This window comes from Nocardia bovistercoris, from assembly GCF_015674855.1.
Lineage (GTDB): Bacteria > Actinomycetota > Actinomycetes > Mycobacteriales > Mycobacteriaceae > Nocardia > Nocardia bovistercoris.
Window position 1 is genome coordinate 361,699 of sequence record NZ_JADMLG010000006.1, and the last position, 57,671, is coordinate 419,369.

48 protein-coding genes (1 of these 48 running past the window's edge) are annotated in these 57,671 nt (G+C 68.4%); 25 read left to right on the forward strand and 23 right to left on the reverse strand.

The window, feature by feature from the left end:
* Positions 1-163: 163 nt before the first annotated feature.
* Together IT779_RS17235 and IT779_RS17240 are read right to left on the reverse strand one after the other, a co-directional pair.
* Positions 164-1,822, reverse strand: a complete 1,659-nt coding sequence (locus tag IT779_RS17235) for an acyl-CoA synthetase (RefSeq protein ID WP_196150328.1) — start codon at positions 1,820-1,822, stop codon at positions 164-166.
* A 41-nt stretch (positions 1,823-1,863) separates the two neighbouring features.
* Complete coding sequence (locus IT779_RS17240; RefSeq protein ID WP_196150329.1) at positions 1,864-3,405, reverse strand: coniferyl aldehyde dehydrogenase; 1,542 nt, start codon at positions 3,403-3,405, stop codon at positions 1,864-1,866.
* A 357-nt stretch (positions 3,406-3,762) separates the two neighbouring features.
* On the opposite strand from IT779_RS17240, the gene IT779_RS17245 reads away from it, so the two are divergent.
* Genes IT779_RS17245 through IT779_RS17275 form a run of 7 tightly spaced genes read left to right on the forward strand, consistent with a single transcriptional unit; the run spans position 3,763 to position 10,339 of the window.
* Complete coding sequence (locus IT779_RS17245; protein WP_196150330.1) at positions 3,763-4,605, forward strand: mycofactocin-coupled SDR family oxidoreductase; 843 nt, start codon at positions 3,763-3,765, stop codon at positions 4,603-4,605.
* Between the two features lie 29 nt (positions 4,606-4,634).
* Entirely contained in the window at positions 4,635-5,363 is a 729-nt protein-coding gene (gene fabG / locus IT779_RS17250; protein ID WP_196150331.1) for a 3-oxoacyl-ACP reductase FabG, read from the forward strand.
* Entirely contained in the window at positions 5,360-6,250 is an 891-nt protein-coding gene (locus tag IT779_RS17255) for an FAS1-like dehydratase domain-containing protein (protein WP_196150332.1), read from the forward strand. The genes fabG and IT779_RS17255 overlap by 4 nt, the downstream gene beginning before the upstream one ends.
* Complete coding sequence (locus tag IT779_RS17260; protein ID WP_196150333.1) at positions 6,243-7,454, forward strand: acetyl-CoA C-acetyltransferase; 1,212 nt, start codon at positions 6,243-6,245, stop codon at positions 7,452-7,454. Before IT779_RS17255 ends, IT779_RS17260 begins: the two co-directional genes overlap by 8 nt.
* 1 nt (position 7,455) lies before the next feature.
* Entirely contained in the window at positions 7,456-7,914 is a 459-nt protein-coding gene (locus IT779_RS17265) for a MaoC family dehydratase (RefSeq protein ID WP_198428588.1), read from the forward strand.
* On the forward strand, positions 7,911-9,152 hold the full coding sequence (locus IT779_RS17270; protein ID WP_332838842.1) for a CoA transferase: 1,242 nt from the start codon (positions 7,911-7,913) through the stop codon (positions 9,150-9,152). The genes IT779_RS17265 and IT779_RS17270 overlap by 4 nt, the downstream gene beginning before the upstream one ends.
* The gene (locus IT779_RS17275; protein WP_196150335.1) at positions 9,149-10,339 is read left to right on the forward strand and encodes an acyl-CoA dehydrogenase family protein; all 1,191 of its coding nucleotides are present in this window, start codon (positions 9,149-9,151) and stop codon (positions 10,337-10,339) included. The genes IT779_RS17270 and IT779_RS17275 overlap by 4 nt, the downstream gene beginning before the upstream one ends.
* 4 nt (positions 10,340-10,343) lie before the next feature.
* On the opposite strand, the gene IT779_RS17280 is transcribed toward IT779_RS17275, so the two are convergent.
* The 10 genes from IT779_RS17280 to IT779_RS17325 form a co-directional block, all read right to left on the reverse strand.
* On the reverse strand, positions 10,344-10,940 hold the full coding sequence (locus IT779_RS17280) for a hypothetical protein (protein ID WP_196150336.1): 597 nt from the start codon (positions 10,938-10,940) through the stop codon (positions 10,344-10,346).
* Between the two features lie 425 nt (positions 10,941-11,365).
* Positions 11,366-12,133: a hypothetical protein gene (locus tag IT779_RS17285; protein WP_196150337.1), complete on the reverse strand. Its 768-nt coding sequence runs from the start codon at positions 12,131-12,133 to the stop codon at positions 11,366-11,368.
* A 38-nt stretch (positions 12,134-12,171) separates the two neighbouring features.
* Entirely contained in the window at positions 12,172-13,482 is a 1,311-nt protein-coding gene (locus IT779_RS17290) for an MlaD family protein (protein ID WP_196150338.1), read from the reverse strand.
* Entirely contained in the window at positions 13,479-14,588 is a 1,110-nt protein-coding gene (locus IT779_RS17295) for an MlaD family protein (protein WP_196150339.1), read from the reverse strand. The genes IT779_RS17290 and IT779_RS17295 overlap by 4 nt, the downstream gene beginning before the upstream one ends.
* Positions 14,585-15,691 (reverse strand): MCE family protein, encoded by a 1,107-nt coding sequence (locus IT779_RS17300; RefSeq protein WP_196150340.1) that lies wholly within the window; start codon positions 15,689-15,691, stop codon positions 14,585-14,587. Before IT779_RS17300 ends, IT779_RS17295 begins: the two co-directional genes overlap by 4 nt.
* Positions 15,688-16,743, reverse strand: coding sequence for an MCE family protein (locus tag IT779_RS17305; RefSeq protein WP_232541818.1), 1,056 nt, complete (start codon positions 16,741-16,743; stop codon positions 15,688-15,690). The genes IT779_RS17300 and IT779_RS17305 overlap by 4 nt, the downstream gene beginning before the upstream one ends.
* A 7-nt stretch (positions 16,744-16,750) precedes the next feature.
* Positions 16,751-17,788: an MCE family protein gene (locus IT779_RS17310; RefSeq protein WP_196150341.1), complete on the reverse strand. Its 1,038-nt coding sequence runs from the start codon at positions 17,786-17,788 to the stop codon at positions 16,751-16,753.
* Entirely contained in the window at positions 17,785-19,050 is a 1,266-nt protein-coding gene (locus IT779_RS17315; protein ID WP_196150342.1) for an MlaD family protein, read from the reverse strand. Before IT779_RS17315 ends, IT779_RS17310 begins: the two co-directional genes overlap by 4 nt.
* Positions 19,051-19,054: 4 nt before the next feature.
* Positions 19,055-19,909 carry an ABC transporter permease gene (locus tag IT779_RS17320; RefSeq protein WP_196150343.1) on the reverse strand — a complete coding sequence of 285 codons (855 nt, stop codon included), beginning with the start codon at positions 19,907-19,909 and terminating at the stop codon, positions 19,055-19,057.
* Positions 19,910-20,737 carry an MlaE family ABC transporter permease gene (locus IT779_RS17325; protein ID WP_196150429.1) on the reverse strand — a complete coding sequence of 276 codons (828 nt, stop codon included), beginning with the start codon at positions 20,735-20,737 and terminating at the stop codon, positions 19,910-19,912.
* Between the two features lie 896 nt (positions 20,738-21,633).
* Here IT779_RS17325 and IT779_RS17330 point away from each other — a divergent pair.
* The 6 genes from IT779_RS17330 (at position 21,634) to IT779_RS17355 (ending at position 27,310) form a co-directional block, all read left to right on the forward strand.
* The gene (locus tag IT779_RS17330; protein WP_196150344.1) at positions 21,634-22,269 is read left to right on the forward strand and encodes a TetR family transcriptional regulator; all 636 of its coding nucleotides are present in this window, start codon (positions 21,634-21,636) and stop codon (positions 22,267-22,269) included.
* Positions 22,270-22,441: 172 nt separating this feature from the next.
* Entirely contained in the window at positions 22,442-23,971 is a 1,530-nt protein-coding gene (locus IT779_RS17335) for a nitric oxide reductase activation protein NorD (protein ID WP_196150345.1), read from the forward strand.
* Complete coding sequence (locus IT779_RS17340) at positions 23,968-24,786, forward strand: AAA family ATPase (RefSeq protein ID WP_196150346.1); 819 nt, start codon at positions 23,968-23,970, stop codon at positions 24,784-24,786. The genes IT779_RS17335 and IT779_RS17340 overlap by 4 nt, the downstream gene beginning before the upstream one ends.
* Positions 24,787-24,912: 126 nt before the next feature.
* A complete protein-coding gene (locus tag IT779_RS17345; protein ID WP_196150347.1) occupies positions 24,913-25,644 on the forward strand; it encodes a hypothetical protein in 732 nt (243 codons plus the stop codon).
* Positions 25,645-25,677: 33 nt separating this feature from the next.
* Positions 25,678-26,115 carry a hypothetical protein gene (locus tag IT779_RS17350; RefSeq protein WP_196150348.1) on the forward strand — a complete coding sequence of 146 codons (438 nt, stop codon included), beginning with the start codon at positions 25,678-25,680 and terminating at the stop codon, positions 26,113-26,115.
* A 40-nt stretch (positions 26,116-26,155) separates the two neighbouring features.
* Positions 26,156-27,310, forward strand: coding sequence for a phosphotransferase family protein (locus tag IT779_RS17355; RefSeq protein WP_196150349.1), 1,155 nt, complete (start codon positions 26,156-26,158; stop codon positions 27,308-27,310).
* A gap of 196 nt (positions 27,311-27,506) precedes the next feature.
* On the opposite strand, the gene IT779_RS17360 is transcribed toward IT779_RS17355, so the two are convergent.
* Positions 27,507-28,304 (reverse strand): SDR family NAD(P)-dependent oxidoreductase, encoded by a 798-nt coding sequence (locus IT779_RS17360; RefSeq protein ID WP_196150350.1) that lies wholly within the window; start codon positions 28,302-28,304, stop codon positions 27,507-27,509.
* 145 nt (positions 28,305-28,449) lie between these two features.
* Between IT779_RS17360 and IT779_RS17365 the strand changes: the two genes are divergently transcribed.
* The 4 genes from IT779_RS17365 to IT779_RS17380 all read left to right on the forward strand — a co-directional run bounded on the left by IT779_RS17365 (position 28,450) and on the right by IT779_RS17380 (position 33,791).
* Positions 28,450-29,049: a TetR/AcrR family transcriptional regulator gene (locus IT779_RS17365; protein ID WP_196150351.1), complete on the forward strand. Its 600-nt coding sequence runs from the start codon at positions 28,450-28,452 to the stop codon at positions 29,047-29,049.
* A gap of 373 nt (positions 29,050-29,422) precedes the next feature.
* Positions 29,423-30,661, forward strand: a complete 1,239-nt coding sequence (locus tag IT779_RS17370) for a CoA transferase (protein WP_196150352.1) — start codon at positions 29,423-29,425, stop codon at positions 30,659-30,661.
* Between the two features lie 367 nt (positions 30,662-31,028).
* Positions 31,029-32,432: an amidohydrolase family protein gene (locus IT779_RS17375; RefSeq protein WP_196150353.1), complete on the forward strand. Its 1,404-nt coding sequence runs from the start codon at positions 31,029-31,031 to the stop codon at positions 32,430-32,432.
* Between the two features lie 393 nt (positions 32,433-32,825).
* Positions 32,826-33,791, forward strand: coding sequence for an LLM class flavin-dependent oxidoreductase (locus tag IT779_RS17380; protein WP_196150354.1), 966 nt, complete (start codon positions 32,826-32,828; stop codon positions 33,789-33,791).
* Here the strand turns inward: IT779_RS17380 and IT779_RS17385 are convergent.
* From IT779_RS17385 to IT779_RS17420, 8 genes are all read right to left on the reverse strand, one after another.
* On the reverse strand, positions 33,760-34,497 hold the full coding sequence (locus IT779_RS17385; protein ID WP_196150355.1) for a hypothetical protein: 738 nt from the start codon (positions 34,495-34,497) through the stop codon (positions 33,760-33,762). The two genes, IT779_RS17380 and IT779_RS17385, sit on opposite strands and share 32 nt — an antisense overlap.
* Complete coding sequence (locus IT779_RS17390) at positions 34,484-36,064, reverse strand: substrate-binding and vWA domain-containing protein (RefSeq protein ID WP_196150356.1); 1,581 nt, start codon at positions 36,062-36,064, stop codon at positions 34,484-34,486. The genes IT779_RS17385 and IT779_RS17390 overlap by 14 nt, the downstream gene beginning before the upstream one ends.
* Positions 36,061-37,221 (reverse strand): hypothetical protein, encoded by a 1,161-nt coding sequence (locus tag IT779_RS17395; RefSeq protein WP_198428590.1) that lies wholly within the window; start codon positions 37,219-37,221, stop codon positions 36,061-36,063. The genes IT779_RS17390 and IT779_RS17395 overlap by 4 nt, the downstream gene beginning before the upstream one ends.
* Positions 37,222-37,393: 172 nt before the next feature.
* On the reverse strand, positions 37,394-39,634 hold the full coding sequence (locus tag IT779_RS17400; RefSeq protein ID WP_196150357.1) for a molybdopterin-containing oxidoreductase family protein: 2,241 nt from the start codon (positions 39,632-39,634) through the stop codon (positions 37,394-37,396).
* A 50-nt stretch (positions 39,635-39,684) separates the two neighbouring features.
* Positions 39,685-39,981 carry a hypothetical protein gene (locus IT779_RS17405; RefSeq protein ID WP_196150358.1) on the reverse strand — a complete coding sequence of 99 codons (297 nt, stop codon included), beginning with the start codon at positions 39,979-39,981 and terminating at the stop codon, positions 39,685-39,687.
* A 114-nt stretch (positions 39,982-40,095) separates the two neighbouring features.
* Complete coding sequence (locus IT779_RS17410) at positions 40,096-40,725, reverse strand: TetR/AcrR family transcriptional regulator (protein ID WP_196150359.1); 630 nt, start codon at positions 40,723-40,725, stop codon at positions 40,096-40,098.
* 202 nt (positions 40,726-40,927) lie between these two features.
* Positions 40,928-42,139 carry a cytochrome P450 family protein gene (locus tag IT779_RS17415; protein ID WP_196150360.1) on the reverse strand — a complete coding sequence of 404 codons (1,212 nt, stop codon included), beginning with the start codon at positions 42,137-42,139 and terminating at the stop codon, positions 40,928-40,930.
* A gap of 36 nt (positions 42,140-42,175) precedes the next feature.
* Positions 42,176-43,465: a cytochrome P450 family protein gene (locus IT779_RS17420; RefSeq protein ID WP_332838843.1), complete on the reverse strand. Its 1,290-nt coding sequence runs from the start codon at positions 43,463-43,465 to the stop codon at positions 42,176-42,178.
* Between the two features lie 999 nt (positions 43,466-44,464).
* Between IT779_RS17420 and IT779_RS17425 the strand changes: the two genes are divergently transcribed.
* Both IT779_RS17425 and IT779_RS17430 read left to right on the forward strand, forming a co-directional pair.
* Positions 44,465-46,234 (forward strand): acyl-CoA dehydrogenase family protein, encoded by a 1,770-nt coding sequence (locus IT779_RS17425; protein WP_196150361.1) that lies wholly within the window; start codon positions 44,465-44,467, stop codon positions 46,232-46,234.
* 168 nt (positions 46,235-46,402) lie between these two features.
* Positions 46,403-47,650: a cytochrome P450 family protein gene (locus IT779_RS17430; RefSeq protein WP_332838844.1), complete on the forward strand. Its 1,248-nt coding sequence runs from the start codon at positions 46,403-46,405 to the stop codon at positions 47,648-47,650.
* 4 nt (positions 47,651-47,654) lie between these two features.
* Here the strand turns inward: IT779_RS17430 and IT779_RS17435 are convergent, their stop codons facing one another.
* Complete coding sequence (locus IT779_RS17435) at positions 47,655-48,986, reverse strand: flavin-containing monooxygenase (RefSeq protein WP_332838845.1); 1,332 nt, start codon at positions 48,984-48,986, stop codon at positions 47,655-47,657.
* A 321-nt stretch (positions 48,987-49,307) separates the two neighbouring features.
* On the opposite strand from IT779_RS17435, the gene IT779_RS17440 reads away from it, so the two are divergent.
* Positions 49,308-50,405, forward strand: coding sequence for a phosphotransferase family protein (locus IT779_RS17440; protein ID WP_196150363.1), 1,098 nt, complete (start codon positions 49,308-49,310; stop codon positions 50,403-50,405).
* Positions 50,406-50,411: 6 nt separating this feature from the next.
* Here IT779_RS17440 and IT779_RS17445 read toward each other — a convergent pair whose 3' ends face one another.
* The gene (locus IT779_RS17445; RefSeq protein ID WP_196150364.1) at positions 50,412-51,971 is read right to left on the reverse strand and encodes an MFS transporter; all 1,560 of its coding nucleotides are present in this window, start codon (positions 51,969-51,971) and stop codon (positions 50,412-50,414) included.
* A 280-nt stretch (positions 51,972-52,251) separates the two neighbouring features.
* Between IT779_RS17445 and IT779_RS17450 the strand changes: the two genes are divergently transcribed.
* The 5 genes in view from IT779_RS17450 to IT779_RS17470 are tightly spaced (at most 46 nt apart) and all read left to right on the forward strand, a layout consistent with a single transcriptional unit that may run on beyond the window.
* Positions 52,252-53,541: a flavin-containing monooxygenase gene (locus IT779_RS17450; RefSeq protein WP_198428642.1), complete on the forward strand. Its 1,290-nt coding sequence runs from the start codon at positions 52,252-52,254 to the stop codon at positions 53,539-53,541.
* On the forward strand, positions 53,538-54,518 hold the full coding sequence (locus IT779_RS17455; protein WP_232541820.1) for an alpha/beta hydrolase: 981 nt from the start codon (positions 53,538-53,540) through the stop codon (positions 54,516-54,518). The genes IT779_RS17450 and IT779_RS17455 overlap by 4 nt, the downstream gene beginning before the upstream one ends.
* Positions 54,519-54,564: 46 nt before the next feature.
* Positions 54,565-55,626, forward strand: a complete 1,062-nt coding sequence (locus IT779_RS17460; protein ID WP_196150366.1) for an NAD(P)H-dependent amine dehydrogenase family protein — start codon at positions 54,565-54,567, stop codon at positions 55,624-55,626.
* 30 nt (positions 55,627-55,656) lie between these two features.
* Complete coding sequence (locus IT779_RS17465; protein ID WP_196150367.1) at positions 55,657-56,691, forward strand: NAD-dependent epimerase/dehydratase family protein; 1,035 nt, start codon at positions 55,657-55,659, stop codon at positions 56,689-56,691.
* A gap of 42 nt (positions 56,692-56,733) precedes the next feature.
* A protein-coding gene (locus IT779_RS17470) for a hypothetical protein (protein WP_196150368.1) crosses the window boundary here: on the forward strand, positions 56,734-57,671 show its 5' portion. The gene runs 73 nt beyond the window's last position; only the first 938 of its 1,011 coding nucleotides appear in the window; its start codon is at positions 56,734-56,736; the stop codon falls past the right edge of the window.

Sequence of the window (57,671 nt, forward strand, 5' to 3'; positions counted from 1 at the left end):
GCTCCCCGGGGTTCTATACGGGCGCGGGCGGGGTTTGTGAGCGACGGGGGGCCCGCGCCACGGCCGCGAACCGTCGCTCGTCGGGCTCGCTCCTGACGGGGCCGGGTAAGTGGGGATGTTGCGGGATTGGGGTTGAGCGGTGGGTGGTGGGGATGGGGCCGAATCAGTCGGTTGCCACTGCTTGTTCGCGTGCCCACCGGTAGTCTGCCTTTCCGGCTGGGCTTCGCTGGATTGCGGGGCGGAACACTACCGCCTTGGGCAGCTTGTACCGAGCCACCGACTCTGCCGCGTGGTTCACCAGTTCGTCGGGCTCGGCGCTGGCGCCTTCGACCAATTCCACGACCGCGACCACTTCTTGGCCCCACCGTTCACTGGGTCGCCCTACGACCAACACGTCCGCGACCGAAGGATGCGAGGAGATCGCGATCTCGACCTCTTCGGCGAAGATCTTCTCCCCACCGGAATTGATGGTCACCGCGTCACGCCCGAGCAGTTCGATGCTGCCACTCTCCAGATGCCGAGCACGGTCACCGGGCAGTACGAACCGCACACCGTCGATCACAGGGAACGTCGCTGCCGTCTTCACCGGATCCCCCTTGTACCCCAACGGAGTGAACTTCCGCTTGGCGAGCCATCCGATCCCGTCGTGCCCCGCCTCGAGCACGGATCCAAGGTCCTCGGATACGACACGAGTGTCCAGCCCCGCGGTGAACGTTCCGGTGGACACGAACCCCGCCGCCGACACATGCGAAAGCTGCGTCCCGGTCTCCGAGGAACCGACCCCGTCCAGCACAGCCAGCCCCGGCAACGCATCGATCCACTGTTGTTTGATGGTCGGACTGAGCACCGCCCCGCCGTTGGCCAACGCCACCAGCGAGGACACGTCCGCGACCTTCGATTTCACCGCGGCCAGCAACGGCCGAGCCATGGCGTCACCGACGACCACCACGATGGCGGCCTTCTCACGTTCGATGGCCCGCACGATCTCCGCGCCGTCGATCCGGTCGACCACCGGCGAGAACACGATCGTCTGCCCGCTGGTGAGCGCCGTCAGCACCGCCCACTGCGCCGCACCGTGCATGAGCGGCGGCAACAGCATGAGTTTGACACCGGGATTGGCCGCCGCCCGCTCCCGGACCTCGTCGTAGGAGGCCACCGCGACACCGCTGTTCACATCGCGCCCGCCACATCCGGCCATGTAGATGTCGTGCTGGCGCCACAGCACACCTTTCGGCATGCCGGTGGTCCCGCCGGTGTAGAGAACGTAGAGGTCGTCGGGCGAGGGCTGCACCGGCAGCGGTTCCGGCGCGGTCTCCGCGATCACCGTCTCGTAGTCGACCGCGCCGTCGAGCAGCGGGTTACCGGAGTCGTCGGCGATCTGGATGAGCACCCGCAGGTCGGGCAGTTCGGCGCGGATCTCGGCGACCCGCGGCGCGAACACGGCGTGGTAGATCAGCGCGGTGGCCCCGGCGTCGGCCAGCAGGTATTGCAGTTCGCTCTTGACGTAGCGGTAGTTCACGTTGAACGGCGCGACGCGGGCGCGGAACGAGCCGAGCAGGCTTTCGACGTATTCGTTGCCGTTGTAGGCGTAGATCCCGAGCAGGTCCTGCCCGACTTCGTGGCCTGCCAGCCCGTCGCGTTCGGTGTGCGCGCCGAGTCCGCGCGAATGCAGGTAGGCGGCCAGTCGCTTGGACCGTTCGGCTACCTGGCCGTAGGTGTAGCGCCGATCGCCGATGATGATGAGTTCCCGGTCCGGCAGCGCCGCGACGGCGGCGTCGGCGGCGCCGACGAGGGTGAATTCCGGCGAATCGGATGCGGACAACGTGACTCCTCGAAAGTTGTGGCAGGGGTTCGCGGGGTGGTTCAGGCGGTGGGCGCCGCACCGGGCAGCTTGCCGCGCACCCGGCGGCGGTTGCGCCGGTGCGCGGTGCGCAACGCGATCTCGACGAATTTCGCGGTTCTGCGCCCGAACGGCGGCGCGGCGATGCTGGTGACCGCGAAGGGCAGGTCGGTGCTCGCGACCGTGCGCATGTGGCTGAAGGTGTCGAATCCGGTCTTGCCGTGGTAGGCGCCCATGCCGCTGTGGCCGACGCCGCCGAACGGCGCTTCCTCGGAGTACATGTGGATCGCGAATTCGTTGCGCGCGATGCCGCCGCTGCGGGTGTTGGCGACGAAGCGACGGAAGTCGGCGCGGTCGGGCCCGTACCAGTAGGCGACCAGTGGCGACGGGCGCGCGTTGATGTGGTCGATGACCGTGTCGAGGTCGGTGTAGGGCCGGATCAGCAGGACCGGGCCGAAGATCTCCTCGTTCGCGATCGGCATGTCGTCGGTGACGTCGCGGATCAGCGTGGGCGCGATCTTGCGCGCGGTGGCGTCGGGCAGTGTCTCGCCTTCGGGGGCCAGCTCCTCGATGTGCGCGCCGCGGGCGCGGGCGTCCTCGACGAGACCGACGATCCGTTCGTAGTTGGCGGTGTCGACCGAGGCGGTGTAGTCGTCGTTGGCCAGGATCGCGGGGAACATCTCGCGCAGCTTGCCGCGCAGCGTGTCGACGAACCGGTCGATGCGGTCGGCGGGGACGAACACGTAGTCGGGGCAGACGCAGACCTGGCCGCCGTTGACCATCCTGGCGCGCGCGATTCGGTCGGCGGCGCGGTCGAGGTCGGCGTCGGCGGCGACGACCACCGGGTTCTTGCCGCCGAGTTCGAGGGTCACCGGCACCAGGTTCTCGGCGGCGGCGCGCTGCACGTGCCGCCCGACGCCGGTGGATCCGGTGAAGAACAGGTGGTCCAGCGGCAGCCGGGTGAAGGCGGCGCCGACGTCGGGTCCGCCGGTGACGACGGCGAGTTCGGCGGGGTCGAAGTAGGTGGCGGCCAGTTTCCTGGTCAGTTCCGCGGTGTGCGCGGTGACCTCGGACATCTTGATCATGACCCGGTTGCCCGCGGCGAAGGCCGAGGCGGCGGGCACGACGACCAGTTGCAGCGGGAAGTTCCACGGCCCGATGATGCCGACGACCCCGAGCGGGGACGGATGGACTTCGGTGCGCAGACCGGTCAGGCGTCCGAGCGGGGTGGGTTTCGCCGGTCGCATCCACCGGGCGGTGTGCTTGCGGGTGTTCTCGATGGGCGAGAGCATGCCCATGATCTCGGCGAACATGGTGCCGGTGCGCGAGCGGGTGCCGAAGTCGCGCGACATCGCTTCGACGAAGTCGTCGATGTTGTCCAGCACCATGGCGAGCAGCCGGTCGATCCGCTCGCGCCGCACCGCCGCGGTCGGCGGTCCCTCGGCGAGGAACGCGCGGCGTTGGCGCTCGAGGATGGCGGCCAGTTCGGCGGGATCGGTGGACTCGCCGATCGACGGGGCGAATTCGTCGGCCGCCGCGGGTTTTTCGGTTGTTCCGGTATCCATGGGTGATAACTCCGGTGTGCGATGTCGGTTCCGGTCGAGCGACCGTCGTCGAGGTCGGCGATGGCGGGCGCGCCCGTGCCGTCGTCGCGCGAGGGCCGCACGCACGGACCGGAAGGCCATCCAGTAATGGCAACTGTAACAGCGATCCGAGGTAGCCCGCAGCAAGTCCGGCGAATGAATTTCACAGGCGGGCGGGCCGAGAAGGGCCACACCGGCGCGGGCCGACGAACGGGCTGCGCCGGTATCTACCGTTGCGCTTACGATATAGCATACGATATAGACTTCCGGTGTACGGTCCAGTACTGAGAACGGCTCCCGGTCGACCGCAGGTCGGACCCGACGGGTGATACTCGCCGTATGACAACACGAGGAGAGCACGTGAGCGGCCGACACACCGACAAAGTGGCATTCATCACCGGCGCGGCCCGCGGCCAGGGACGCGCGCACGCCGTGCGACTAGCGGGCGAGGGCGCCGACATCATCGCCGTCGACATCGCGGGCCCGCTGCCCGAGGCGGTGCCCTACGACTCCGCGACCCCGCAGGATCTCGAGGAGACCGTGCGGCTGGTCGAGGCCACCGGACGCCGCGTCATCGCCTCCTCCGTCGACATCCGCGACCTCGACGGCCTGCGCAAGGCCGCGGACGCGGGCGTCGCCGAACTGGGACGCCTCGACATCGTCGTCGCCAACGCGGGCATCTGCATCCCCCAACTCTGGGACGACATCACCCCCGAGTCGTGGCGCGACGTCATCGACATCAATGTCACCGGCACCTGGAACACCGTGGTGGCCACCGCCCAGCACGTCATCGACGGCGGACGCGGCGGCTCGATCATCCTGATCAGCTCCGCGGCGGGGGTGAAGATGCAGCCGTTCATGGTGCACTACACCGCGAGCAAGCACGCCGTCACCGGCATGGCCCGCGGCCTCGCCGCCGAACTGGGCAAGCACAACATCCGGGTCAACAGCGTGCACCCCGGCGCGGTCAGCACCGACATGGGCACCGGAACCATGGTCGACGAGCTCACCCGCACGATGGAATCCAATCCGCAACTGGCGCACATGACCACGCCGTTCCTGCCCGCGTGGGTCGCCGAGGCCGAGGACATCGCCGCCACCGTGAGCTGGTTGGCCGACGACGAATCCCGCTACATCACCGCCGCCCAGATCTCCGTCGACCTGGGCTCGACCCAGTACTGAACCCCGGTCACGCCGAAAGGATCAATGCCATGGCACTTCTCGAGGGCAGGGTCGCGGTGGTCACCGGCGCGGCGCAGGGCATCGGCCTGGCCATCGCCACCACCTTCCTGCGCGAGGGCGCGCGGGTCGTCGTGGGCGACCTCAATCCGGACGCGGCCGCCGCGGCGCTCGACACCGACAAGGTGCGCGCGGTGCGCTGCGACGTGACCCGCGCCGAGGACGTCTCCGCGCTGTTCGACACCGCGCTGACCGAATTCGGCGGCGTCGACATCATGGTCAACAACGCGGGCATCACCCGCGACGCGAGCATGCGCAAGATGACCGAGGACGATTTCGACCAGGTCATCTCGGTGCACCTGAAGGGCACCTGGCACGGCACCCGGCTGGCCGCCGACATCATGCGCGAACAGAATCGCGGCAGCATCGTCAACATCTCCTCGCTGTCGGGCAAGGTCGGCATGGCGGGCCAGACGAACTACTCGGCCGCCAAGGCGGGCATCGTCGGACTCACCAAGGCCGCGGCCAAGGAGGTCGCGCGATTCAACGTGCGCGTCAACGCGATCCAGCCCGGACTGATCCGCTCCCCCATGACCACGGCCATGCCGGAGAAGGTATGGGATCAGAAGATGGCCGAGATCCCGATGTCGCGGGCGGGCGAACCGGAGGAGGTCGCGGGCGTCGCGCTGTTCCTGGCCTCGGATCTGTCCTCGTATATGACCGGCACCACGCTCGAGGTCACCGGCGGGCGGTTCATGTGACCGAGTGGCAGGCGCACACGGTCGTCACCGAGGAGTACGTCGACCCCGCGCCGGTCGCCGCGCTGAGCGCGGTGCTCGATTCCGGCGCGCCGCCGGTGGGCGCGGGCGATCCGCTGCCGCCGCTGTGGCACTGGGCGGCGCTGGCCCGCTGGCCTTTCTCCTCGGCGATCGGTCCCGATGGGCATCCGGCGCGCGGGTCGTTCCTGCCGCCGGTGGAATTGCCGCGGCGGATGTTCGCGGGCGGCGAGGTCGAATTCCGCGGGCCGATCGCCGTCGGCTCGACGGTGCGCCGCGAGGCCGAGGTGGTGTCGGTGACGCCGAAGACCGGACGCACCGGATCGCTGGTCGTGGTCGTCGTCGAGACCCGGCTGTACACCGATGCGGACACCCCGGCGCTGGTGGAGCGACAGAACCTCATCTACCGGGAAGCCGCCGCGACCGATCCGGTCGACCGCACGCCCCCGGTCATCGATCCGGTCGGGACGCCGCTGATCCGTACGGCGGCCTGGGAATGGGACCTGCGCACCGATCCGACCGTGCTCATGCGCTTCAGCGCGGCCACCGCCAATCCGCACCGCATCCACTACGACTGGCCGTACGCGACCGGAGTCGAAGGCTATCCGGGGTTGGTGGTGCACGGCCCGCTCATGACGATCGCGCTGGCCGAGACCCTGCGCCGGGAACGTCCCGAGCAGACCCCGACGCGGCTGCGCCACCGCAATGTGGCCCCGCTGTTCTGCGCGGAACCCGCGCGCATCCGTCTGCGCGCGGACGCCCGCCCATCCGCGGACAGCACAGCCGAACTCGTTCTCGCCGTCCTATCCGGCGCGGACACCGAACACACCGTTGTGACCGCCGAACTTCCCGGAGGCCGTGATCATGCGTGAAGCAGTGATCTGTGAACCCGTCCGCACTCCCATCGGCCGCTACGGCGGCGCCTTCGCCGCGCTGACCGCGGTCGAACTCGGGGTGATCGCGCTGCGCGGCCTGCTCGAGCGCACCGGCATCGCCCCCGAGGCCGTCGACGACGTGATCCTCGGGCACTGCTACCCCAACAGCGAGGCACCCGCGATCGGCCGGGTCGTGGCCCTGGACGCGGGCCTGCCGGTCACCGTCGGCGGCATGCAGGTCGACCGACGCTGCGGATCGGGTCTGCAAGCGGTGATCAACGCGGTCATGCAGGTCGAGAGCGGCGCGGTCGACGTGGTCGTCGCGGGCGGCGCGGAGAGTATGACCAATACGCCGTTCTACTCCCTCGACATGCGCTGGGGCGGCGCGCGCGGCGGCATCCGCGTGCACGACGCGCTGGCCCGTGGCCGCGAGACCGCGGGCGGCAAGCACCATCCCGTGCCCGGCGGCATGCTCGAGACCGCCGAGAACCTGCGCCGCACCTACGCGATTCCCCGCGAGGAGCAGGACCGGCTCGCGCTGCTGTCACATCAGCGCGCCGTCGCCGCCGCCGAGAGCGGAGCCAGCGCGCAGCAGATCATCCCGGTCACCGTGACCGACCGCAAGGGTGACACCGTCGTCGACACCGACGAACATCCGCGCGCCGACACCACCCTGGAATCACTGGCGAAACTCAAAGCCGTCCGCGCGAAGATCGACCCGGAATCCACGGTCACCGCGGGCAATTCCAGCGGGCAGAACGACGCCGCGGCCATGTGCCTGGTCACGACCCGCGAGAAGGCCGACGAGTTCGGCCTCACTCCGCTGGTCACCCTGAAGTCCTGGGCCGTCGCGGGCGTGCGCCCCGACATCATGGGCATCGGGCCGGTCCCGGCCACCGAGGCCGCGCTGCGCCTGGCCGAGTTGTCCCTGGCCGATATCGACCTGATCGAACTGAACGAGGCATTCGCCGCGCAGGCGCTCGCGGTCACCCGCGAATGGAAATTCGCCGACTCCGACTTCGACCGCACCAACGTGCACGGCTCCGGCATCTCCCTCGGCCACCCCGTCGGCGCCACCGGCGGCCGGATGCTTGCCACCCTCGCCAGGGAACTGCACGCCCGCCAGGCCCGCTACGGTCTGGAGACGATGTGCATCGGCGGCGGCCAAGGTCTGGCCGCGATCTTCGAGAGGGCGCTCTGACATGACGATCCGAACCTTCACCTCGATCGAGGAACTGTCCTCGGCGCTCGGCGAGACCATCGGCCCGGGGCCGTGGCTCACCGTCGACCAAGCCCGCGTCGACGCCTTCGCCGAATGCACCGGCGACGACCAGTGGATCCACGTCGATCCCGCGCGCGCCGCCGACGGCCCCTACGGCGCGACCATCGCGCACGGCTACCTCACCCTGTCGCTGCTGCCCTTCCTCGGCCGCGACGTCTTCGGCCTCGACTTCGGCAACGCGCGCATCAACTACGGCAGCAACAAGGTTCGCTTCCCGGCCCCGGTCCGGGTCGGCACCAGGGTGCGCGCGAGCGCGACACCGGCGGATCTGCGCGTGGAGGACGGGCGCGGACTGCTCACCGTCCGATGGGTGATCGAGAACGAGGGCAACGACAAGCCCGTGCTGGTCGCCGAGACCCTGACGGTCGTGGTGCTGTGACGGAGCTGTCGGCGCTACGGCCGCTGGCAGGTCTGCGCGTCGTCGAGATCTCGAGTTTCGTCGCGGCGCCGCTGGCCGGGATGACCCTGGCCCAGCTCGGCGCCGACGTGATCCGCGTCGATCCGATCGGCGGGGCCGCCGACGTCAACCGCTGGCCGCTCACCGAACAGGGTGCGAGCATCTACTGGACCGGGCTGAACAAGGGCAAACGTTCCCTGGTCGCCGATCTGCGCACCGCCGAAGGGCAGGACCTCGTCGCGCGGGTGATCACCGAGAGCGGACCGAACGGGGGCATCCTGCTCACCAATGCGGTCGGCCGCGCCTGGCACGGTTACGAGGCATTGGCGCGGCGCAGGCCCGACCTGATCCACCTGGAGATCTCCGGGCGCGCGGACGGCTCGACCGCGGTCGATTACACGGTCAACGCCGCCACCGGGTTCCCGCTGGTCACCGGGCCCGCCGAACATCAGGGACCGGTCAACCACGTGGTACCGGTCTGGGATGTCACCTGCGGCCTCTACGCCGCGCTCGCCATCACCGCCGCCGTGCGCCACCGCGACGCCACCGGCGCGGGCAGCAGGATCGCCGTCCCGCTCGACGACGTCGCCCTCGCCACGGCGGGCAACCTCGGCTTCCTCACCGAGGCCGCGCTGTGCGGGCGGGAACGGCCGCGGCTCGGCAACGCCATCTACGGCCAGTACGGACAGCATTTCACCAGCGCCGACGGCGTCGCCTTCATGGTCGTCACCCTGACCGGCAGGCATTTCCGCGATCTGGCGCAGGTCACCGGCGCCGCCGCGGCGGTCGCGGCGCTCGCCGAGGCGCTCGGCGCGGACTTCGCCGACGAGGGCGTCCGCTTCCGATACCGCGACGTGCTCACCGGACTGTTCACCACCTGGTTCCGCGAGCATTCCGCCGCCGATATCGCCGACGCGCTGGCGGGGACCTCGGTGCTGTGGGACCGCTACCGCAGCTTCGCCGAGGTCGTCGCCGAGCCGAGGGTGACCGACAACCCGCTGTTCACCGTGCTCGACCAACCCGAACTGGGCGAACACCTCGCTCCGGGATCACCGGTGTCGGTGAACGGCGAACACAGCCCCGCTCGCGTCGCACCCCGGCTCGGCGAACACACCGCCGACATCCTGGGCGCCGAGCTCGGCCTGTCCGAGGACGCCATCGCCGAACTCCGCGCCGCGGGAGCTGTCGGCGCCGACATCAAGGAACGGACCTCGTCATGAAACTCGCGCAAACCCACGGCCTGACCGAGGTCCAGACCGAGATCCTGAACACCGTGCGCACGTTCGTGGACAAGGAGATCATCCCGGTCGCCCAGGAACTCGAGCACGCCGACGCCTACCCGCAGGCCATCGTCGACCGCATGGCCGAGATGGGCCTGTTCGGAATCATGATCCCCGAAGAGTACGGCGGACTCGGCGAATCACTGCTCACCTACGCGCTGTGCGTGGAAGAGATCGCGCGCGGCTGGATGAGCGTGTCCGGCGTCATCAACACCCACTTCATCCTCGCCCACCTGATCACCCAACACGGCACCGCCGAACAGAAACAGAAATTCCTGCCGCGCATGGCCACCGGCGAAGTGCGCGGCGCCTTCTCCATGTCCGAACCCGAACTCGGCTCCGACGTCGCGGCGATCCGCACCAAGGCGGTGCGCGACGACTCCGGCTCCTACACCCTCAACGGCCGCAAGATGTGGCTCACCAACGGCTCCACCGCGACCGTGGTCGCCACACTGGTGCGCACCGAGGAAGGCCGCGAACGCCCGCACGAGAACCTCACCACCTTCCTGCTGGAGAAACCCGCGGGCTTCGGCGAGGTCGCGCCCGGACTCACCATCCCCGGCAAGATTCACAAGATGGGCTACAAAGGCATCGACACCACCGAGATGCTGCTCGACAACCACATCACCGGCGGCGACACGGTGCTCGGCGGTGCGCCCGGTCAAGGGTTCAAGCAGATGATGGACGGGGTCGAGGTCGGGCGCGTGAACGTGGCGGCACGCGCCTGCGGGATCGCGCTGCGCGCCTTCGAACTCGGTGCGCGCTACGCCCAACAGCGCAGCACCTTCGGCAAACCGATCGTGCAGCACCAGGCCATCGGGTTCTCACTCGCGGAAATGGCGACCAAGGTCGAAGCCGCGCACCTGATGATGGTCAACGCCGCCCGGCTCAAGGACTCCGGGCAGCGCAACGACGTCGCCGCCGGCATGGCCAAATACCTCGCCAGCGAATTCTGCAACGAGGTCACCCAGGCCAGCTTCCGCATCCACGGCGGCTACGGGTACTCCACCGAATACGAGATCGAACGGCTCATGCGTGAAGCACCGTTCATGCTGATCGGCGAGGGCACCAGCGAGATCCAGAAACGCATCATCGAGAAGGGCGTGCTGCGCGACTACCGACTCTGAGCCGCTACCGATCCTCGGAATCCGGGCGTCGCCACAGCGGCGCCTGGAGCGCGGACACGGTCTCGACCAGGGAGTGGTGCAGCTGGACGAGGTCGCCCGGATAGACCCGTTCGCTGCCGACGCCGATACAGGACACGCCGCAGTCCAGGGCGCGCACCGTGCTGTCGATGAGGGTCTCGTCGACGAAAGTGAGCACCGGGTTGTCCGCCCAGGCCAGCGAGATGCCCCATTCCACGATCAGGCGCGTCGGCAGTTCCGGATCGCAGAGGGAGTCGCGGCCACGCTTGGCCGAGGACTCCTCGCGCAGGAGTTGGGACACGATCGCCAGGCCCGCGACGGTGCGACCGACCAGATCGGCCGACACCGGATGGATCGGCCCGAGCGTGTCGGCGTCGATGTCGGGCAACGGCGGCTCGTCGGTCGAGGCCAGCAGGCGGCAGCACGGCTCGACGTCCGAGATGTCCGGTGGGGGCGAGTCGGGGTGTCGGAGCGGACCTGCGTCCGTGTCGAAGGGGGATCGGACTACCGTTGTCCGACCGAATTCGTTGAGGACTCTGTCCACGCGCACCCGTCCTTCCGCGATCCGGGGGTACGGGTTCATCCTGCCACTGTGTTTCACAGCGGCTCTTCGGAATGGTTTACGGGCTGTGTTTATTTTGCGTCGACTTCGTCGCCGCGGGTTCGCGGCCCCTCGGTCTCGCGTCCCAGCGTTCGATACTTGCTCCTGCGTCGCATCGTCTCGAACGCTGGGACGCGAGACGGCCGCGAACCGTCGCTCGTCGGGCTCGCTCCCGACGGGGCTGAGTGGGTGGGGATGTTGCGGGTTTGGGTTTGGCCGTTGGGGCTGGGTTGGGTGGGGGTGTTGCGGGTTGGGTTGAGCGGTGGGGCTGGGTGGGGCGAACCGTCGTTTGTGGGGCTCGCTTCCGGTTGGGGCGGGGTGGGTGATGTTGCGGGTTGGGGTTGAGCGGTCGGGGTGAGATGGTTGGGAGTTGTTGGTTGTCGGGGCTTGCTCCGAGCTGGGTGGGGTCAGGGGATTGCGACTCGGCTTGCCAGCCAGCGGCCGTCGACCAGTTCCATGGTCATCGCTACTCGGCTGCGGTCGACGCGGGGGTCGGCTGAGGCGGTGTTGGTGACTGTCTGGTCGATGAACAGCAGGACTTCGACCTTGGTGGGGGAGGCCGATTTCACCGCGGCGTCCAGGACGGTGCCTTTGCCGGTCGCCTTGTTGTCGAGCAGCAGTTGGCGTAGTTGGCCGCTGGAGCGGGTGTACATGTCCTTGAACTCGCCGGTGGAACCGTCGAGGACGGCAGTGAAATCTCGGTCGAGGTTGCCGGAATCGACGCTGGTCAAGGTCACGGCGTAGGCGCGCGCGGCGGCGAGACCGGCTGCTGCCGCGTCTTCGGTATTGTTGTCCTGCTTCAGTTTCCAGCCGAATACGATCGCCAGCACGAGTGCGACCACGGCGACCGCGATCACCAGCGGGACGCGGATCTTGCGCCAGATCAGCATCGCGACCATGCGGCGGATCGCCCATTTGGACGGCATGACGAACTCGGGCTCGGCGGAACCCTCGGTCTTGTCCGCCGACTCCTTACGCACGGACACGGGCGCCTCGGTCGCGGACTCCGCGGCTGCCGACCCGGTGCTTGTCGTAGACGCGGCAGCAGGCTCGACGGCGGCGGCGGAGGTGGCGGGCTCGGCGGCGGCGGGCTCGGCTGTGGTGGTGGCAGGCTCGACGGCGCCGGGCTCGGCGGCGGGCTCGGCGACCAGGGTGGTATCCGTTTTCTGGGTCATCACTATGTCCTCGTGTCGACGGTTGGTGGTGGGGTCGATCACCGGGGCGGTGCGGGGATCGACTGGCCGGAACCGACCAGCGGCAACGGCAGGGGCAGGGAGTACGGCCCGATCGGGGTCGGGGTGGCCGTACGGTCGGCGGGCTCGCCGGGGGGCGGCGGGCCGGCGATGCGCTCACCGGGTGGGCGTGGGGCGTTGTGCGCGCCGCGGACCAGCACCGATGGGTCGGTGTCGGCGCAGTAGGTGTAGAGGTAGGGCTCCGGGTAGTCGGCCAGCGAGGGCGGCTTGCGTGGCAGGTCGTATTCGCAGGTGTAGCGGGGATACAGGCTCACCAGGCCCCACAGGCCGCCGTCGTGCATGACCTTGATCAGGGCTTCCAGGGTCGAGCCGTCGCGCTGGGTGGGGTAGAAGAACTCCCGCATGGCGGGCACGCGGGAATTCGTCACCTGCGCGACGGTCGACAGGCTGGTCAGCATGCCGACCACGTCGGCGGAGTTGTCGGCCAGCACCGCGTCCAGTGCGGCGAGGGTGCCGGGCGCGGCGTCGAGTACCTCGACGAATCCGCCGGATTTGGCTTCGACTCCGCGCATGAACCGCGCGGCGTCGGTGGAGAACCGGGTCAGTGCGGGGGCGCCCGCGCCGACCGTCGACAGCACCGTCTTGCTGTCGCGGATCAGGCCGACCGTCTGCGGCAGCACCGAATCCAGGGTGGAGACCAGGAAGATCCCGCCGTCGATGATGTCCTTCAGTTTCCGCGGACCTTCGGGTCCGACGCCCAGTTCATCGATCACCGACGCGAGCTTGCCCGGATCGACCTGCGCCAGGGTGTTGTCGAGCGATCCGAGCATCTGCCACAGCGGCACCGGCGCCGAGGTCCGCACGCGGGCGATCTCCGCGCCGTCGGCCAGGTACGGCCCGGTCGTGCGCGCGGGACGGAAGTCCAGGTACTGCTCCCCCGCCGTGGACAGGCTCGTCACGTCGACGGTGCCGTCGTCGGGCACCCGCACGTCCGCGTCGATGGTGGCGACCGCGACCACGCCGTCCGGCTCGAACTCCACCGAGCCGACCTTGCCGATGGGGACCCCGCGCATCGTCACGTCCTGGCCCGGCAGCAACCCGCCGGATTGCGCCAGATGCACCCGCACCGTGATGGTGGCCGCGGTCGGGTCGACCCCGAGCGCGCCGAACACCAGGTAGGTCGCGCCGATGGCGGCGGTGACGCCCAACGCCACCGCCGACAGGCTGAGTCGATACGGGTGTCCGCCGCGCACCGCGCCGACCAGCAGCCGCGCGGGCGCGTCCGCGATCGCGGCGACGATCCCGACGAGTCCACGGCCGTCGGCGCTCATCGCGGCGGCCCGATCACGCGGTCGCGGAGTTTGAGCAGGGTGTAGGTGAGCGAACCGACCAGCGCCTGCCAGTCGCTCGCGTCGGGCACCCGGTTGCCCGGATCGCCGCGGTGGTTGGGATCGGGCAGTGCGCCGATCGCGAAGTCCTGCAGGTCGACATTGCCGTGGGCCGATGTCCCGCTGGCCAGTTTGATGACCGTCGGCAGCAGCGCGTTCATCGCCGCGAGGCTGCCTTCCGGGTTCAGGACGGCGTCGTTGAGCCCGATCGACAGGCGGTTCAGGTTCGCGATGATCCCGCCGATCTCACCGCCTTGCAGCACGGGGAACATCGACAGCTGCTCGGTGATGCCGTCGACCTGGCGCACCAGCGTCAGCGCCTGCTGCGCGTGCGCGTTCAAGGTCGTCGAGACCGGGCCCGCGGCGCTGACGAAGTCGTCGATCACCACGCGCTGGGCGGCGAGTTCGCTCACGAGCCGATTCGTTTCGGCGAGCGCGAGGCGGATGTCGTCGGATCGGGCCGCCAGCGCGGTCACCAGTTCGGTCGACTGGTCGAGCAGGGCGCCGACGTGGTCGCCGCGGTCGCCGACCGAGCGGCCCATGCCGTTGACGATGCTGGTCAGATTCCGGATGGCGCCGCCGTTGACCAGCAGCGATGTGGTGGTCAGCAGTTCTTCCACGGTGGCGGCGGCCGATGTCGCCTGCTGGGCGATGGTGTCGCCGTCGTGCAGCGCGGCCGTGCCGGGTGCGGCGTCGGCGGGCGCGTCGAGGGCGACGTACACGTCGCCGAGCGGTGTGGCCGTGCGCAGTTGCGCGCGCGTGCCGACGGGGAGGATGACGTCCTCGCGGATCCGCAGCTGGACCTGCGCCGTGTAGTCGGAGACTGTCATCCGGGCGACCTCGCCGACATCGGCGCCCGCGAGCCTGACCTTCGCCTTGTTCGGAAGATTCAGCGCGTTGGCGAAATTCGCGGTCACGGTGTAACCGCCGCCGCCGGAGCCGGGGGCGGCCAGCGGCAGATCGCCCAGTCCGACACCGCATCCGGAGGTGGTCGTCAACACTGCCGCCGCGACGGCCGCGGTCGCCAGGACGGAATACCTACGTCTCATCGGGGCAACCTACTCATCGCGTCCAACATGTCGGTGATGCCGAAATCGGGTCCGAAGTCCTGCAACGTTCCTGTGCTGCAACCCAATTGGCGGAGGCCGAGAATATTGCAGACCTCTTTGACCATCTGGCCGTCGAAGGCGACCCGGTCGATCAGCGCGTGGATGCGGGCGCCGCCGAAGTCCTGATCCACCGCGTTGTAGCCGTTGGCCAGCAACATCGGTGTCAGATCCAGGAATTCGGCCAGCTGATCGCGGTAGTCGGCGAGCGCCTTCAGCACCGTCGCGGTATCGGCCACCGCCGAGTGCAGTTCGCCCCGGTTCGCGGTGAGCAGTTCGTCGGCCTGGCGCAGCACCGAGGTGATCTGCGCGCCGGTCGTCCCCGATCCGATGTCGAGCTGGGCCAGCATGTCGCCCAATTGCACCGAGGCAGCGCCGAATTCGCGGATGACCTGGTCGCCGCGCGCGGCCGCCGCGACCAGTGTGGACAACTCGTTCACGATCTCGGTGACCGTGTCGCGGGTCTGTGCGCCCGCGTCGTCGCCGAGGCGCAGCGCCCGCGACAGTTCGTCCATGGTGGCGCGCAATTCGTCGCCGTTGCCGCCGGTCGCCGAGGAGGCCACCGCGAGCAACCGCGCGATCGGACCGTCACCGGGCTTTTGTCCCTCGAGATCGCCCGAGAGCCGGTCGGCCATCGAGATGAGTCGATCGACGCCGACCGGAGTCCTGGTGCGATCCATCGCGAGTCGTTCGCCGTCGCGCAGGGTGTCGCCGCCGCGGTACACGGGGGTGAACTCGACGTGGCGGTCGGTGAGCACGGAGGTCGACAGTGTCACCGCCGTGGCGTTCGCGGGGATCCGCACCGACCCGTCGACGCGCATCGTCACATCGACGTAGGCGCCCTTCGGATCTATCCCGGTCACCTCGCCGACCGGCATGCCGAGCACGGCGACGGCATTGCCCACGTAAAGTCCCGCCGCGTTGTCGAATTGGGCGACCACCGTGATGTCGTCGGGACCTCGGTGCAGCGGGCCACTGGCACAACCGACCACCGCGCACAGCGCGAGCACGGCCGTCGCTCGCAACGCCCTGAACACAACTCTCATTTGCAGTCCTCGAAATACCGTCGCAGGTTCGCGGATTCGGCACGGCCGCTCAGTGCGCACATCCACGAGTCGACGAGCACGCCGCCGGGAGCGTTGAAGTCCACGGAGTTCCCGTTGCCGGACGCGTTCGTGAGATTGCGGACCGCGACCGGCAGGATCTCCATGGTGTTGCGCAGCAGGTCGTCGTGGCGGGCCAGGCTGCCGAGCAGACCGTTGAGGCCGTCGATCATCTGGTCGAGCTTCGGCCGGTCGTCGACGACGATGCCGCGGACCTGATCCACCAGCCGCGTGGTCGCCGACATCAGCAATTCGATGGCTTGGCGCCGCCCGGCGATATCGGTCAGCAGATCCCGACCGAGCGTCATGATCGCGGTGACGTCGCCCTGCTGTTCGGTGACCACCGAGGTAAGTTGCCGCACCCCCGCCAGCAGCGAGCCGAGCTCGTCGCGGCGGCTGCCGAGGATCGCCGCGAGCGACCTGATGTTGGTGAGCACCTCGGGCAGCACGGCGGGAACGCCGTCGAGCTGGGTGGCCAGCGTGTCGAGGGAGCGACCGAGTTGCGCGGCGTCGACCTGCTCGAAGGTGGTGGTCGCGTTCTCCAGGGCCTCTTGGAGGTCGTAGGGAACGGCGGTGTGCGACAGCGCTATTCGCCGGTTCGGAAGTGCGCCGGAGCCCGCGGGCTGCACCTCGACGTAGCGGGCGCCGAGCAGCGTGGTCAATTTGATCGACGCCTTGGTCTCCGCGCCGAGCGGGACGTCGTCGGCGATCCGCATCGTGACCAACACCCGGTCGCCCGCCAGCTCCTGTCCGGTGACCGCCCCGACCTGCACGCCCGCCACGGTCACGCCGTCGCCGACGCGCAACCCCGCCGCCTGCGCGAATTCCGCCTCGTAGGTGCGCTCGCCGACGCCGAGGGAATTGAATCCGATCGCCGCGGCCAGTACCGCGAGCAGCGCCGCCAGTGCGATGACGCCGACCACGCGCGCGTTCTGCTCCTCGAGCGGGCGCCGCGCCATCGAGCGCAACCCGCGAAACTTCGGTGACGATGTCATGCCGCCCTCACCTGCATATCGGGGATTGCTCGACGGCGCCCGACGTCGAGGCCATCCTGATGATCGCCGGGATGAGGTCCGACAGCGCCGGAAGCACCGTGAAATTCAGATTGCACAGGTACACATTGAGATTCGCGCCTTCCTGACCGACACGGGCGATACCCTTCAGCAGCGCGGGCAGATTGAAGCCGAGGTATTCGAACTGGGCCTTGTTCTGTTCGAAATGCCGGGTGAAACCGGGCTCCCTGGTCAGCAGCCCCTCCAGGGCGGGCCGGTCCTCGGCCACCACGGTGGCCATCCGATCGGCCACGCCCGAAACCTCGGTGAGCGTGGTCATCAACTCCGCGCGGTGGCGCGCGAGTCCGTCGACGATGGAACGGGTCTGGGTGAGCAGGGTGCCGAGTTCGGTGCGCCGCGTCGCCAGGTTCTGCACGACCTGGTTGAGGTTGGTGATGACCGCGCCGAGCACCTGGTCGGGTCCGGCCAACGACTGCGCCAGCGTCGACATCTGCTCGATGAGCATCGTCAGCGATCCGGCGTCGCCTTGCAGGGCCTTGACCAGCGCGGCGCTCACATTGTCGACCTGGCGCGGGTCGAGTCCGCCGAACAGCGGCTCGAAACCGTTCAGCAACGCCGAGAGGTCGAACGAGGGTTCGGTGCGCTCCACCGGGATCTCGGCGCCGGGCCGCGCGACGGTGCGGTCGCCGGTCTTGCCCGGCGCGAGGCCGAGATAGCGCTGGCCGATGACGTTCTGGTAGGTGATCGCCGCCGTGGTGTCGCCGTAGACGCGCTGGTCCTTCGCGACCCGGAACTTCACCCTGGCCCGCGTGCCCGTGAGTTCGACCGCGTCCACGCGCCCGACGCGCACACCGGCCATCCGCACGTCGTCGCCGACCCGCAGACCGGTCGCGTCGGTGAAAATCGCCGAATACGAGGAGGTCTCGCCGTCGACGCCGCGGTTGAGGGTCACGAACGTCATCCAGATGAGCGCGAACGCGACCACGAGGAAGAGGCTGAGTCCGATCACCGATCGCCGGAAGTTCATCGCGGCGCACCTCCTGTTCCCGGTATTCCGGTGGTGAGCAGTTGGGACAGCACCTGTTCCGCGGCATTGGCGTCGCCGCCGAGTACCCGGCCGATCAGATCCTGTAGTTCCGGCGTGAGCGCGGGCGCCTTCACCGATCGCGGATCGAGCGAGGCGGGCAGCGGCTGGGGCGCGGAAGAGACCGGCGCGGTGCGGCAACTCGGACCTTCGAGCTCGCCGTAGCGGGGGCAGTCGGCGCGGACGTACGCGGTGTCCGGGGTGAACCTGATCTGGAACTTTCCGGTGCCGCTCTGGGTCTTCTCGTTCCAGAACTCGGCGAACCACACATCCGAGAGCCGTCGGATGCGGCCGACGATCGGGCCGAAAGTCGAACTGCCCGCGGCGAATACGTCGAGGACCGGGGTGAGCTGGTCGGTGGCCGTCACGATCTCGTCGACGTGCCGGTCGAGTCCGCCCTCGACCGTCGACAGGGTGCCGGTGCCCGCGGCGAGCAGGTCGCGCAATCGGGCGTCCTGCTCCACTACCGTGCGCATCGGGACCACCGCGTGGTGCAGTACGTCCAGCAGATCAGGCGCGGCGGTGGCCAATCCTTGCACCGATTCGGTGAGCGCGGCGATGGTCGACGGCTGCCCCGGCGGCGCGATCTGCGCGGACAGTTCCGCGGTGATGCGCTCGAGTTGCGCGCCCGCCTCGACGATGTCGGTACCGCGCCGGTCGGTGGCCTTGGCGACCGACGCCAGCACACCCACCGTGCCGCTGGTGCCGATCCGCGCGGTGGCCGCGACGATATCGCGCAATTTGGTGAGCGCGGTCTGCAATTGCACGGTCGAAAGGCTGGTGTCCTGCGGGATCTGCGCACCCTCGCGCAGCGAGCGCCCAGGGCCGTTGTCCACCAACTGCACCGAGGACACCGCGAAGATATTGCTCGGCACCACCCGCGCGGTCACCGAATCCGGAATGCTCGCCAGCGATCCGGGGTCGAGGCGCAGCCGCACCCGACTGCGCCCGCCGTCGATGGCGGGGATCACCTCGGCGACCGTGCCGACCAGCACGCCGCGGAATTTCACGTCCGAATTCGGCGGCAGCCCGTCGCCCACTTCGGCGAGCATGGCCTCGACCTCGGCCTTGGTCTCGAAGGTCCCGGCGGACTTCAGCAGCACCACCGTGACCCCGCCCGCGACCAGCGCCACCAGCAGCACCCCGCGCAGCAGCAGGGCAAGCACCGACGGCCCGCGCCCGTCCTTGTCGAACAGCACCGACATCGGCTCACCCTCCCAGCCGCGCGCTGGCGCCGATGCCCCACAGGGCAATGGTCAGCAGCAGATTGACGACGATCATCACCGAGATCGCGGCGCGCATGGCGCGGCCCGCCGCGATGCCGACGCCCTGCGGCCCGCCCGCGGCGTAGAACCCGTAGTAGCACTGGATGGTGGTGGTGAGCACGACGAAGACGATCGCCTTGATCAGCGAGTAGACGATGTCGGGCCCGTTCAGGACGAGTTGGAAGTAGTGGTGGTAGGTGCCGACCGACAGCCCGCCCGACGCCCCGACCACCAGTTCGACGGCCAGGTAGTTCACCGCGAGGCACACCAGATACAGCGGGATGATCGCGACCACCGAGGCCAGCAGTTTGGTGCTGACCAGGTACGGGATCGACCGGATCGCCATGGATTCCATGGCGTCGATCTCCTCGGAGATGCCCATCGCGCCCAGTTGCGCGGTGAATCGGCAGCCCGCCTGCGCGGCGAAGGCCAGCGAGGCCATGATCGGCGCCAATTCCCGGGTCGAGGCGGTCGAGGCGATGAGTCCGATCGCGGGTTCCATGCCGAGCAGGTGCAGCGCGTTGTAACCCTCCAACCCGACAATCGCGCCGCCCGCCGCGCCGAGCACGATGATGACGCCCGCGGTGCCGCCGCCGACGACGATCGAACCATTTCCCCACGCGATATCGGAGAGGGTCCGCATGAATTCCGTGCGATAGTGTCGCAACATCGCCGGAATGGCGACGAGCGCGCGCACGAAGAATGTGAACATGTGCCCGAGCCGCATGAACGCGACACCGACCGGCCTCGAATATCGGACTATCGCTGCGGTGCCCATCGGGCGATACGGCGCCGCCATTTACAGCCCCTGCCGCGGAAACAGCATCATGAACAACTGGGTGAACAGGACGTTGACGATCATCAGCAACAGGATCGAGGAGACCACCGTCGAATTCACCGAGTTCGCCACGCCCGCCGGGCCGCCTTTGGTGGTGAGCCCCTTCTGGCAGGCGACCACCGCGACGATGGCGCCGTAGACCACCGCCTTGATCAGGGTCAGCACCAGATCGCCGACGGTGGCGAAGGAAGCGAAGGTGGCGACGAAACTGCCCGGCGCGCCGCCCTGGGCGAAGACGTTGAAGACATAACCCGCGACGAATCCGACGAAGCACACCACACCGGTCAACGAGACGCCGATGACGATCGCGGCCGCGAAGCGGGGCACGACGAGGCGCCGGATCACCGAGACGCCCATGATCTCCATGGCGTCGAGTTCCTCGCGGATCTTGCGGGAGCCGAGGTCGGCGCAGATGGCCGAGCCGACCGCCGATGCCATGAGCAGCGCCGCGACCATGGGCGCGCCCTGTCGGATGACGGCGAGGCCGCTGGCCGCGCCCGCCAGCGAGGTCGCGCCGACCTGTCCGGCGAGCAGGCCGAACTGGATCGAGAGCGTGACCCCGATCGGCAGCGCGACGAAGATGGTCGGCAGCACCGCCGCCGAGGCCATGAACGCGCCCTGGGACAGCATCTCCCGGAACGCGAGCCGCCCGGTGAGCAGATCGATGATCAGGTATTGCACCGTGCGCACACCGAGCACGAACTGACCGCCGACCGTTTCCAACGCGACCGCGGGATGCCGCTCGAGATATCCGCGAAACCAGGTCGCGACTTCGCGCGAGGCACGCATTCCCGGTTGCGCGGGGCGCCGCGCGAGCCCTTCATGGCGTTTGTCGGCCGCCGGACCGAAAGCGTTCGTCATCGGCCTGCGCGTCTCCATTCCAGTAGCACCGGGCACAATTTCCCGTCCAAGAGTGTGCGGGCCATAACAGGGCGCCGTCAATAGAATTCAGAGAATTACCGCAATCCATTTCCAGCACTCGCAAAAAAGGCACGGCGAATTCCCCGTTCCACAATGGACGAGTATTCGATGTCGACGGCGACGAGAATTCGTAATCGCCGAATAAAAAGTATTGAATTGAATTTATTGAATCGCGCCCCCGTCAGGCGGACAGGCCCCCGATCGCCGATCCGCCACGATCACGGGCACAGCTCCGAAGGCGCGTGCACCGCACCACCTGCTGTCGATCGACTCTCATCACTACGACCTACCTTCGTCCACTGACACTCTCGCGACCGTGCCGTCGGCCGCCGACAAACCCCCGACCGGCGCCCGCTCCGCCACTCGGGCACCACGCCGACCCGTCGTCGGCACCTGCGTGAGCAACTATACTGTATGCGTTACAGTTACCAGCACCAGATCGACTGGATTACCCGTACGCGACAGGGGTGCGCGTAGACCGCGGCGATCCGGGGCACTTGCGGTCGACAACACCGCACACCCCGCCACCTGCTGAATCGAACGAATCCCAGGCGCAGGCGAATCCCGCGCCCCCGAAGCGGATCCACGCGATTCTATTGACGAAATTCAATGACATCTGTCAGCATGATCCCTACCGAAGCGGTCACGGTATCCGCGACGGCAACAACCGGCCGAACCCTCGCCGCCATCCAGCGCCGACCAGCGCGGTTCCGCCGTATCCACACTCACTGACTCAAGTCAGTGATAGTCTCCGGAATCGAGTCATGAGCGATACACGGGTAGGTCCACGAGGGCGCGAAGCCCAACGCCTCGAGACACGCAAACGCGTGCTCGACGCGGCGATCGCCGAATTCGCGCGGACCGGAGCCACCGACGCCGATCTCGGCGCCGTCGCCGCCGCCGCGGGCGTCGCACGCGGCACCTTCTACTTCCATTTCCCCACCAAGGAACACGTCCTGCTCGAACTCGAGGCGCGCGAGGAAGCCCGCATCGCCGAGGACCTCGCGCGATTCCTCAGCGTTCCACGCGATCTGGCGACCGCGCTGGGCGCCACGATCCGGCTGATCGTCGAGATGGAACAGCGGCTCGGCACCCTGCTGTTCAAAGACCTTCTGGCCGTGCACTTCTCGCCCACCCGACCGCTGACCGACGAATGGCGCGAACACCGCGTCATCGTGCTCGTGGTCGGCATCATCGAACACGCGCACGCCGCGGGCGAAGCCGAGATCGCGGTCGACCCTTACCACAGCGCGGTGTTCTTCCTGCTCGGCCTCTACGCCGTGCTCACCACGACCACCGGCGCACAACCGCTGCGCGACATGGCACTCGACAGCTACCTCACCACCGTGCTGCGCAGCCTCGAGCCGCGCCGAAGCCCGACCGACACCCGTCGTCGGTGACCCGACAGGATAGGGAGACACCCCATGCTCATCGACATCATCCGACTCGCCGCGGCCTGGGGCGGGGTCCTCGCGATCATCGGTTTCTGGTACTGGGTAATGCGCAACATCGGCACCTTCTGACCCATGGCCGCCCGCACACGCGATCGACGAGGATCGCAAGGAGCACGCCGTGTCCGGTAGCGAAGGACACGCGCTGTCGGTCGAGCGCAGCTGCGCGCTCACGGCCGTGGCGTTCTCGGAACAGCGCCGAACCGGGGTCCGCCTGGTCACCGGGGAACGGCGCGGATTCGGACTGAATCCCGCGCGCACGGTCGTGCACGTCCCCTACCCCGCACCCGCGCCGAACTGGACCACCACCACCCTGACCTGCGGCGTCGCCTTGCAGTGCGCACCATCCAAGGACCGCATCGCCCGCTACGCCCTGCACGAGCTCTCGCCGCGCCAACTCGGCGCGCTGTCGCTGGTCGAGGGCGCGGTGGCCGCCGGATGGATCGCCGACCGACTACCCGGACTACTGCCCGAGATCCGGCGCGCCATGCCCCGACTCGAGATCGCCGACCACGACCTGGACGGCGAGGAAATGCTCGACCGCGCCGTCGACCTGGCGCGGACCAGGCACGAACTGACCGGACATCCCCTGCTCGGGCGGCTGCCGCTGGCCGCGCCGCCGCGTGGCGCCATCGCGGCCGCGATGCGCCGCGCCTACGGTCGCATGCCGTGGACCTCCGCGCGCACCGACGCATACAAGGTCTGGTCGGTCCCGGTCGGCGGCGACGGCGGCGCCAAGAATCCGAACCTGCCGCCACCGAGCCGACCGGAGGACGAAGAGATCGAGATCCGGCCCGACCAGCGCGCGGGCGTGCCGTATCCGGAGTGGAACATGTGGACCGACAAATTCCTGGTCGACCACGTCGCGGTGCTCGAGCGCCGCCACCCCACGCTGGGTCGCCCGGTCGCGCCGGTCTCCCCCGATATCCGACGCTGGTTCGAGGAGCGCACGCACCGCGCGATGCGCACCGGCCTCGACGACGGCTCCGATATCGACATCGACCGCTACGTCCGCCATTTCGTCGACCTGACGGCGGGGTCGGCCGACGAGCCGCGCGTCTTCCGCGATCTGCTGCCGAGCACCCGCGACGTCACCACCGCCGTACTCCTCGACGGCAGTTCCTCGCTCGGAGTGCACGGTGGGCAGATCTTCCGACTCGAACTCGACTGCGCGGACGCGCTGTCTCGGGCCATGAACGCGGCGCGGGAACGCCACGGCATCTTCGTCTTCACCGGCAACACCAGGCACCGGGTCGAAGTCGAATGCCTGAAGGACTTCGACGACCGCTACTTCGTCGACCCCGGCGGCCTCGGTCTGCGCACCGGCGGCTACACCCGCCTCGGCGCGCCGCTGCGGCACCTGACCCGCCGACTGCTCGACCAGCCTTCCGAGCGGCGACTGCTCATCGTGATCGGCGACGGCCTGATGTCCGACGAAGGCTACGAGGGCCGCTACGCGTGGGCCGATGTCGCGCACGCGCTCGAGGAGGCCGAGGAGGCGGGCGTGCTCGTCTACTACCTCGGCGTCGGTCCGACCCGCGTCGATCCGCTACCCGAGGTCTTCGGCGCCCGCCGGTCCCGCCGCATCCACCGCGTCGAGGAACTTCCCCGCACCCTCGCCCACATCCACCGAGAGCTGGTATCCGCATGACCGACGATCTGTATTTCTCCAGCGGCACCGAGGTGCGACTGTTCGAATGGGCCTTCCACCAACACATGCCGGTGATGCTCACCGGGCCGACCGGGTGCGGCAAGACCAGGCTGGTCGAGCACATGGGGCAGTTGCTCGGACGCCCGGTGGTGACCATCAGCTGTCACGACGACCTGACCAGCTCCGATCTGGTCGGCCGGTTCATGGTGTCCGGCGGCGACGTGGTGTGGCTCGACGGCCCGCTCACCAGGGCCGTGAAATCCGGGGCCATCTGCTATCTGGACGAGGTCGTCGAGGCGCGCCACGATTCGCTGGCGATCCTGCACTCGCTCACCGACCACCGGCGCACCCTCTACCTCGACCGCGCCGACGAGGTGGTGCGGGCGCCCGATTCGTTCATGCTCGTCTGCTCCTACAACCCGGCCTACCGCAGTTCGCTCAAGGAACTGAAGCCATCCTTCCGGCAGCGCTTCGTCACCGTCGCCATGGACTACCTCGCCCCCGACCGCGAAGCCGAGGTGATCGTGGCCGAAACCGGCGTCGATGCCGCGGTGGCGCGGCGACTGGTCAACTGCGCCACCAGCATTCGCGAGGCCGACGCCGTCTTCCACTTCGAGCCGCCGTCCACGCGCGTGCTGGTCGCCGCCGCCCGGCTCGTCGCGGCGGGCGCGGGCGAACTGGAAGCGGCCCGCGCCTGCGTGCTCGCACCGCTGAGCAGTGACGGCGCGATCGGCGCCGGACTGGAACAGATCGCGGCCGCGCACCTGCGCGGCGCAGCGGACCCCGCAACACGAACCACTCGGGAGACACCGTGAACGACCAGGACCGCAGGCGCAAACGCGCGCTCATCGTCTTCCAGATCGCCATCTACGGCTTTCTGCTCATGATGTTTCTCATCCAGCTGAACATGTACTTCACCCGGGACTGGTAGGAGCCCGCCCATGAACCTCCCCACCTTCGGCCTGCGCAAACCGGCCGAGACCACCGGCGCCGCCGCGACACCGTCGGTCAGCTTCGACGAACACGACCGGCTCAGCCGCGAAGCGCAGCGCCGCGCCGACTACTGGCTGATCGCGGGCACGCTGCTGATGGGCACCTACGTGCTCGGCGTCTTCGGCCTCCCGCTGTTCCTGCGCGGTGTCATGTTGCAGCGCAAGGCACAGAAGGACGGACTCTCGGTCCGGCCGATCATCGTCACCCTGATCGGCTACCTGGTGCTGCTGGACGCCTTCCTCAACAGCATCGGCTGGGTGCTCGACCTGTTCGCCAGCCACACCCTCATCAACCGCGTGTTCTTCGCGGGCTGGGGCAACTTCTTCGACAACGGCTACTACTGGCACTACAACGAACTCTGGATCGGCGGCTCGGCCGCACCCGGCGAGAAGGGCTGGGAGGTCGCGCTGATCTTCGTGGTGTTCCCGATGCGCTGCGCGGCGGCCATCGCATTCCTGCAGATGAAGCGGTGGGGCCACCAGTGGCTGGTCGTCACGTGCTGGTTCGGCGTGGTCATCTGGGTCGGCTACGTCACCAATATGACCATGTACGCCGACATCCGCTTCGACGGCACCGTCCTGCCGGTGGTCGGCTGGTGGTTGTACGACATCTTCTACATCACGCCCTTCCTGGCGATTCCCTATCTGCACACCGTCAACCGCGAGATCTTCTCCGACTGAACGTCCCCGAACTCCCGCTCCAGGAGCACCGTCATGAGCACATCACCCACCCCGACCGAGAAGACCCCCGACGCCGAACTCCCGCTCGGCACCACCCCCGCCTTCGCGAATATGCACAAATGGCTCAAGCGCGGCATCTTCGTGTGTCTGTTCGCGCTGGTCATCGAGGGCGCGTTCACCGTGCCCGCACTCGCCATCTGGTACGGCTGGCCGACCTTGTCGCTCACCGAGATATGCAGCGAGATGATGAAACACCGCTACTCCGACGACACCCTCGAATGCCAACACCCCTACCCGCTGAGCGGTCCGCCCTACGGCGGCAAACCCGAAGCGGCGGGCCAGGACACCGCGCGCGACGAATGGGGCGTCCAACCCAAGCCGAAGTACGATCGCGTTGGATTCCGTGAGTTCGTACGGATCCGGGAGGAACGGCTCGCCCGACAGGAGGCACAGCAGTCGGGACAGCGATAGCAATCGTTCCCTCCCAGCTGCTCTCGACGAAAGGTCGGCTGTGACTCCGCAAGCTCTCACCACCGCGCTCGGCATCGGAACCGCCGTGCGGGAGGCCATCCGCGCCGGCATCGACCGGGTCGGGCCCGCGCGCACGGACATTCCGCTGCACGTCGACGGCGTCACCGCGCCGTGGCTGGCGGGCGCGCTCGGACTGCCCGCGGGCAGCATCGGCGCGGTGCGGGTGGTCGAGCACGATTCCGGAACCGCCGCGCGCGCCCGCGTCGCGGTGAAATCCGAAGCCGACCTTCCCGAGCACCTGTTCCTGAAACTGGTGCCGCGCAACTACCTTCAGCACGTCCTGATGAATATCTTCCGGCTCGGCGTCAAGGAGGTGCTCGCCTACCGCGCGCTCGGGGAGAATCCGCCGGTGCGGGTGCCGCGCTGCCACGTCGCCGAGGTCGACCGCAGCGGGCGGCGCAGCATCCTCGTCCTCGAAGACCTATCGGCGACAGCCGAATTCCGTACCGTCATCGATTCGGTGACCCGCGCCGAGGCCGAGGCGGTGATCGACGCGCTCGCCGCTCTGCACGCGCAATTCTGGGCGAGCGCCCGTTTCGCGGGCGACCTGCGCCCACTCGCCGAGCGGTCGGCCACCGAGATCAGGATCGGCGACATCATTCGCCGCCGGTTCCTCGCCCAGATCACCGGCCACACCGCCGATCTCATACCCGAGCAGGTCAAACGCGACTGCCGGATGTTCTACGAACGCAGCGCCGACATCGACGCCTTCTGGGCCGCCCAGCCGCAGACCCTGATCCACGGCGACCCGCATCTGGGCAATCTCTTCTTCGAGGCGGGCGCACCCGGATTCCTGGACTGGCAGATCGCCGCCGCCGGCGTCGGCATCAGGGACGTCGCCTACTTCGCCAGCGCCTCGGTCGAGCCGGAACTGCTGCGCACGATCGAACGAGACCTGGTGCGGCGCTACACAACCCGACTCGCCGACGCGGGGATCGAAGTAGACGGGGAACGCCAGTGGGCCCTCTACCGCGCCGCGCTCACCGAGTTCTTCCTCGCCGCCGTGTGCACCGCCGAAGCCGGTGACCGGATGCAGCCGCTCGCGGTGTCGCGGGTCGGGGTGCAGCGCACCGTCGCGAGCGTCACCGCGCACGACAGTTTCGCCGTGCTCACCGAACTCGTGAACGCCCGCTGAAATCTCGTCCGAAACGCCTGGTTCGGTCGGGTGGCCGAACCAGGCGAGCACGGTCCGCTACGAGCGCCGGGCGTCCGGCGCGCACCGATCGATACGGATGTCGTTGATGTCGAACTCGATGAACGCGACCGAGACGGCCCGGACCGACGAAGCGGTCGCCGGCCGAAATGGCGGCGGACTCGAGACCTCGACCAGCTCAGGTGAAGTCCGAACCGCCGTCCACGTTGACATTGGCGCCGGTCATATAGGAATTGCGGCGTGAGGCCAGGAAGGCGGCGACCGGCCCGATCTCCTCGGGCAGACCGGCCCTCGGCATCTGCGCCGGGTGACCGAAGTGGGTGCCGATGGCCTCCATCAGGCCGTAGGGATCGTCGCTGTCGACGCCGACCGAGCGCGCCCAGTCGGTCAGGGCGGGGGTCACGAAGGTGCCCGGCGAGACCACGTTCACCAGGATCTCCTCCTTGGCCAGCAGCAGCGACAGATTCTTGGACACGCTGGTGACCATGGCTTTCGCGGCCGTGTAGGCCACCAGGGACACGGTCTGGCGCTGGGTGGAATGCGCCGAGAAGTTCACGATGCGGCCCCACTCGGCGGCGCGCAGCAGCGGCAGCGCGGCCTTGCAGGTGTGCACGAGCGAGAGCGCGCCGTGGTCGATCGCCTCGTGCCACTGCGCGTCGGTCAGATCCTCCACGGTGCCTTGCACATTCGGCCCGAGCGTATTGACCAGTGCGTTCAGCTTGCCGTCCCAGCGCGCGCCCAGTTCGTCGAACACCTCGCGCACCCGCGCGGTGTCGCACGCGTCGGCGACCAGGCCGACGGCGTCGGGGCTGCCGCGTTCGGCCAGGTCGGCGGCGGCGCGTTCGACGTCCTCGCGGTTGCGTCCGACCACCGCGACCCGCGCGCCCTCCTCGGCCAGGCAGCGCGCCGTGGCCAGACCCATGCCGCGACTTCCGCCGACCACCACCGTCGCCGCGTCACGCAATCCCAAATCCATACCGCTACCGCCTCACCGTCGAGATCCGCTGTTCGTCGGCGCGCGGAACAGCCGCGCCGCTCATACCTACGGTATAGAATACTGTAATTATGACGGTAGTCCTTCCTCCGCAGCTCGGCGCAGCACGCGCACGCGACGGTGGTCGATGACCGCCGCCGACGGCGCCGACCCGCGCAAGGAACGCTCCCGCACCCGCCTGCTCGACGCCGCGGAATCGCTGATGCGCTCCGGCGGCATGAGCGCGGTCACCGTCGAAGCCGTCACCCGCCGCTCCACGGTCGCGCGCACCACCCTCTACCGGCACTTCCACGACGTGGACCAGCTGCGCACCGCCACCCTCGAACGCATGCTGCCCGCGCCGCCGCGTCCCCCCGCCGAAGGCACCGTGCGCGAACGCCTCATCGAACTGCTCACCCAGTACGCCGCCGCCATCCGCGACTCCCCCACCTACCTGACCACCCTCGCCTGGCTCGCCGACGACAACGACAACTCCCGCGCCGTCCGCGACTCCCTGCGCCGTCGCTTCCTCCGCAACTGCGTCGAACCGTTCGACGAACTCCTCACCGGCGCCCGCGCCACCCGCCCGGTCACCGACGAAGAAGCCTCGCTGGTGATCTCCCGCCTGCTCGGCCCCATAGTCTTCGTCGTCCTGGTCGGCATCGGCTCGGTGGACCGCACCGCCTGCACCCGCTTCGTCGACGACTACCTGGCCGCCAGAGCTCCCCACCTCGTCCCCGACACCTGAACCACCCGGCCACACCCCGCTCTCGAAGGCACGCCGGTGGATCCGATCGATGACCGGGTTCTCGGCAAGGTCGTAGCCTGCTCCACGAACAGCCGAGGCCGGTTCGCACCATAGGCGGCGAGCACCACGGGCTCCGCGGGCGGCGGCTCGACACCTACTCGCGCGGTCATGTGCTCGGGAGTACTGACCAACCGCTGTGCGATATCGGGCGGGAACGGCACCGCAAAAACACCTCCGACTCGGACAAGGCAAGTTTCCAGAGCAACGCGCGCCACGACATCACGATTCGCCTGCCGGCTGGACAGCGTCGCCGCACCATCCGCGCTCGTCAGGACACACCCGCTGGGGAATCGCGAGGTTCTAGGATCGAGCGATGCGTCCCGTGACAGTTTCGACCGGCTCATCGCCCGAACGCGTCACGGTGGACTGGGCCGAGAGCGGCATCGTGGCGTTGACCGGTCACGCGGATGGGTCGGTGGTGGCGCCGCCGGGTCGGGGGGCGACTCGTGCGCGGGAGTTGAGTTCGTGGATGGCGACCTGTGCGGGTGTCGATGTGGACGGTGCGCGGTTGCTCGGCGAGCGCGCCGCCTTCGACGGTCTGCGCAGGCGGGGGGCGGTTTCGGCGGGGGGTGCGTGCCGGTTGTTGCGCAGCGCGGACGGGTGGGTCGCCGTGTCGTGTGCGCGACCCGACGATCCGCCGCTACTCGGGGCGATGATCGGTGACGATCTCGATGCGGGGGACCCCTGGCCCGCGGTTGCCGAGTGGGTGCGTGTGCACGACGGTCGGGAACTCGCCGAACGCGCGGAACTGCTCGGGATCGCGGCGTGGCCGGTGTCTTCGGAGCGCGCGACGGCGCCCGAAGTCCCGATCTCGCTTCCGCGATCGGTCGAAGGTCTGCTCGTGGTGGATTTCAGCGCGTTGTGGGCGGGTCCACTGTGCGCGCATCTGCTCGGACTCGCGGGGGCGCGGGTGGTCAAGGTCGAGACGCCGCAGCGGCCCGACGGAGCCCGACTCGGCAATCCCGCCTTCTACGCGCTGCTGCACCACGGCCACGAATCGGTCGTCCTCGATCCGCGCGACACCGCCGATCGGCGGGCCATCGCGGCACTGGTCGACGCCGCGGACATCGTCATCGAGGCATCGCGACCGCGCGCACTCGCCGGATTCGGCCTCGACGCCGAGGCGGCGGCCGCGCGCGGCACGACCTGGATCTCGATCACCGCGGCCGGACGCGCCTCGAACCGCATCGGATTCGGCGACGACATCGCCGCCGCCGCGGGCCTGATCGCCCACGACGAAACCGGCGCACCGCTGTTCGTCGGCGACGCCATCGCCGACCCGCTCACCGGCCTCACCGCCGCCGCCCTCGCCATGTCGCGAACCTCGGGCGGCATGCTGTGGGACATCTCCATGACCGAAGTCGTCGCGCGCACACTCACCCCCGAACCGGCGCCCCTCGTCCGTCGACACGGCGACTCCTGGTCGCTCGACACCGCGATCGGCCCGATTCCGGTCGCCGCACCGACAGCGCGCACACCGGCGGGTTCCGCCCCGGAATCCGGCGCGGACACCGAGCACGTACTCCGCTCCCTGCGAATTCCGGTGCCATGAGAGTCCTGCCGCGCCCCGCCGGATCAACAGCACCCGTCCGCACACGACACGGCGTGATCGCGGCCAACCTCGGAAACCCTTCGCATCTCGGCGACCGCCCGCGAATCCCGCGTCGACAGCCAACCGAGATCGACATACTTCCCGCCACCCGACGCTACGGGAGCGTGCACCACGATCCCCTGCCGCACAACGGAGCTCGACGCTCGCACGTGCGACTCGCGACAGACCGCCGCGGCCGAGCCGAGCGGATCCAGGGTTCCCCGGGTGCTGTCCATTCGCGCGCCGACGGCGAGCTGCCCTTCGATTCCGGCCACGCCTCACTCGCGGCCTCGACGCGGCAGCGGAACTCGCTTCGGACCCGTACGTCATGACTGTCCTGTTGATCCGCGACGCGGAAATCGACGGCACCGCGGGACTCGACCTGCGGGTGTGTGACGGTCGCATCGAGCGAATCGGGCGGGCGCTGTCGACCGATACCGCCGACGACGTGATCGACGCGCGCGGCGGGGCGCTCCTTCCCGGCCTGCACGACCACCACCTGCACCTGCACGCCGCAGCCGCCGACGCGGCCTCGGTACGGTGCGGACCGCCCGCCGTCCGGGGTCGCGCGGAACTCGCGGCCGCGCTCGCCGCCGCACCGGGCGACGAACACGGCTGGGTTCGCGGCGTCGGCTATATCGACACCGTCGCGGGCGACCTCGACGCCGCCGCATTGGATGCCGTGCACGACCGCCGACCGGTGCGCGTTCAGCACCGCAGCGGCGCACTCTGGGTTCTCAACACCGCCGCGCTGACCGCCGCCGGTCTCGCCACCGCCACCCATCCCGGCGTGGAACGCGCCACCGACGGCACACCCACCGGCCGAATCTGGCGCGCGGACAACTGGTTACGCGAACGCCTGCCCGGCACCGCCGCACCGCGACTCGCCACGCTCGGCGCCACGCTCGCCGCCTACGGCATCACCGGCGTCACCGATGCGACCCCCGACCTGTCGCCGACCTCGCTGTCCGCCCTGACCTCGGCACACACCGACGGCGACCTCCCGCAACACCTCCACCTCCTCGGCGTCCCCCTCGACGCGCGCACGGATTTCCCCGACCGCATCGGCGTCGGCCCGTACAAGATCGTCCTCGCCGATTCCGGGCTGCTCGCCTTCGATGACCTGGTCGACCGGATCCGCCTCGCCCACGACGCGGGTCGCGCGGTCGCCGTGCACTGCGTCAGCCGCGAAGCCCTACTGCTACTGCTGGCCGCTCTGGACGTCGCAGGCGACCGACCCGGCGACCGCGTGGAACACGGCGCCCTGATCCCCGCCGACGTCATCGCCGACCTGCACCGCCACGGCCTGCGCGTCGTCACCCAGCCCGGTTTCCTCGCCGACCGCGGCGACTACTACCGCGCCCACGTCGACACCGACGATCTGCCCGACCTCTACCGCTGCCGCACCCTGGTGGAAGCGAACGTGCCACTCGCCCTGTCCAGCGACGCACCCTACGGCCCACTCGACCCCTGGACCGTCCTCGTGGCCGCCACGACCCGAACCACCGAATCCGGCGCGCCCCTGAACCCCGCCGAACGACTCACTCCCGCACAGGCATTGGCAGGCTACCTCACCCCACCTGACGATCCGGGCGGCGCCCCGATCCACCTGCGCCCCGGCGCGCGAGCCGACCTCGTCCTGCTGCACGCCCCCCTCGGAGAAGCGCTGCGCGCACCGTCGGCCGACTTCGTGCACACGACAGTGATCCACGGCAGGTCGATCACCCGCTAGACACCGACCGAGAACGCCACGCCACGCCGATGTTCCGCCACAGTTCCGTACGGTCACGTCATCGGCGAACTCCGTCGTCCAGCGCCCGACCGCAGACCTGGCGCAGCTGTCGAACCCGACGCCGCGAGACATCACTCGGCACAGCAGTCGGACCGAACGGCACATCCAGCACGTCCCACGTCCAGCACGTCCAGCACGGAACATCGACCTCCCCTCGTCTCGGCCTTCCGCCCGGTGTCACCGATGGGTACCGTCGATCCCTATGTGCGCACGCACCGCCACCTCGACGCCGGGTCGCCCGAACGCCCCGCCCCGCAGCGCGATTCCCGCACTTCTCCGTCGGACCGACACCCCCGGCACCATCCCGCGCGACCACACGAAATGAGCTGAACCATGAGCGATTTCGACATCGGCGTCTACCTCCCGCAGATCGGCTTCACGTATCCGGAACTGCTGCACCGCGCGCAACGCTGCGAGGACCTCGGGATCGGCTCGCTATGGCTCTACGACCATCTCTACGGTCCCGGCGCCGACGAAGTGCCCTCGCTGGAAGCGTGGACCTTGGCCACGGCCCTGCTCAGCCGCACCGAACGCCTGCGGGTCGGACATCTGGTGCTGTGCAACCAGTTCCGGCATCCGGCGTTGCTGGCGAAGATGGTGTCCACCCTGATGCAGGTCGCGCCGGGCCGGTTCCTGCTCGGTCTCGGCAGCGGTTCGATCGAGGAGGAACACCTGCGGACCGGCCTGGCGTGGGGCACTTTCGCCGAGCGTTCCGAACGCCTCGCCGAGACCTTGGAGATCCTGTTCCGCGCGACCTCGGGTTCGCCGATCGATGTCGCGGGCACGCATTACACCCTGCGCGAGGTGCCGATCGTGCCGCCGATCAAGCCACGCCCGCCGATCGTGATCGGCGGCGTCGGGGAGAAGCACACGCTTCCGCTGGTCGCCCGCTACGCCGACATCTGGAACATCCCCACCTACGCGCTCGGCGATCTCGAGTACCACCTGTCCGCGCTCGACGAACACTGCGCGCGCATCGGGCGCGACCGGGCGAGCATCACCCTGTCCGTACAGGCCGTCATGGCCCTGTCCCCCGACGAGTCCGCCCTGCCCGAGGTCCGCCGCAGGGCCGAAAGACATTTCGGGGCACCGGGTTACGGGCTCGCGGCAGGCGGTCTCGTCGGCACCGCCCCGATGATCGTGGACCGCCTGGAGCACCTGCGCTCCCTCGGCATCGGACAGGTCGTCCTCTTCACCCACGACCGCGCCTCCGACAACACCCTCGAACTGCTGTCGACGAAGGTGATCAGCGCCTTCGGGCCGCCGGTCAGCGAAACATCGCCAATGCCCACATCTTGAGCACGCCCTCCCGCTCGTCCCATCCTTCGACCTTGCCCAGTACGCGAGCAGGGAACGATCCGGCACCCTCCGGCACACCTGCGGGCTCGCGCAGCTCCGTGCGCGCGATCTTCACCCGGATGTGACCATCGCCGTCGGGATACGGTACGCGCAGACGCAGAAATTCCTGGTCGGACCCGTCGTTCTCCTTGTATTCCTCGAAGGGGCCCGCTATCGACACGAACATCCGGCTCCCGCTGAGTTTCACACGCCGCGCCCTGTATGCGGACAGGGTCCGGTGCGCGCGCACTGTGCCCTCCTCGAGATCCGCGTAGACGATGGCGTCCGCCTCCTCCAATTTCTGGACGACCTCGCGGATCGCGGTGATCGGTTTCTCGTCGACCTCGTAACTCTGGCGCACCTCGCGGTCGCGGAGCTTACCGCCGCCGACGCCCACCGGTCCGTGCCCGACCTCGAGCCTGCCCTCCGCGGAGTCGCGGCTGTAGTGCTCAACCAACCTCTTCAGCGCCACCCCGCCTCGGTATTGCAGGAGATCCATCACGACGGCCCCGTTCAGGTACATCAGCACCTCGTGGCCGTGGTCGTGGTCGCCGGTCGGATCGCCCGCGCCCCGGCGCCAATCGAGGACGCACCACACCGCGGCGACCACGAGGCCGACTCCGCAGAGGGCGAGCATGCTCCAGTAGATCTCGCTATCGACAGCCACGAATCTCCTCGAACGCCTCGGACAAGGACATCGCGGTCGCGTCGACCATGCGTCCGCCGGTGGCCCGCGCCACCCGGTCCAGTTCGTCGGGTCCGGCATCGCCGAACCGGACGGTGTAGGTGTGCACGGCCCTGACCTCGGGCGCCCGCTCGCCGTATGCGCGCAGGAAGTCCGCGACGCCGATTCCGGTGTTGTTCTCGCCATCGGTCATCACCACGATGGTGACCGCCCGCTCGCCGCGATCCCGCAGCAGGGCGGCCACCTTCTCGTAGGCGGCATCCAGCGCCGACCACACCCCCGTGGTCTCGTCGAAGCTGTCGACGGCGAGGTAGTCGCCGATGGCGTCGAGATCCGATTGTCCGGCAATGCGGAACTCGCGCTCGTCCAGTACCCGGCCGCCGAAACGCATGATGGTGAGTTCCTCGCCCCGGTACAAACGCACGAACTTTCCCGCCGTCGACGGATCGGCGCCACGCAGACCCGCGAACGTGGCGCGGAGCTCGGCCATCCGCGGCCCGCTCATCGAAGCGGAGAAGTCCAGCGCGAAGATGACGTGGGTCGGGATGTGCGTGCGTGGATTCGAGTAGTCGGCGATGAGGCGGTCGATCGTTTCCCTGCGGTCGGGGAAGTACAGCGTGTTGGTGCCGAAGTCGGGAAACCGGGAATCGCGATACGGCCGGGTCAGCGGCCTGCGCGAAGTCTTCTCCATGATCTCACGTTGCGCGCGTTCGGATTCGAACCAGGTGACGACGGTCTCGAAGGCGTCCCGCTTGCCGCGGTCGAGCAACATCATCGGGTAGTCGGCGAGAATGATGCCGTCGCGGGGGTACACGATCCGCAACGGTTCGCGCAGCGTCCCGCTCGCGTTCATGGACAGCAGCACGGACTCGTAGTCGATCAGTGCGTCCGCCGCGTTCTGGTCGGCGGTGTAGGCGGCGGCCAGTGCCTGGGAGGTGTCGGCGGACAGCGTGCGCCCGAGCAGGAAGCCGCGCAGTCTGTCACAGCTGATGTCGGCCTCCCGCAATGGGCCGCCGGTTCCGGCCGCCGCCGTGGCGACGCCGATCAGCGCGGCCAGCCCGCCCGCCGAACGCGCCGGATCCGCCATCGCGTACCGCAGCATGCCCATGGCCGACCGGTCGGCCAGATCGGCCCAGGAGACCTGCCGATCCCGCACGGCGTTCTCGATCCCATCGGCGACCTCGGGTTTGACGCCGATCGCCAACGGCGAGAACATGAACCGGCGCGTGAGCGGCAGTTCGCCGGTGTATCCGCGCTGCTTCGCCGTCATCTCGAAGTAGCGGCTCGTCGACAACCACGCCACGTCGTGCTGGTATCGCCCCGGTTCCATGGCATCGGTGGCCTCGATCGTGCCGCGGTAGTCCATCACGAGTTCGATGCCGGTGTCGCGGCGCAGGTGGTCGAGCAGCGGTCGCATATCCGCGAGTTCGGAGGAGGCGAGCACCCGCAGGGTGACGTGCGGCGGCGACTCGGTGTCGCACGCGGTGGCAGGCACGAGGAGAGCGCACAGGACGATACCGACGAACTTTCCGACACTGGACCACTTCATCGGGGGCATCCGCCCACCTCGACGATGAACTTGTCGAACACGTCGAACCTCGGCAGGCTCACGTAGGTGCCGTCGTCGGCGGCGGGCACGTCGAGGCCGCGACCGACGAGCAGTTCGTTCAGTTGTGAGCTGACCGTCCCCGGATTCCGGTCCAGCATTCGAAAACCCAGCTGCACAGCCCTTCTGCGCACTTCGGGATCGGTCTGCAGGAACTGCGCGAGCTTCCTTCCTTTGTCGTTGAGCGCGAGTAGTCGAGGTTGGGTCTCGAAATGCGCTCTCGGATACAGCAGAACCCGCTCCCGGTCCGGCCTTCCCGGCGGTCGCGACAATTGATAGGCGAGATATTGGTGTTCGTAGATCACGACGACGGGCGCGATCGACTTGCCCTCGGCGGATAGGTAATAGGGCATGCGGTCGGCCGTCGGCGCGCCCTGGGCTTCGTAGATTCGTCTCGGCGTCTCGGCGAACTCGATCACCTGCTTCTCGTTCGACGTCGTGAACCGCTGCCCGTACTTGGCGTAGGCGACCATGGCCTGATACGTGCCGCCCGAATTCGACGCGCACACATCGGGAGTGTGCGCGAGCACCACATTGCTGCTGCCCGGCCCGTATCGGCGAATGTCGATCTGGTCCCAGCTGGTGCCCTGCTCGGTGAGTTCGACGAATTTGCCGATATCGACCCGGTAGTACAGCGTCTCGGCGGCGCCGCGCGGCACCGGCTCGGCCACGCCCGCCGCGCTCAGCGCCTGCGCGTACGGGCGATAGGTGGCGAGCACGATCGGACTGCTGAAGAGCAGGTAGCTCTGCACGTCCTTCTTGTTGTCCTGGCGCTCGGCCATGATCAGGTCGGCGGCGGGCTGGCCGGACGGGAAGACGAAATCGTAGCTTTCGATATCGTGCACGGCCACGTCGCGTGAGCCGCTGTCGTCGACGCGCACGTCGAAACGGTTGCGCAGGAGGATCTTCTGCACCTCTTGGTCGCGGAAGAAGTCGACCTTCGAGCCCATCTTGCCGCGGATGACGATCGGCGGTTCGGCCGGACGGAACACCACCGCGACCGCGACGCCGATCAGCACGACCAGCAGCAGAGTCAGAAGCGGTACGGGACGAAAACGAACAGCGGACGGTGTGATACGCAAGAGCGGCTCGGCGGCCACGATTCTCCCCCTGGCGGTTTCACCATTCGACAAGTGATCCGCGCTCAGGATACGCGCACCCGGCGACAACTCGGGGCCGTAGGCGGAAGATGTCTACCGACCGCGGGTATCCCGGCCGCGACAACGAAATGCGGGCCGAACGGATCGTGTCCGGCCCGCCTCATCCGACGGCTCAGACTTCCGCGCCCACAGGCTCCTCGACCGCGTCACTGCCCCGGCGCGGCGCGTCGTCGTCACGGGCGACTCGAATCGGAACGCCGACCAGTTGCGACATGCCCGCCAGCGCCTCGACGTCGTCGGGATCACTCGACATCAGCAGGTTCACATTCGCGCCGCCCGCGCGATTGGCATTGCGCCATCCGCCGGTTCCCTTGTGCCCGTAGCCGTGCGGCACGGCCACCACGCCCGCCATGATGTCCTCGGTCACCCCGGCGGGCAGCACGATCTCCCCGTGCGGCGAGGTGATCCGCATCGGGTCGCCGTCCTCGATGCCGAAGCGCGCGGCGTCGGCCACGTGGATCAGGGCGCGCTGCTGCCGTTTCCCGCTGCGCCACAGCAGCGGCGGGTTGTGCATCCACGAGTTCTCCGAGGCGGGTTCGCGCATGCCGATCAACCGCATCGGATAGTCCTGCGGCAGCGCGTATTCGGACATGCGCGCGATCTCGGCGGCGATGTCCTGGTGCGCGAGGCGCAGCCGTGGCCTGCGGTAGGCCACGACCTCACCGAGGACTCCGGTGCGGATGTTGTCCCCGAGCACCTTGCCGTGCGGGTGTTCTCCGATCAGGCGGCGGAAGGTGAGACCGGATCGCCGCAGCCCGAAGCGGTTTCCGCCGTCGGCGAGCCGGATGATCATGTCGATCACCGGTCGCGGATGGAACTCGCGCCCGAACCGGCGCAGCAGGAAGCGCATGGCGCCGAATACGGCGAATATCGGTGTGCGCAGCGACAATCTGCGCATCAGGTCGTCGATGATCTCCCATTCCGAGCGGGCCAGTCCTGGCGGCGCGACGACCGCGTCGGTGGCTTGGCGGAACGGGGTGGCCTGGAACTGCTGGAAGGTGATCGCAAAATCGTCGCGCTCGTACATGGTGGTGACGGGCAGGATGTAGTCGCAGTGCGCGGTGGTCTCGGTGACGTAGAGGTCGAGGCCGACCATGAGGTCGAGACCGGCGGCGGCGGACTCCAATTCGTCACCGTTGGGCACCGAGAGCACCGGGTTGCCCGCGCTCACGAACAGCGCCTTGATCTGCCGGTCGCCCGGCACCGCGATCTCCTTGGCCATCAGCGCCGCGGGCTCGGAGCCGATCACGGCACGGAAGCCGCCGATGCGGGTGCGCTTGCGCCGGTAGGTCCGCCGCAGCGAGGCGCCCATCGCCATCATCCCGGCGCGCTGGCCCGGTATGCCCAGGGTGCTGAACACGCTGCCGCCGGGCTGGTCGAGGTGACCGGTGAGCAGGTTGACGACGTCGATGAGGTAGGAGGCCAGGGTGCCGTGGCGGCCGACGCTGGTGCCGAATCGGCCGTAGACGGCGGCGCGCGGCGTGGCGGCGAGGGTCCTGGCCAGCTCGCGCACCCGGTCGGGGTCGATTCCGTGGTTCTCGACGGTGGCTTCCGGGGTGAACGGCGCGCACTGCCGCCGCAGCCACTCCAGGCCGTCGGCCAGCGCCGCGACCCGCTTCTCGTCGACGAGTCCTTCCGCGAACAGCACATTGAGCATCGCGAGCAGCAGCGCGGAGTCGCCGTCGGGCACGATGCCGAGCCATTCGTATTCGGCGGCGGTCTCGGTGCGGCGCGGGTCGACCACGATCACCCGGCCGCCGCGGTCGATGATCTCGCGCAGCCGGTCCTTGATGCGCGGCGCGGTCAGCAGACTGCCGTGCGAGACCAGCGGATTGGCGCCCATCATGATCAGCAGGTCGGTGCGCGCCAGGTCGGGAATCGGCACCGCCAGCGGCGATCCGTAGAGGAATTGGCTGGCCAGCAGCCTGCTGCTGGTGTCCTGGGTGGAGGCGGTGAAGTAGTGGGCGTCGGAGCCGATGCCCTTGATGAAGGCCGTCACCCCGAACAGATGCGAGTAGCTGAACGCCGCGGGATTGCCCATGTACCAGCCGATGGCGCCGGAACCGTGGCGACGGTGGATCGCGGTGAGACGCGCCGCGATATCCGACATCGCCTCCTCCCAGCCGACTTCCACGAATCCGTCGGGCGTGCGGCGCAGCGGGGTGGTCACGCGGTCGGGATCGTTGACGATCTCGGCGAAGGCGATACCCTTCTGACAGGCGAATCCCGCGGAGAGCGGATGGTCGCGATCCGGGCGCAGTTTCGTGAGCCGACCGTCCTCGACGGTGGCGACCATGCCGCACAGCGGCTCGCAGATTCGGCAGAAGGTCGTCTTGTTCTCGGTGTCCGGCATATGGTTTCGCGCCTTTCGCGTGCTCCGATACCCTTGCGCGCTCCCCGGAGTCAGGAGACGCGGAAGCGTGTTCGATCGTTGTCCCGCCGCGGCACTTCCATGATCGCCCGCGTGGAATCGTGCCATCCGCACGGCAGGCCACAGGTGTGGTAGATCGTGCGTTCGATCAGCCCGCGCGAGTAGGTCTTGACGGTCTCCGTCGCCTGGATCGCGTATCCGCAGTGCGGGCATTTGGCGAAGTAGTCGAGTATGTCGCTGCTCGTCACCGCGATCAGGTCGCCGAGGACCGGTTCGTCGGACGGGCGCCGCCGGCTCGGGTCGACTCGCTCGTTGTGGTAGTCCTTCATCGACGTCCACCCTCGTGCTCCACCGGCCGAGACCGGACCGAATATATTACTGTTGAGATTACAGTAGATATCGGACCCGGTAGCCGGTTTTTCGGTGAATCGCCCGCGATGCATTCACACCGACTCGATGTAGATCGCCCGCGACCAGATGGCCAGCAATGCCTCGATCCGGTCCGCGATGGCGGGCGGCTCGTCCGAGCACGCCTGTTCGATCGCGTATTCGTTGAGTTCGAGCAGCACCCGCGTCAAGGTCCTGCTGTCCGGCTCGAGGTGCGCGAGCCCGGCCCGCCGCTCCTGTTCGATCAGCTCGGCGACCGGTTCCACGAACGAGGCGCGCGAGGCGTCCCACAGATCCCGCACATTCGGGTTGCGCCTGCGCGCGACGATCATCGCCTTGAAATAGTGCTTGTGGCTCTCGGCTGCGGCGAACAGCTGCCGCAGCATCCGCTCGAGCTTCTCGCGCGGCTCACCCGGCCCGTCGATCAGCGCCCGACTGGCCGCAACCACTTCCTTGTAGAACTCGTCGCCGAGCGCGGCGGCGCAGGCGGCCTTGTCCTGGAAGTAGAAGTAGAACGCCGACCGACTGACACCGGCCGCCGAGGTCAGATCGGCGATATTGATATCGTCGAGCGACCGTTCGGCGAGCTGCACGTCCAACGCCCGCAACAGCGCCTCCCGCCGCTGATCCCCCCGTTTGGGCGCACGCCGATCCAACACCTCGGCGAGCTGATCGCTATCCGCCATGTGTGCCCACCCGACCGTCGTATCGATTCGACATGTGTCGACAATAGTTCACACACGACTGCGCCGCGAGGGCGTACGGGCCCGTCGGCTCGCGGGATCGACAGAGTAGCCCCTGCCCGATTCGACAGATCAGCGGTCGATGCGGCGATTCGACCACCCCGGCGAGCGCACGCGGCCCGCCGGGGTGGTCTACGGAATTCGCCTACTTCAGGTAGACGGGCACCCGTGCGTGTCCGTTGGAGATGAAACCGGGGACCGCGCCCAGTTCCGACGGGTCGGCCGCGAGGCGCATGTCGGGGAACCGCTCGAACAGCGCTCGCAGCGCCACCGTGCCCTCCAACCTGGCGAGGTTCGCGCCGAGGCAGCGGTGCGCGCCCCAGCCGAAAGCCAGGTGTTCGGTGGTGGATCGTCCGATGTCGTAGGCGTCCGCGTCGGCGCCGTAGACGTTCGGGTCGCGGTTGGCCGCCGCGTAGGAGGCGAGGATCGCCTCGTTCTTCTCGATGCGGACACCGTCGATCTCGATGTCCTCGACCGCGTAGCGCAGCGGAAGGTGCGCGACCGGGGCCTCGAACCGCAACGTCTCCTCGACCACCGCATCCCACAGCCGCGGCTCGGCCCGCACCTTCGCCAACTGCTCGGGGTGGGTCAGCATCGCCACGATCGCCTGGTCGAGCAGGTTCACCGTGGTCTCGTGACCGGCGCTGATGATCAACAGCAGCGTGTCGATCAACTCCTGCTTCGACAGGCTGCCGTCGTGCTCGTCGCTGGTCGAGATCAGCACACTGGTCAGGTCGTCCCCCGGCTCGCCGCGGCGGCGACCGACGAGGTCGGACAGGATCTCCTGCATGTTCTGATAGGCCATGGCGCCCTTGGCCGGGTCGGTGTCGAAGATGTCGTCGACACAGGTGCGCAGGCCCGCCCAGAGGTCCTCGGGAACCCCCATCAGGTCTCCGATGACCCGGATCGGCAGTGGATAGGCGAAACCTTCTCGCAGATCCACGATTTCCCCTGCGGGCGCGGCGGCGAGGTCGGCCAGCAGCGCGTCGGCGATGCCCGCTATCCGCGGTTGCATCTCCGCGATCCGCTTGGGCGTGAACGCCTTTCGGACCAGACCGCGCAGCCGGGTGTGGTCGCCGCCGTACGCGGTGAACATGTTCTCCACCGCCACCCAGGTATACAGCGCCCACGTGGGGCTGATCCGCGGGAACAGGTCCCAGTGCTGACGGGCGTCCTTGGATACGCGCGGGTCGAGCAGCAGCTGCTTGAGCAGCGCGGCGTCCGACACCGCCCACGCGGTGATCCCGTCGGGCAGTTCGACGAGCGCGGTGCGGCCGCGCCTGCGCAGTTCGGCGGACTCGCCCTGGATATCGGCGCCCGCGGTGTTGAGGACCAACGGAGTCGCTGGCTCGGACATGATCGAACTCTCCTGATCGGCTGGAAATTCTGGACGTCAGCGGCTTCGCACGCGGTGATCGGGAACCGGGAAAGCGACCGGAGCCGCCGGGAACGTCACCGGCAGCGCCGTCAAGGCGCGGTGGAAAGGCCCGGGGCGCCATTCCAGTTCGGACACCGGGACCGCGAGCTCGATGTCGGGGAACATATCGAGCAGCTGGTCGATCGCGGTCTCGGCGATCAGGTAGGCCGCGTCCCTGGCCGGGCACGCGTGCGGTCCGATACTGAAGGCAAGGTGTGAGCGGTTGCCGTCGCGATTGCCGCTGTTGACCCCGGGATCGTTGTTGGCCGCGGCGATTCCGATCACCACCGGCCGATGCGCGGGCAGCCAGACGTCGTCGATCAGCACGGGCGCGGGCGGGTAGGAGATGCAGTAGTTGGCCAGTGGCGGATCCTCGAACAGGGCCACGTCCAACGCGTCCCTGGTCACCAGACTCCCGCCGATCACGCCGCCCGCGAAGCGCTCGTCGGTCAGCATGATCCGCAACGCGTTCGCGATCAGCTGGACCATCGGCTCGATTCCCGCGCCGTAGAAGGTCACCAACTGCTGGACGACCTCCTCGTCGTCGAGCTCGTGGAAGTGGGCGATCAACCGTGCCGTGATGTCGTCACCGCCGGCGGCGCGCTTGCGGTCGACCTGCTCCTGCAACGCGTCCATCAGGCTTCGTTCCCCGGCGGCGGCCTGTTCGCCGGACTCGAACATGGCGGCCATCCCCGCCGCCACCCTGGCGCCGATATCGGGTTCGACGCCGAGCATGGTGTTCAAGACGGTGAAGACGAGGGGCAGGATGTACCGGTCGAGCAGATCGACCGCGCCTTCGGTGCGGAAGTCGTTGATCAGCGTTATCGCGACTTCCTCGACCATGTACCGCAGGGTGAAAAGGTCGACTTCCTCCACGGCCTCTTTCGTCGGCCGCCGGTAACGCTCGTGCGCGCTTCCCGCGCTGCGCAGCGCGTTTCGCCGATGGCGCATCATCGCCAGCACCGGACAGTCGGGCGGGATATCGCGTTCCCACTCCCTCGGGTCCGCCGGGAAGTGGTCGGGATCGTTCAGGATTCGGCGCGCGAGGTCGTAGCCGAGCACCAAGGTCGCAGGCACGCCCGGCGACAACTCGACCGGCGCCAACGCCCCGAACTCCACCCGCATCCGGGCGTAGGTTCCGTGCGGATCGGACGCGAAGTCGGGCGTGTACATCTGGATGCGACGCTGCGGCGCCATGCCCGGCGCTTGCTCCGACCGCGAGCGGAACTCGTTCGACGTCCTGCCCGCTACCACCGAATCAGACACGGGCGGCCTCCTCGCGGTGCGCGGGCACGGATAGTCGACGTGCTCCGCTCGAACCGGCGACCGGCGCCGGGACGATATTCGCGCCCGGTATTCCGGAATTCCACAATGGCAATGCTTTCAAGATGGCTTTATTCACAGACCTTTTCTGATTTCCTCGAACAGACCGAACTCACCCGAGTCCGACCACGCATACCGGTCGACGTTCTCGGGTGCGAAGTGCCGCACCACGGCCCCGGGTCGCCTGCGCATCGGCAGATACTCTCACACGACACCCGTGCCGCGACAACCCCCCACGGGGAGGGTGATTTCGAATCGAATCGCGGAAAAAGCTGCGTGATCAGGACTTCGGTCGATTCGGCGTACCTGGCCGACCTGCGTCGGAGCCACGGCGACGAGGTGCGCGTCCGGGGCCGGGGACAGCGGCCGCGCGACGCATCCGTCGGATGGCGCGACGGCGAGCTCCGGCCGCGCTACGCTTCCCCGCACGCGCCACGACCGCGCGGGGGCGGGTGAAGCTGAACGGCCACAAATAAAACCGACCGCCTCGTATTAAAATTTTCCGGGCAGCGCATCGAGCGATTATGTGGCAAAATATGTTTCGTGTCCCAAGCAGTTGATGGCAAACATGAAAAATGCCATGTAGAACGATTGCGGGACCACACCTACGGCCCGGCAGCGCGCGCGCAGCGCCCGACGGCCGAACCCCTGACGCCACCCACTCCCGCCTTCGACCCCTCCGGGTCACATCCTCCGCCGCACCGACATCCGCCCCCGGATCGGGCGGCAGTCCGCGAAACAAGCACCAGGACAATTCATTTCGTAAAGGTGCGCTGATCTGCCGACAGGTGATCCGCGGACCTCCCGTTCCGGTCAACGGCCGCGACCGTGCGCACGCACGCCGCAGGCCCGTCCCGGCGCGTCGAGGTTCAGGTGATGACCTCGATATGCCCAACGGCAGCGGATACGCCGCTGGGATCGGAAACAATCAAGGAGGCGGCTATGACCGCGCAAGGGTCCGAGAAAATCACCCCGTTGGCCGACGTGCTCAGACACGGCGACCTCGAATTCCACCAACGGTTGCAAGACGTCCTGATCAATCCGGATTTCGCGGTCACCGACCGGCTGAGTCAGGAGCGGCGGCGGGAGAACGCCTACGACCAGTTGCGCTACCTGGTCAAGGAGATCGGCAGCACCCGCGAGACCGCGACCGACCTGCCCGCGCTGTTCGCGGTGTTCGACTGGTCCGCGGTACTGGCCACCGACCTCATCCCGCTCATCTCGGGACATTTCAACCTGGCCACGGGCAGCCTGTCCACCCTCACCGATTCCGATTCGGCCGCACCGTATCTGAACGATCTCGACGACGCCTCCGCCGTCGGCGTCATGCTGCTCACCGAATACGGGTGCGGCTCCAACATCGGCTTCATGCAGACCACCGCCACCTGGGACGGCGACGGCTTCGTCCTGAACACGCCCACCCCGAGGGCGCGGAAATTCATGCCATCGGTGGGGATTCCGGTCGCCAGGGTCTGCGTCATCGGCGCGCGGCTCATCGACTCCACCGGAACCGACCAGGGCGTGCACCTTTTCACCGCCCGACTACGCGACGCCAACGGCGATCCCTGCCCCGGCGTGACCATCACCCAACTCGACCATCAGCCCCTGGTCATCATGGACAACTCGGTCATCGGCTTCGACCAGCTCCGGGTCGACCGCGACGCGTGGCTGAGCAACGACCTCGCCGACATCGACGACGCGGGCGTACTCACCTGGCGTGACGCGGACAGCCACAAACGCGCATTCGCCTCGGCCATCAGCCAATTGACCGTCGGGCGGCTCGCGCTCTCGTCCTGCCTCACCTCCGCGGCCCGCGCCTCGCTCTACATCGCGTTGAGCTACGCCGCCAAGCGCACGGTGCCGCTGACCCTCGTCGACACCCCGCGCATGATCGAGATCCCGCACGTGCGCGACACCTTGCTCGCCGATCTCGCGGGCACGGTCGCGCGCACCATCTACGGCAACGCGATCAAGACCACGCTCGCCGACAGCGATCTCACCGATCGCGACACGGTGGTCGCGGTGATGCTGGCCAAGTACTTCATCCAGCCGCACGCGCTGGAGACCGTCACGCACTGCCGCATCAAGATGGGCGCGCAGGGCATGTTCAGCGCCAACCGGGTCGCCGACTACCTCGGTGTCTGCCACGCGGCCATCACCGGCGAAGGCGACTGCCACGTCCTCGGTTCGGTGGGCGGACGCGTACTGGCCCGGCGACTCGCGACCGCAACGCCGCCCGCGCCCGCACCGCACGATCCGGCGGACCCCGCCGACCGCACCCGGCTGCTCGAGGCCCGCACCCTGACGATCGCGCACGAAGCCCAGCGGCATCTGGCGACATCGGAGCTCTCGGGGCGGCTCGCGATCATCCCCGAGGCGCTGAACCTGGCCGAGGCGTACTGCACGGCGCAGGCGGCGGCATTGCTCGACGCCAGTGCCGAGCATCCCGAGATCGCCGCCGTGCGTGACGTTTTCACGTTGCAGTACCTCGATCGGAACACCACCTGGTACCTCACCCACGGCCTGCTCGACATCGCCGCGGTCGCGACGATCGAACAGCAATTGCACAAGGCCGTCGACACCCTCGCCGAGCACGTGCCCGCCCTGCTCGACGCGTTCGAGTTCGACGACGCGATCCTCGGCGCGCCGGTGCTGTCCGACGATCTGCCCAGCGCGTGGAGTTCTCGCATCGCCGAGGACGATCAGCACTGAAATCCGCTGTCGCGGTATCGGGTACGCGCGCCGCCGTCGGACTTCCGGCGGCGGCGCGCGCCTGCGCGTTACGCCTCGCCACAATCCCGTTGGAGCCGAACAACATAGGTCTTCGCCGCGGCGCTTCCTTGGGTAGGATGCTGCCGCAACCGATATCTAGGAGACCATGTGGAGCCTGAGCAACCGCTTCAGGGTGCTGCCGCCAGCTCGACTTCGACGATCGAAGACGGCCCTACTCGAATCCCGATCTACACTCCGGAATTCGCCGCCGACCCCCATTCCGCCTACCGGCGGATGCGCGCGGAATACGGGGCTCTCGTGCCGGTGGAGATGTGGCCGGGGGTGCCCGCGACACTGGTCGTCGACTACAACACCGCCGTCCGAATCCTCGGTGATCCGGAACACTTCCCCGCCGATCCCAGCATCTGGCAGAAAACGGTGCCGCCCGGCATTCCGATCATGCCGATGGTCGAAGCCAGGCCGAACGCGATCCGCACGAGCGGACCCGCGCACACCCGCTACCGCGAATCCATTGTCGCCGCGCTCGCCGGAATGGACCTGTACACCGTGCAGCCCATCGTGGAGCGATCCGCCGCGCCGCTCATCAACAACTTCTGCCAGGACGGCAGGGCCGACGTCCTGCTCCAGTACGTGTCTCCGCTGGTCTTCACGGTCTTCTGCCAGGTGCTCGGCTGTCCGCCCGATATCGGCGAGCGGGTCGCCGAGGCCAGTGCCGCGATGTTCGACGGCGTTGACACCGATACGGTCAACGCCATCATGGGCGGCGCGCTGCTCGACCTCACCGCGCTCAAACGCGAGTATCCCGGCGACGACATCACCACCCGGCTCATCCAGCACCCGGCGAAACTGACCGACGAGGAAATGGTCCACCAACTGGTCCTGCTCTTCGCCGCGGGCGTCGAACCGCCGCTCAACCTCATCACCAACACCCTGCTGCTCATCCTGACCGACACCCGTTTCGGCGGATACGACAGCCCGCACATCACCACGACGACCGCGCTGCAGGAACGGCTGACCACCGACCCGCCCATGGCGAACTACTGCATCACCTACCCGCGCCACCCCATCCTGCTCGAAGGCGTCTGGCTGCCCGCGCACCAGCCCATCATCATCAGCATGACCGCCTGCAACACCGACCCGAAGATGAACAACGGCCAGTCCCTGGACAACAGCTGGGTGCTCACCTACAGCACCGGGCCGCACGCGTGCCCGGCGCCCGCCCGCGAATACGGGATCATGCTGGCGAGATTGGTCATCGATTACCTTCTCGACATGCTCCCCGAGATCAGGCTCGCGGTCCCCCCGCACGCGCTCGAGTGGCGCCCCGGCCCCTTCCACCGGGCGCTCGCCTCGTTCCCCGTCGTCTTCCCCCCGTCCCCGCCCTTCGAACTCTGACCGCTCACGAGCCGCTTCGCACGCGGGCGCGCGCTCGGCGCTTGCCCGCGGGCAGCTCACGCTTCCTGATGTCGCGCTCGTAGACGAAGTAGTCCACCTGCTGGGTGTGCCTGGCCCTGGCGACCATGTGCCCGTTGAACTTCTGGTGGTCGGCGGTGATGACCCGGCGCATCCGGTCCGCGCTCGGCAGCGCGTACTCCCCCGCCGCGAAGGCGGCGACGAGGCGGGCCTGGCATTCCACGAACGGGAACAGCGTCGGATACGGCTGCGCGAATCCGACGAAGACCAGGTCGTCGATGCCGGGCGCGAACATCCGCTTGTACAGGTCGATGCGGTTGTCCGGGGCGCTGATGAATTCGGGATCGAAGAACGGGAAGGTGATGTTGTATCCCGTGCAGTAGATGATCACGTCGAAGTCGTGGTGTGATCCGTCCTCGAAGTGCACGGTTTTCCCGTCGAGCCGGGTGACGTTCGGCTTGGCCACGATATCGCCGGAACCCAGCCGCAACGGCAATTCCACCGACTGGGTCGGATGCGCCTCGAAGAATTTGTGGTTGGGCGTGGGCAATCCGTACTTCTCCGGTTTGCCCGCGAGCACCGGCGTGAAGATCTGGGCGAATTTCCGCTGCCAGGTCAACGGCACGTACGGCACGGTCCGGTAGTAGCGGTCGCCGGGCACTCCCGCCAGGTATTTCGGGACGATCCACGACCCCGACCGGGTGGACAGCCACACCTCGGTGCCCAGGCTGCGCGAGGACACCTCGACGGCGATATCGGCGGCGCTGTTGCCGATGCCGACGATCAGCACGCGCATATCGCGCAGGTCGAGCGGCGTGTAGGGGTCGATATAGGAATGCGAATGGAAGGCGGCGCCGGTGAACTCGCCGGGAAAGTCCGGCAGGCGCGGGTCCCAGTGGTGGCCGTTGCCGACCACGAGCATGTCGAAGCGCTCGGTGGCGTTCGCCGACTCGATCTCCCAGCCGCCCTCGGGCAGTCGCCGCGCGTGCCGTACCGCATTGCCGAATTCGATATTGCGGAGCAGGCCGAAGTGCTCGGCGTAGTCGTCGAGATAGCGCTTGATGTCGGTGTGGTGCGGGAAGTCGGGATAGTGCTCGGGCATCGGGAAATCACGGAAGGACAGCCGATACTTCGAGGTGTCGATGTGCAGGGAGCGATAGGCGCTGGAATGCCCGTTCGGATTGCCGAACGCCCAGTTGCCGCCGATGCGGTCCGACGATTCGAAACAGGTGTAGTCGATACCGCGGTCGGCGAGCATCTTTCCGGTGGTCAAGCCACTGATGCCCGCGCCGATCACCGCGACTCTCGGGTGTGCCACATGTCCTCCATTGGCCATTACGCGACGGCAGGCCACCCGGCCGTCCGCGAGGAACCGGTGCGCCGATCGTATTGCTCTACCTGACGCGCGTCAATATACTCCGACTCATGTCAACACACTGATCAGCGCGGTCGGGCGGCGCGGTCGCGAGACCGGGGACGCGCTCGAATCCGCTCCGGCGCGCACCCCTGTCACGTACAGTACGGTAAGCGTTACCGTTGCGTTTTCGAAGAGTTTCGGGGGCGTCCGGTTCGCCCGGCCGCGTCGCACGCACCGCCCGGCGCACGATCCTGTCCACGATTCCGAATCCGAGGTATACCGATGGCCGCACCCGACCGACCGACCACCGCACCGCCGATCCCCCGCCGCGCCGAGGACGTCACCGGCGCATGGCTCCAGACGGTACTCGGCGCGGGCGGACACCACGCGGTGATCGAAGATGTCGCGGTCACCCCGATCGGCACCGGCCAGACGGGCGCCACCTTCCGCGTCACACCCCGCTACGGATCCGGAACCACCACGCTCCCGGCCACATTCGTGCTCAAGCTGCCGACGGGCGACGACTCGATCCGCGCAGGCGTCACCCTCGGCTACCTCAGCGAGGTCACCTTCTACACCGAGGTAGCCGACCACACCCGCGCACCCATTCCGCGCTGTTATCACAGCGAGATCACCGAGGACGGCGCCGAATTCGCCCTGCTCCTCGACGACCTCGCGCCCGCCGTCCAGGGCGACCAGATCGCGGGCTGCGACGCCGAAGCGGCGCGCCTGGCGGTGACGGCGCTGGCGGGCCTGCACGGACCGAGCTGGTGTGACCCGGCCTGGCTCGAACTCCCGGTGGCGATGCCCAAACCCGGCGACACCGCGGGCGCGGGCGGGCTCGGCGACGTGGCGCGCATGGCCTCGGACATGGTCCTCGAACGGGTCGGCGACCGCATGAGCGCCGAGGACCGCGAAACCATGTCGGCGGCACTGGATCTCGTCGGCCCCTGGCTGCTCGCCCACACCGACCGATACGCGGTGATGCACGGCGACTACCGACTCGACAACCTGATGTTCGACACCGACCGGGTGGCCGTGGTCGACTGGCAGACCGTCGGAATCGGCCTGCCCGCGCGCGATCTCGCCTACTTCACCGCGACCAGCCTGGACCCCGAGATCCGCGCGGCGTGCGAATCCGATCTCGTCGACGCGTACCACAGCGCCCTGCTCGCGCACGGCGTCACCGACTACAGTCGCGAGACCTGCTGGCAGGACTACCGATTCGGCATGGTGCAGGGGCCGCTGATCACCGCGCTCGGCTGCGCGTTCGCCAGCCCGACGGCGCGCGGCGAGGAACTGTTCCTCGTGATGCTCGGGCGCAGCTGCCGGGCGATCCGCGAACTCGGCACCCTCGACCTGATCCGCGCCGCGAGCTGAATCCCGCTATTCCGACCCGCCGACCCGTTCCGGTTCGGCGGGCGCGGCGACCGCCTCGGGTTCGGGCCGTCGCCGTCCCGGCGTCCAGACCGCCGCGGCGACCATGGCGATCAGCGTCACGAAGCCGAGGGTGGTCGCCGCCTGCCGCGCGCCGTGCACGAAGGCTTCCTTGGCCTGATCGGCTACGGGCTGGGCGGCGGGACCGATGCTCTCGGCGACACCGAGGGCGGCGGCCAGCGAATCCGAGACCGGCCCGCGCAGTTGTTCGGGCAGTTTCGCGGTGACGGCGGCGATGCGTTCGGTGTAGCCCGCCGCGAGCACGCTGCCCGCGACGGCGATGCCGAGCGCCGCGCCGACTTCGCGGGTCGCGTCGTTCACCGCTGCCGCGACGCCGTGCTTGTGTTCCGGTACGCCCGCCACGATGGCGGCGGTGGCCGGGGTGGCCGAGAGCGCCAAGCCGAGTCCGAGCACCATCAGCGGCCACAGCAGGTCGATGTACGCGCTGTCCACCGTCAGCCTGGCCAGGCCGAACATGCCGACGACGGTCACCCCCATGCCCGCGCAGATGATCGCCCTGAGTCCGAGTCGCTCGGCCAGCCACGGCGCGATCGGCGATATCGGCAACATCGGAATCATGATGGGCGACAGGGCGATCGCGGCCGCGAACGGTTCGTAGCCGAGGATCAGTTGCAGGTACTGCACGATGAGCATGAACACGCCGAACACCACGAGGAACTGCAGGGTGACGGCGAACGCGCCGCCCGCGAAGCCGCGGTCGGTGAACAATCGCATGTCGAGCAGCGGCTGATCGACCCGCAACTCGACCGCGACGAACGTCGCCGAGGCGCCGATGCCGCCGACGATCGCGGCGATCACGATCGGATCGCCCCAGCCGACGCGGGGCACCTCGGCGGCCGCGACCACGATCAGTCCGATCGCGGTCGCCGAGAGCAGCGCGCCCCACAGGTCGAACGCCGGTCGCGACTCGTCCACCGATTCGGGCACGGTGCAGCCCGCGATCGCGAGGACCACGCCCGCGATCGCCATCGCCGCCGGAATCGACAACCACGACCAGTTCGCCAGCAGCAGTCCGGTGCCGAGCAGTCCGACGACGGCGCCCGAGGCGACCGCCGCCGCCCACACCCCGATGGCGAAGCCGCGCCGCTGCTCGGGAAAGCCCGCCGTCAGCAGCGACAGCGTGGACGGCATGACCAGGGCCGCGCCGACGCCGGTGAGCGCGCGCGCCGCGATGAGCCAGGCGGGTCCCTCGATGAACAGCGGGAGCGACGAGGCGGCGGCGAAGACGAAAAGGCCGCCGACCATCACCCGGCGGCGACCGTAGCGGTCGCCGAGCGCGCCGCCGGGCAGTACCAGGCAGGCCAGCGCGAGGGTGTAGCCGTCGGTGATCCAGGTCAGCTGGGTCTGGGTGGCCCCGGTGTCGGAGGCGATGTTCGGCAGCGCGGTGTAGAGCGCCACCATGCCCGCGATGACCAGCGCCACCGCGACGCACGACAGCGCGAGCGCCCAGAACTGCGCGGGCGCCAGCGACTGTTTCGTCCGGCTCATCTTGCCTCCCGAAAAGCGTCCGGCAACGTATTGATGCCGGTACCGTAAGCATTATTGTAAAACTATCCGAGTCTCGCCCCACACCCGATGACCAGGGTCGACGCGCGCACGGACGGTCTCAATTCCTTACATGCGACAGCGATTCTTGACGCGCGTCAAATCATGGCTCTACCATCGCTGGACCACCGCATGACCGAAGGGCTCCACCGTGACCGTGCCGTCCTCCCCCGTCTCCACCGCGATCATCGGAGCGGGCATCGCCGGACTCACCGCGGGCAAGATGCTCGGGGACTACGGAATCCCGTACACCTGCTTCGAATCCTCGGACCGAATCGGCGGCAACTGGGCCTTCGGGAACCCGAACGGACATTCCAGCGCCTACCGGTCCCTGCACATCGACACCTCGAAATACCGGCTCTCGTTCCAGGACTTCCCCATCCCGGAGCACTACCCGGACTTCCCGCACCACTCCCAGATCAAGGCGTACCTCGACGACTACGCCGATGCGTTCGACCTGCTGGACAACATCGAATTCGGCAACGGCGTCGTACACGCCGAACACCACGACGGCGGCGGCTGGACCCTGCGCACCCAGGACGGAACCGCGCGCGACTTCGACTTCCTCGTGGTCGCCAACGGCCACCACTGGGATCCGCGCTATCCGGAATTCCCGGGGGAATTCACCGGACAGACCCTGCATTCGCACCACTACATCGACCTCTTCGACCCGATCGACATGCGCGATGCCCGCATCCTCGTGGTCGGCATCGGCAACAGCGCCGCCGACATCGCGGTCGAAGTCTCCTCACGCGCCCTGCGCAACACCGTCTACCTGTCCACCCGTACAGGTTCGTGGATCGTGCCGAAATACATGGCGGGCAAGCCGGTCGACAAATACGGCGGCGCACTGCCTTTCGTGCCCCGCCGGGTGTTCCGCACCCTGGTCAACAACTTCGCGGAATTCCTCGCGGGCAATCCGGAACAGTGGGGCCTGCCCAAGCCGCCGCACCGCTTCCTGGACGCGCACGGCACCCAATCGGTGGAACTGCCGCTTCGCCTCGGCTCCGGCGACGTGATCCCCAAACCGAATGTCGAACGCCTCGACGGTTCGACCGTGCATTTCGCCGACGGCACCGAGGCCGAGATCGACGTGATCGTCTACGCGACCGGATACAACATCAGCTTCCCGTTCTTCGACCCCGCCTTCCTCAGCGCGCCCGACAACCGAATACGGCTCTACAAACGGATATTCGCGCCGGGTATGCCCGATCTCGCCTTCTCCGGGTTCGCCCAGTCGGTGCCGACCCTGTTCCCGTTCGTGGAATGCCAGGCCAAGGTGATCGCGGCCTACGCCGCGGGCGAGTACCGGCCGCCGTCGGAGGCGGCGATGGAGGAGACCATCACCGCCGACGAGCAGCTGTATCTGGGGCACGTCCTCGACCGGCCGCGCCACACCCAGCAGGTCGAGTTCTACCACTACGAGCGACAGATGCGCGTCGAGGAACTTCCCCTCGGTCGCGAACGCGCGCAGGTCGAGGGGCCTGCACTGCACGCGGGGAGTCGAGTATGAGCACCGCACGGGAAACGCACGCGGCGCCTTCGGCGTCCCTCATCTTCACCTCGCAGGGAACAGACTGCCACGCTTGGCATTTCCGGGGCGAAGGCGAGCAGTTCGCCACGGCCGCCGGACGTCCCGCCGTGGTCATGGCCCACGGCTTCGCGGCCACCAAGGACTGTGGACTCGACTCGTTCGCGCGCGGTTTCGCCGCCATCGGACTCGACGTCCTCGCCTTCGACTACCGCGGCTTCGGCGCGAGCGCGGGCGAACCGCGCCAGATCATCTCGCCGTCGGGCCAGGTGCAGGACTATCGCGCGGCCCTGCGCGCGGCCGCCGAACTGCCAGGCGTCGACCCGAACCGGCTGGTGCTGTGGGGCGTGTCCATGTCGGGCGGCACCGTTCTCGAGGTCGCGGCGGGCCGTTCCGACATCGCCGCCGTCATCTCGCTCACCCCTTTGGTGAACTCCCTCGCGAGCGACCGGCCCGCACCTCGGCCGTCCTCCGACGTCGCGGCCAGAGGCGCCGCTGGTCGCCGACCGAGCACCACCGCGCGCCTGCTGCTGCGCGCGGTGCGCGACAAGTACGCGCAGACCTCGGGCCGCGACCGGCTGATGGCGCCCGCCGTCGGACGTCCCGACGAGGTCGCGTTGCTGAATCTGCCCGGCACCTACGAGGATTACGCCTCCATCGCCGGACCGACGTGGCGCAACGAGGTGAACGCCTCGATCGCGCTCGACGCGTTGACGCACCGGCCGCACCGGTTCGCCGCCGACCTGCGCTGCCCGGCGCTGTTCCAGATTGCCGACTACGACCGCTGCGTCCCGGTGCGGGCCGCGATCAGAGCGGGCGTGCGCGCCCGCGCCCAGATCCGGCACTATCCCTGCGACCATTTCGACGTCTACCCGGGCAAGCGCTGGCACGAATCCATCCGCGACCACCAGGCGCGCTTCCTGACCAAGGCGCTCGGCGCGGGCGCGGTGTCGTCGTGACGGCGAGATGTTCGACACCACGATTCTTCGAAATTCAGGAGTGACAATGACATTGCGCGTCATCCAGTGGGCGACCGGCACCGTGGGCAAGCACGCGATCGCGGCCGTCCATGACCACCCGGACCTCGAACTGGTCGGGGTCTACGTCTACAGCGAGGCGAAGGCGGGCCTGGATGCGGGCGATATCGCGGGCATCGCCCCGCTCGGCGTCCTCGCCACCCGCGATATCGAGGAAATCCTCGCCATCGACGCCGACTGCGTGCTCTACATGCCGCAGGGCGAGATGAACCCGCCCGGCGCCGTCGAGGACATCTGCCGACTGCTCGCCTCGGGCAAGAACGTGATCTCCACGGCCGTCACCTCGCTCATCTACCCGCTCAGCCTCGGACAGGACGTCGTCGACCAGCTCGAACAAGCCTGCGCACAGGGCTCGACCTCCTTCCACGCCACCGGGATCGAACCCGGTTGGGCCGCCGAGATCCTGCCGCTCACCATCTCACCGCTGCTGTCGCGCACCGAATCGATTCTGGTGCAGGAACTCATGGACTACTCCACCTACGACAGCCGCGACATGGTGTTCGACATCATGGGTTTCGGCAAGCACCCCGACGAACCGGTCATCATGGCCGAACCGGCCATGGCCAAGGTGGTGTTCAGCGCGCCGCTGATGCTGCTGGCCGACGGTCTCGGTGCCACCATCGATGACTACGTGTTCCACCGCGAGGTCGCCGTCGCGCCCGAGGCGTTCGACACCAAGGTCGGCCGCATCGAGGCGGGAACCGTATCGGCGCAACGTTTCTCGCTCACCGCCATCGTCGAGGGCCGCCCCGCCCTCACCGTCGAGCACATCACCCGCATGCGCGCGGACCAGGCTCCCGACTGGCCGGAGGGCCGAGGCTGGCGCGTCACCATCGAGGGCACCCCCTCCATGACCATGGACGCCGTGATCAGCACCAACGGCGAGGACGAAGTCGACCAAGGCTGTCTCGGCACCGCCATGCACGCCGTGCACGCGATCCCACCGGTCTGCGCGGCCACCCCCGGCATCCGCACCTTCCTCGACCTCCCCTTGATCACCGGCCGCCACATCCTGCGCGCCGCCCGGTAGCGGCGGCGCGACGGAGGAGATGTAGCGCGGATGACCAGGCGGAAAGTGCTGGTGATGGGCGCGAGCGGCTTCGTCGGGTCGACCGTGACCCGGCAGCTCGTGGCGCGCGGCGACGAGGTTCGCGTGTTGCTGCGCGAGAGCAGTCCGACCAGGGGCATCGATGATCTCGATGTCGAGCGGCACTACGGCGATATCTTCGACACCGCCGCCGTCACCGCGGCCATGGCCGACCGCGAGGTGGTCTTCTACTGTGTCGTCGACACCCGCGCCTGGCTGCGGGATCCGGCTCCGCTGGTGCGCACCAATGTGGATGGCCTGCGCGGCGTCCTCGACATCGCGGTGCGCGCGCAGCTCACGCGCTTCGTGTTCACCAGCACGATCGGCACCATCGCCCTGTCCGAGGACGGCAGCGCGGTCACCGAGGAACAACCGCACAACTGGGCGCACCGGGGCGGCGCGTACATCGCCTCGCGGCGCGCCGCCGAGGACATGGTGCTCGAATACCATCGCGCACAAGGACTCCCGGCGGTCGCGCTGTGCGTCGGGCACACCTACGGCCCGCGCGACTGGCAGCCGACGCCGCACGGATCGCTGGTCGCCATGGCCGCGCTCGGCAAGCTGCCCGCCTACTTCCGCGATATCTCGATGATGGCGGTCGGCATCGAGGACGCGGCGCGAGCGCATCTGCTCGCCGCCGAGCACGGCCGCGTCGGACAGCGCTACATCATCACCGAGAGTCACATGCGCACCGAGGACATCTACCGGATCGCGGCCGAGACCACCGGCGTGCGTCCGCCGCGTTTCGGCATCCCGGTGCCCGCCCTGGTGACGCTCGGATACCTGTCCAGCGCGGCGGCGGCCGTGCTGCGCCGGGACTTCCCGCTCAACCGCACCGCCGTCGGTCTGCTGCGCGCCTGTTCGCCCCTGGACCACGGCAAGGCGACACGCGAACTGCGCTGGCACCCGTCCCCGACCGCCGACGCCATCCGCGAGGCCGCCCGCTTCTACCGGCAGCGCCACGAACAACGCCGCCGCGCCGACCCCGAGACGACGACAACCAGTTGACCACCGGCCCGACCGGCCACACCGCATCGGAAGAAGAGAACGATGTCCCGACTCGACCTATCGACCGCGCAGATCGTGCCGACGGTCTCCATGGCCGACGCCGCAACCCAGGACCATTCCACCGGCGACAAGCAGTTCCCTGGACTCCACAACGACCTGCTGTTCCTGTGGGCGATGGTGGACACCGCCAACGGCAAGCGCTACGAACTCGTGCGCACGCTGTCCGCCAGCGCCGCTTTCGATTTCACGCTGCACGAGTGCCATCCCGACCTGTGGGCCTACCCGCGCACCGTCCGCATTCCCGGCGAGCACGACCTGTACTGGGGTCCGATCCTGTGGCTGGAGCGCGACGGGCAGCACAGCGCGTTCTCGGCGAATCTGACGATGGCCGCCAAGCACCGGATGACGGTCGCCCTCGGTCCACGAGGTTACGTGTGGAAGGAGGACGACGTGGTCGACGTGCTGCTCACCCCGCTGCCGGACAATGTCACCCGCATCGACGTGCCAGGCGAACCCGACGACGTCGGCTACACCAGTTCCGGCTGCACCGTCTCCGGTTCCATCGAGGGGTCGCCCATCACCGGCGGCTACGGCGGACTCGACCGCATGTACTGTCTGCCCGGGCTCAGCGCGCACGCCTCCAAGATCTCCCACCTCGAGCACTACTGGTTCGTCTGGGGCGCGGTGTTCGACGACGGGCACTGGGAGACCGGCAACACCATGCTCGGCGCGGGTGGCTACGCGACCGCGACCTTCCACCGCCAAGGCGAACCGCCCGTGATCGCGACCAACGACGAGGTCGAATCGAGCGTGCTGTGGGACACCAGAGATGACGTGTCGCAACCACATATCGCCACGCTGTCCTTCGGCGGCCACACCTTCGACTTCCAGGGCACCCACAACGCCGCGGCCTGCGCGGCGGCGCTCGGCATCGCCTGGCTGCACGGCACCGTGCAGGAGCGCGGCGCGGCGCGGCCGGT

Coding starts and splice junctions, on each gene's coding strand:
- IT779_RS17240 (WP_196150329.1), bottom strand. CDS start 3,405: ATGGATACCGGAACAACCGAAAAACCCGCGGCGGCCGACGAATTCGCC.
- IT779_RS17245 (WP_196150330.1), top strand. CDS start 3,763: ATGACAACACGAGGAGAGCACGTGAGCGGCCGACACACCGACAAAGTG.
- fabG (WP_196150331.1), top strand. CDS start 4,635: ATGGCACTTCTCGAGGGCAGGGTCGCGGTGGTCACCGGCGCGGCGCAG.
- IT779_RS17260 (WP_196150333.1), top strand. CDS start 6,243: ATGCGTGAAGCAGTGATCTGTGAACCCGTCCGCACTCCCATCGGCCGC.
- IT779_RS17265 (WP_198428588.1), top strand. CDS start 7,456: ATGACGATCCGAACCTTCACCTCGATCGAGGAACTGTCCTCGGCGCTC.
- IT779_RS17275 (WP_196150335.1), top strand. CDS start 9,149: ATGAAACTCGCGCAAACCCACGGCCTGACCGAGGTCCAGACCGAGATC.
- IT779_RS17280 (WP_196150336.1), bottom strand. CDS start 10,940: ATGAACCCGTACCCCCGGATCGCGGAAGGACGGGTGCGCGTGGACAGA.
- IT779_RS17285 (WP_196150337.1), bottom strand. CDS start 12,133: ATGACCCAGAAAACGGATACCACCCTGGTCGCCGAGCCCGCCGCCGAG.
- IT779_RS17290 (WP_196150338.1), bottom strand. CDS start 13,482: ATGAGCGCCGACGGCCGTGGACTCGTCGGGATCGTCGCCGCGATCGCG.
- IT779_RS17295 (WP_196150339.1), bottom strand. CDS start 14,588: ATGAGACGTAGGTATTCCGTCCTGGCGACCGCGGCCGTCGCGGCGGCA.
- IT779_RS17300 (WP_196150340.1), bottom strand. CDS start 15,691: ATGAGAGTTGTGTTCAGGGCGTTGCGAGCGACGGCCGTGCTCGCGCTG.
- IT779_RS17305 (WP_232541818.1), bottom strand. CDS start 16,743: ATGACATCGTCACCGAAGTTTCGCGGGTTGCGCTCGATGGCGCGGCGC.
- IT779_RS17310 (WP_196150341.1), bottom strand. CDS start 17,788: ATGAACTTCCGGCGATCGGTGATCGGACTCAGCCTCTTCCTCGTGGTC.
- IT779_RS17315 (WP_196150342.1), bottom strand. CDS start 19,050: ATGTCGGTGCTGTTCGACAAGGACGGGCGCGGGCCGTCGGTGCTTGCC.
- IT779_RS17320 (WP_196150343.1), bottom strand. CDS start 19,909: ATGGCGGCGCCGTATCGCCCGATGGGCACCGCAGCGATAGTCCGATAT.
- IT779_RS17325 (WP_196150429.1), bottom strand. CDS start 20,737: ATGCGTGCCTCGCGCGAAGTCGCGACCTGGTTTCGCGGATATCTCGAG.
- IT779_RS17330 (WP_196150344.1), top strand. CDS start 21,634: ATGAGCGATACACGGGTAGGTCCACGAGGGCGCGAAGCCCAACGCCTC.
- IT779_RS17340 (WP_196150346.1), top strand. CDS start 23,968: ATGACCGACGATCTGTATTTCTCCAGCGGCACCGAGGTGCGACTGTTC.
- IT779_RS17345 (WP_196150347.1), top strand. CDS start 24,913: ATGAACCTCCCCACCTTCGGCCTGCGCAAACCGGCCGAGACCACCGGC.
- IT779_RS17350 (WP_196150348.1), top strand. CDS start 25,678: ATGAGCACATCACCCACCCCGACCGAGAAGACCCCCGACGCCGAACTC.
- IT779_RS17360 (WP_196150350.1), bottom strand. CDS start 28,304: ATGGATTTGGGATTGCGTGACGCGGCGACGGTGGTGGTCGGCGGAAGT.
- IT779_RS17365 (WP_196150351.1), top strand. CDS start 28,450: ATGACCGCCGCCGACGGCGCCGACCCGCGCAAGGAACGCTCCCGCACC.
- IT779_RS17370 (WP_196150352.1), top strand. CDS start 29,423: ATGCGTCCCGTGACAGTTTCGACCGGCTCATCGCCCGAACGCGTCACG.
- IT779_RS17375 (WP_196150353.1), top strand. CDS start 31,029: ATGACTGTCCTGTTGATCCGCGACGCGGAAATCGACGGCACCGCGGGA.
- IT779_RS17380 (WP_196150354.1), top strand. CDS start 32,826: ATGAGCGATTTCGACATCGGCGTCTACCTCCCGCAGATCGGCTTCACG.
- IT779_RS17390 (WP_196150356.1), bottom strand. CDS start 36,064: ATGAAGTGGTCCAGTGTCGGAAAGTTCGTCGGTATCGTCCTGTGCGCT.
- IT779_RS17400 (WP_196150357.1), bottom strand. CDS start 39,634: ATGCCGGACACCGAGAACAAGACGACCTTCTGCCGAATCTGCGAGCCG.
- IT779_RS17405 (WP_196150358.1), bottom strand. CDS start 39,981: ATGAAGGACTACCACAACGAGCGAGTCGACCCGAGCCGGCGGCGCCCG.
- IT779_RS17410 (WP_196150359.1), bottom strand. CDS start 40,725: ATGGCGGATAGCGATCAGCTCGCCGAGGTGTTGGATCGGCGTGCGCCC.
- IT779_RS17415 (WP_196150360.1), bottom strand. CDS start 42,139: ATGTCCGAGCCAGCGACTCCGTTGGTCCTCAACACCGCGGGCGCCGAT.
- IT779_RS17425 (WP_196150361.1), top strand. CDS start 44,465: ATGACCGCGCAAGGGTCCGAGAAAATCACCCCGTTGGCCGACGTGCTC.
- IT779_RS17440 (WP_196150363.1), top strand. CDS start 49,308: ATGGCCGCACCCGACCGACCGACCACCGCACCGCCGATCCCCCGCCGC.
- IT779_RS17445 (WP_196150364.1), bottom strand. CDS start 51,971: ATGAGCCGGACGAAACAGTCGCTGGCGCCCGCGCAGTTCTGGGCGCTC.
- IT779_RS17450 (WP_198428642.1), top strand. CDS start 52,252: ATGCTCGGGGACTACGGAATCCCGTACACCTGCTTCGAATCCTCGGAC.
- IT779_RS17455 (WP_232541820.1), top strand. CDS start 53,538: ATGAGCACCGCACGGGAAACGCACGCGGCGCCTTCGGCGTCCCTCATC.
- IT779_RS17460 (WP_196150366.1), top strand. CDS start 54,565: ATGACATTGCGCGTCATCCAGTGGGCGACCGGCACCGTGGGCAAGCAC.
- IT779_RS17465 (WP_196150367.1), top strand. CDS start 55,657: ATGACCAGGCGGAAAGTGCTGGTGATGGGCGCGAGCGGCTTCGTCGGG.